Here is a 55,654-nt window from a genome sequence, read left to right as displayed (position 1 = left end):
ATTATCCCAGCCGCCGCAATCTTGCGCCGAAGCTGCGCGCCTTCATCGATCACGTCCGCCTGTCGAGAGAGCGGTAATCTGCCGGAGCGAGCCCCGGCAGACCGTTAGAAAACAGGGCTATTTCCTCTGCGAAACCAGCGAGAAATAGGCGCCCTGCGGATCGACGCAGTTGACGATCCAGCTTCCGCCGGGAACCTCCATCGGGCCGTTGACGACCTTGCCGCCACCGGTGCTGACGCGGGTGATGGCGTCATCGATACCGTCCACATTGAAGTAATAACCCCAGTGACAGACGGGGACCTGCGGCATGCGTTTCATCATGCCGCCGACGGCCTTGCCCCTGTAGGCGAAGATGCGGTACGGGCCCATGTCGCCCATGTCGAAATCATGGTCCTTGGTCCAGCCGAAAACATCGCCGTAAAAGGCCATGGCCTCGTCGACATTATCGGTGAAGAGCTCGTGCCAGCCGACATGGCCCTGCTTTTCCTGCATATCCTCCGGGAAGCCGCCTGTTTCCATCGGCTGCGGCGTCATGATGCAGATCACCGCACCGAAAGGATCGGCGACCACGGCGAAGCGGCCGATTTCGGGAATGTCCTGCGGCGGACGTCTGACCGCGCCGCCCTTTTCAGCGAATTGTTTCGCCGTGGCGTCCACATCGTCGACATCGACATAGGCGGTCCAGTTCGGGGGAATGCCCTGGCCCTTGTGCTCGTCGGTCAGCTCCATGACGCCGCCCATGCCCTTGCCATCGGCCTCCAGCACCAGATAGGGCATTTCCGGCGAGCCGAAATCCTTGGTCTGCCAGCCGACGACATGACCATAAAAGCGGGCTGCCGCTTCCATGTCGGGCGTCATCAACTCGACCCAGATGAATTTTCCATGTGTATCGGACATTGTCGTCTCCTATGGAGGGTTTGGCGGGTGTTTTTCGGCAAGCGCCCGCCGCAGGATGCGGCGGCGCGGGTGGTTTTCGGGTGAAATTTTCGCAGGGCTTCAGGCCTTGCGGCGGAATTCCGATGTCATGAAGGTCTTGAATGTGCCGTCCGGCTGCCTGACGCTGCCGGAAAAGCTGCGGTGATTGTCGTCATGCAGCACCAGCACGTCGTGATAGGTATCGGTGCGGCCGGAACCGTCAAAGGCCGGGCCTTCCGCTTCCAGCGTCAGGGTCTTGCCGTCCTCTTCCAGCCAGCCCTTGTAGACCCAGAGATTGGTCATCATCGACCCTACCCAGGTGCCGACGAAATTGCCCTTGGCCGGGTCGAAGCCGACCGTGATCACGGCCGTCATATCCGTGCCGTCAGGCATCTTGCCGGTGCCGTTGCCGATGATCCACAAGCCACCGACGGAGCGGACGGTCTCGGTGAATTGCTGCGACGGGTCGTCGGCATCGTAGCCCTCATGGCCGGAACTGGAGGTCATGACCCAGTCTCCGACGATCCTCTTGAGGAACTCATGTTCCTTCTGCGGCTTGGCGATTTCCATTTCCATTGTTGTTTCCTCCTCGTCCGTCCGTTTTCAGTGGCAGCAGGCTGCCGCCTTCGGCGCGTCCTCATACTGGTCGTGGCGGCGCACCCAATCCATTACCTCCTCTTCATTACGGCCTTTTGGCACCAGATCGAGCAGCATCAGCGTGCCGAGCGTCTGTTCCGCGCCGCGGGCGTAAGTGGAATAGGTGTGGTAGATCTTGCCGTCATCGCCCCTGGCGAAAACGCTGATGCCGTGCAGGTCCTTCAGGTCGCCATAGGGCGCCATGTCACGGTAATTATAGGTGATTTCGCCTTTGGCCATGTCCTCGTCGCGGAACGAGGCCTGATAATCGTAGTTGAAATCGCTGCTTTCAGCCGAAACCCACGGGAATTTCCAGCCCATGCGGTTCCTGTAGCTTTCGATCTTCTCAAGCGGCGCGCGCGAAACCGCAACGAAACCCGCATCGCCATGCTTGAGGTGGATCAGCGCGCCATCGACATGATCGGCAAAGAATGAGCAACCGACGCAGCCCTCCTCCCAGTCCGGCGCCAGCATGAAGTGATAGACGATGAGCTGGCTGCAGGTACCGAACAGTTCCTTCAGCGATTTGGGGCCGGAAGGGGCATCGAAGATATAATCCTTCGTCACCTCTTCCCAGGGCAGCGCACGCCGGGCCTCGTTCAGCCTGTCGCGGGCGCGGGTCATTTCCTTTTCCTTCACCAGCAGATCGCGGCGAGCCGCAAGCCACTCCTCTTTCGAAACGACGGGATGAGACATGATCTTTCCTCCTTGGATCCGTCTTTCACCACGGCACCGCCCCGCTTTTAGCGGTGGGCACCAGCTATTTCTGTGCTGAAAGTCAATAAACAGTCTGCGGGGGCATCAAGTTCCGCTTGACTAATTAGGTTGATATCAACATATTTATCCCATGTCAAACGCCAGCGTGATTCCTTTTTCGACAACTCTTTTCGTGCGGGACGCGTGTCTGTGCCTGCATGCGCAGCGTGCGGCGCGGGCGCTCGCGCGGTTGTTCGACAATGCGCTGAAACCCGTCGGCATCAACAATGGCCAATTTTCCCTGCTGATGTCGCTCAACCGGCCGGAGCCGCCGCCGATGGGACCGGTCGCCAACCTTCTGGCCATGGACCGCACGACGCTGACGGCGGCGCTGAAGCCGCTGGAGCGACGCGGGCTGGTCAGCATCGAGCAGGACCCGAAGGACAAGCGCGGCAAGCGGCTGCGGCTGACGGCGGACGGCATGGCCCTGCTCGCCGCCGCCTTCCCCATCTGGGAACAGACCCATGCCGAAATTGAAGCCCGCATCGGCAGCGGCGACCCCGACAGGCTGCGCCGCGATCTCATAGACCTTGGCTGACGAGAGTGACGGCATAACGCCGCTGTTGCCAGCAAAACTGTCATCCGGCCGTCGTGCCGGGGAGCGAAACTCAACGGAAACGCAATCAAGGAGGAATGATCATGCGTGCAATCGTTTTTGTAAAAGCCACAAAAAGCAGCGAAGACGGCGTTATGCCCACGACCGAACTGATCGAGGCGATGGGGAAATTCAATGAAGAGCTTGTCAATGCCGGTATCATGCAGTCCGGCGACGGCCTGCACCCCTCCTCCAAAGGCAAGCGGGTGATCTTCGACGGCGACAGCCGCACCGTGGTTGACGGCCCCTTTCCGCAAACCAACGAGCTGGTCGCCGGTTTCTGGATCTGGACCGTGAAGGATATGGACGAGGCCGTGGCCTGGGTGAAACGCTGCCCGAACCCGATGCTGGAGCGCAGCGAAATCGAAATTCGCCCGATGTTCGAAATGGAAGACTTCGGCGACGCCGTAACGCCGGAAATCGCCGCGCATGTGGAAGAACTGCGCGCGCGTGTCGCGAAGCAATAAAGGCCGCTCAGGCGAGCGTCGAATTAAAACGGGAGAGTGCGGGCTTGCCGCATTCTCCCCCACCGCCTGCCGCTGCAAAAGCCGTTGCCTCGAACAACCGCCGCTGTTAATGGTGAAGCGGTTCAACACGTTTCAAGAAAGGAGGCTTCGCATGGATATTTCCTGCTTCTGGCGCAATCGTCAGCTCTGCCACCTTTTTGCCCTGCAGACACGTTTGCAGGGCTGACCGGAACACCACCCCCTCTGGTTTGCCCAAAAGGCCGCGCAGAATGCAGCTTGTCTGCCGTTGCGCATGTTTTCACGACGGATCATCCCGAACCGAAACCGTACTGCCTGTGGCAGACCACGGTTCGTCACGGGTCCGTCTTGCCAGAGACGACTTCATGACCATCATCACGCTTCGAAACCTCGGAATCATTCTGGGCAAGCCGCTTTTTTCCAATCTCAGCCTCACGGTGAATGCGGGAGACCGCATCGGCATCGTCGCCGCCAATGGCTGCGGCAAATCCACCCTGCTCCATTGCCTTTCCGGTGACATGGAGCCCACCAGCGGCGATATCACCCGGCTGCGCGGACTGACGCAGTCCATCGTCCACCAGCATCTGCCCGCCCCGCTGATGGAATGGACGATGCGGGACGCCGTGCTTTCCGCCCTGCCGGCGGATACGATCGACAGCGAGAGCTGGCGCGCCGACATTATCTTCGACGCCATGCTGGTGCCGGAGCCATTCCGCGAGCGCCGCCTGAAAAAATTGAGCGGCGGCTGGCAGAGGCTTGCGATGCTGGCGCGGGCGTGGATCACCGAGCCGGATGTGCTGCTGCTCGACGAGCCGACCAACCATCTCGACCTCGAAAAGATCAATGTGCTGGAAAACTGGCTCGGTGAATTGCCGCGCGATACGGCTGTTATCATCGTCAGCCATGACCGCGCCTTTCTCGATAATGTCACCAGGAGCACGCTGTTCCTGCGGCCGGAAAATTCGGCGCTGTTCCGGTTGCCCTATGGCCACGCACGGGCGGTGCTGGAAGAAGAGGATGCCGCCGATGAGCGGCGTTTCCAGCGCGACATGAAAACCGCCCAGCAATTGCGCCGTCAGGCCGCCAAGCTGAACAATATCGGCATCAATTCCGGCAGCGATCTTCTGACCGTCAAGACCAAGCAATTGCGTGAGCGTGCGGAAAAGATCGAAGAAAAGGCGCGGCCCGCCCATATCGAGCGATCCGCCGGCAAGATCCAGCTCGCCAATCGCGGCACCCATGCCAGGGTTCTGGTCACCCTGGAAGATGCGCCGGTCTCGACGCCGGACGGAACAGTGCTGTTTCGCACCGGCCGGCAATTTGTCCGTCAGGGGGACCGCATCGTCATTCTTGGCCGCAACGGCGTCGGCAAGACACGGCTGATGTCGCTTCTGCAGGCGGCTGTATCAGGTGCAGGCCAGATACAGGAGGGCATCAAGGCCACGCCCTCGCTGGTGGCCGGATATGTCGACCAGTCGCTCGCCGAGATCGATGACGACAGCACGCCCGTTTCACTGCTGTCCCGCCGCTTCGACATTGGCGACCAGCGCATCCATGGTCTGCTCGCGGGCGCCGGGATCGACATGGAAATGCAGAAACGCCGTATCGCCGCCCTTTCCGGCGGGCAGAAGGCCCGGCTTGCCATGCTGGCGCTGCGGCTGGCGGAGCCGAATTTCTACCTGCTGGACGAGCCCACCAACCATCTGGATATTGAGGGGCAGGAAGCGCTGGAGACGGAAATCATCAGCCGCGAAGCCAGCTGCGTGTTCGTCTCGCATGACAGGAGTTTCGTGCGGGCTGTCGGAACCCGCTTCTGGCTGATCGACAAGCGCAGGCTGGTGGAAGTCGACGATCCGGAAGCGTTTTTCGCCTCGGCCTGATGGTTTTGAAAAGCAAACGCCCGTCAGCCCAAAAGGCTGGCGAGGCGTGGATCGCCGGCGAAATCCAAAACCGCAAAACCCGTTCTGCGCATCGGAAATTCGCAGAGCGCCTGCACCCCCGTTTTCGACAGGTGGATACGCCAGCTCATCCGTTCCACCGGTGTCTTCGCGGCAAAAGCCTTCGGCGACAGAACCGCGATGTTGAGGCCGCCGGCGGGGTCGCGTACCGAGCGATAGAGGATAGCCTCGATCTTCGCCAGACGCGCCTGATCGGCCAGCGCCTGGCATGGCTCGTAATTCTGCAGATCGGTCCACAGGCGAGCATCCCGGCTCAGTTCCGGTTTCGTCAGGTTGAGCGCCGCATCGGTGGCGATTCGGGCGGCGAAGGCGGAATAGTCGGCGGGATTGGCGGGCAGCGGCGTGCCCGGCGATTCGGCATAAAACAGCAGCCGGTAAAAGGCCATTTCGGCCAGCGCCGTCTCCACCTTCTGGGCGGCGTAATAGACGCCTTCGGTATAGCCCGCGCGGCGGAAGCGCGAACCATGCGGATAGGCGGCTCCATATCGGAAGGGCGTGGCGAGAAGATAATCGAAACCGGCGCATTCCGGCGGAAACGGCCGCTTGCTCGTCTCCAGAATATCTTCCAGCAGCGATTGCTCCTCCACCGTATCCACCAGTTTCATGGTGGAGACCTGATGCTGCGCTTCCACCAGCCGCCAGTATTTTCCCGATACGGCGCGTTTTTCAGACAGGAGCGCGTCGGGCGTCCAGATAGGAGAGGACATCGATCAATCCGGTAATGGTGGTCAGTTTGTCGGCAGGCACGGCGTTCAGCGCGACATTGTGATTGCGCAGCCAGTTTTTCGCCACGGCCTCATCGCCGCCGGCAATCGCATCCAGCGAGCGGAAAACCCGGATCAGCAGCACCGCAAGCTCGAAGGATTTGGCGCCCGGCTCCAGCAGGAAATCGAGCCGTTTCATGCGCGACACGGTGGGGGCGGAAACGCCGAGAATATCGGCCGTGCGCGCGGCATTAAGGCCCAGCCGCTCGGCCGCGGCGATAACTGCCTTGGTGACGACCCTGCCCTGCGAGGCGGGATCCATGGCGCTCTTGGCGTGAATATTCATGGCGCATATCCTTTCCTTGGAAAGAATATAGCATTTTTCTTTCTGAAAACAAGAAGGCCGGGATGAACCCGGCCTCATTGTTCAGATAGCTTGCTCACGCAAATTGGATTAGGCCACGGAGACCGGCACTTCCGTGGAGGTGCGCATGGCGTGGCTGTACGGGCAGACGATGTGAGCGGCGGCAACCAGCTTTTCGGCGACTTCGCGCTCGACGCCCGGAATATTGGCCTTCAGCGACACTTCGATGCCGAAGCCGCCGCCATCTTCGCGCGGGCCGATGCCGACGGTTGCCGTCACAGTCGTGTCTTCAGGAATCTTTACCTTTTCCTTGCCGGCGACAAATTTCAGCGCGCCCAGGAAGCAGGCGGAATAACCGGCTGCGAAAAGCTGCTCAGGATTGGTGCCACGGGCGCCATCGCCGCCCAGCTCCTTCGGAACGGTCAGCGTCACGTCGAGAACGCCGTCTTCCGACTTGGCGTTGCCGGCGCGGCCACCGGTGGCGGATGCTTTGGTCGTGTAGAGAATGGGCATGACATTTACTCCTTCGGGTTGGTGTTAGGCATCTTATAACGCACAATTAAATTGTGCGCAATATAGTTTTGCACATTGAATGAAATTTTGTTTTTTGCGATAATTTTCACGAAATTTCGCCGCGCATCCATGCGGCAGGAACCGAAAGCGGGGGCTGATTGTTCCCTTCCCGGTTGATTTTGGAGCAGGAAAATGGACGCAGAGGGCGACGAGAAGAAGATGGAAAGCCTGTTGAGGCTGGACCAGCAGATATGTTTTGCCCTTTATGGCGCGGCACACGCCTTCACGCGCGCCTATAAGCCGCTGCTCGACCCGATCGGGCTGACCTATCCGCAATATCTTGTCATGATGGCGCTATGGGAAAAAGAGACATCCACCGTCAAGGCGCTCGGCGAAATGCTGGGCCTCGATTCGGGCACGCTGTCGCCGCTGCTGAAAAGGCTCGAACATGCGGGCCTGATTACCCGCAAGCGCGGCACGGTGGATGAGCGGCAGGTGCTGGTGGCCCTGACGCCGAAGGGCGCAAACCTCAAAAAAGAGGGCGTGAAGATCATGGCTGCGATCGGCAGCGCCACCGGCTGCGGGCTGGAAGAGCTGGTGCAGATTCGTGACCGGGTGAATGCGCTGAAGGACAGTCTCAGCCGGCCCTAACCCTCCGGCAAGTCACAAGGGCTGATAATCTTTCTTCCGTCATGCTCGGGCCTGTCCCGAGCATCTGCAACGTATTGATTTAGTGTGACGTGATTAGATCCTCGGGACGAGCCCGAGGATGACGTCGAGTATGGGGACAGGTTTTCCTTAAATTAAAGGCGGCACAGGGCCGCCTTTTTATGCGAAGGAGGCTCGGCTTACTGCCAGACCACCACACGCGCCTTCTGCGGCACGCGGTCGTAAAGATCGATGACGTCCTGGTTCATCAGGCGCACGCAGCCGGAAGAGACGGCCTTGCCGATGGAGTTCCATTCCGGCGAACCGTGCAGACGGTAGAGCGTGTCCTTGCCGTTCTGGAAGATATAAAGGGCGCGTGCGCCGAGCGGGTTCTTCAGGCCCGGCGGCATGCCGCCGTTCTTGGAGGAATATTTGACCAGTTCCGGCTGGCGAGCGACCATTTCGTCCGGCGGGGTCCATTTCGGCCACTTCTGACGCCACTGGATGACGCCCTCGCCCGACCAGGCGAAACCTTCGCGGCCAATGCCGACGCCGTAACGCATGGCGCTGCCGCCCTGCTCCACGACATAAAGAAAGCGCGAACGCGTATCGACAACCACGGTGCCGGGACGTTCGCCGGTCGGGTCGACAACCCGCTGGCGGTAATAACGGCGGTCGATTTTCTGATAGGGGACGGCGGGAATGACGTAACCGCCATCCTCAACCGAGCCGTACATGACGGCCAGTTCCGCATCGCTGACGCCCGGCGAAAACATCTGCCGGAAATCGCTGCCGATGGCGCTTGCCTGCTGGCGAATGGCTTCCCCCGTGCCCGACGAAGCGCAGCCTGCGAGAAGCGAAGCGGAGGAGATGCCGAGAAGGGAAAGGAAGGTGCGTCTGGAAAGATCTGTGTCGGTGCTTGTCATAAGGCCGGTTTGTCCCACATTTCGAACGGCTATATCGCCGTTGTACGTCATTTGTTCCGTGTCATGCGTATTGCGAAAATAGTTAACCGACCGCTAAAAGCCAGTCACAAGGCGCTGGCGGAATGGGTCCAATATCTCTTTCTTTTAGAACGTGTTCAGATAACCACAATCTGCGCCCCTTGCGGCACACGCTCGTAGAGATCGATCACATCCTGATTGAGCATGCGCACGCAGCCGGAGGACGTCGCCTTGCCGACGGATTGCCAGTCCGGCGTGCCATGCACGCGGTAAAGCGTGTCCTTGCCATCCTTGAAGATATAAAGCGCACGCGCCCCGAGCGGGTTGTTGAGACCGGGCGTCATGCCGCCATTGGCGGCGGAGATGGAGGCGAGTTCCGGCTGACGCTTGACCATTTCATCGGGCGGCGTCCAGCGCGGCCATTTCGCCTTCCACTGGATCTTGCCGCGGCCCGACCAGGCATAACCGTCACGCCCCAGCCCAACGCCGTAACGGATCGCCTTGCCGCCGGACTGCACGAGATAGAGAAAATGCTGTCTGGTATCGACGATAATGGTGCCGGGGGCTTCCGCCGTCTGGTAGCTCACTTCCTGCCTGAGATAACGCGGATCGATGCGGCCATAGGGAATGGCCGGCAGCGAGCGGTCCTCATCGCGGATCGGGCCATACATGACCCGGTGCAGCGGATTGGAGACAGGCAGGCCATAGGCCATCGCCTGGCCCTGCGGCTGCTGCGCGTTAGAACCCTGCACCTGCGGGGCTTGCAGCCCCTGCCCGCGCACCGGCGGACCGTATTCCTGATGGAAGCGGGTTCTGAACAAATCCGGCGGGCGCGTTGAAAGCTGGCCCGGCTGCGGCGGCAGTTCCGGCTGGCGATTGGAACTGACGGAGTTGAAATTGAATACCGGCGCCGTTTCCCTGACGAAAACATCCGGGTCCATCCGGGTCGTATCCGTCACGAAAAGGCAGCCGCTCATGAGAGGCAGCAGGGCAAGCCCCGCCAGAGAGGCCGCCCGGCGACCGTTTTTCAAAAGGAGTGCTATCATCTGAACCGCTTCATGGAATCCAATCTGCCGGCATGATGAACCGTGCGGCTGGCGCGAAGCTGGCGTCGGTTTTTCAAAAAAAATCGAAAAACCGCATTTTTGCTCTTGAAGCTCTAGTTGCTAGAGGTGCCAGATTGGCTGTCGACTGGAATTCAGGAGCGGAAACCATGAATATTTCGACAGGCATAAACATCAAGGGCAAAGACGACGAGCAACTGACCTTCTCCGTTGGCGGCATGGATTGCGGCAGCTGCGCGGCGAAAATCGAAACCGCGCTTTCCCGCCTGCCGGGCGTTGCCGACGTCAAGGTTTCCGTTGCGCGCGAAAGGCTGAACCTTTCGCTGGCCGAAAGCAAAACCTCGGTGGAAAAAATCGAAGACACGCTGCGCAAGCTCGGATTCAAACCGGCCCTGCTGCCGCAGGAAAAGACCGCGCGAGAAAAAGCCGCAGATCACAATCACGATCATGACCACGGATCATGCGGCGGCCATCACCACGACCACGATCATTCAGATCATGACCATTCGGGGCATGACCATTCCGCGCACGATCACGCGTCCTGCGGCGGGCATGATCATGACCACTCCAAGCATGACCATTCTGGTCACGATCATTCCAGCCACGACCACGCAAAACATTCACATAGTTCCGCACCCGTGGTTGCAGCCCAGAGCGCGGAAGTGGGACATGCCCATGGTGCGGATGAAAAAGGCGCTTGGTGGCGCACCGCAAAGGCGCGCAACACCTTCACCGGCACCGTTCTGGTCGCCATCGCCTATGCGGCGGAACTGAGCTTCCCGGCATGGGGCGGTTACGCCTTCATCATCGCCACGCTGGTCACGCTCTTCCCCATCGCGAAGAACGCCTTCAACGCCGCCCGTTTCGGCGCGATCTTCACCATCGAAATGCTGATGACGATTGCCGCCATCGGCGCGATCATCATCGGCGAGGCGGAAGAGGCGGCCATCGTCGTGTTGCTCTTCTCCGTCGGCGAATTGCTGGAAGGCTTCGCGGCTGCCCGCGCCCGCTCGGGCATCAAGGCGCTCGGTTCGCTGCTGCCGAAAACGGCTCTGGTGGAGGAAAACGGCGCGCTGCGGCAGGTCGCGGCCGATCAGGTGCGCATCGGCCAGGTGGTCGTGGCGCGTCCCGGCGACCGCATCGCCGCCGATGGCGTTGTCATGGAAGGCCAGTCCAGCGTCGACGAATCGCCGATGACCGGCGAGAGCATTCCCGTCGCCAAGGAAAAGGGCGCACGCGTCTTTGCCGGCTCGATCAACCATGACGGCTCGCTGCGCATCCGCGTCGACCGCGCGCCGGAAGACAACACCATTGCCCGCATCATCACGCTTGTCGAGGAAGCGCAGGATGCGCGTGCCCCGACCGAGCGCTTCATCCAGAGCTTCTCGCGTTATTACATGCCGCTGATCGTGGCGATCTCGGTGCTGACCATCATCGTGCCGCCGCTTGTCGGCCTCGGCGACTGGGATACCTGGATTTATCGCGGTCTCGCTTTGCTGCTGATCGGTTGCCCCTGCGCGCTGGTCATCTCGGTTCCAGCGGCCATCGCCTCCAGCCTTTCGGCCGCGGCACGCCACGGCATGCTGGTGAAGGGCGGCGCGGTCATCGAAATGCTGGCGCGCACCGAAACCGTCGCCTTCGACAAGACCGGCACGCTAACGCTCGGCGAACCTGTCGTGACAGACGTGGTGGCGCTGAACGGCAACGAGGCCGAGCTGATTGCGCAAGCCGCAACCATCGAGCACGAATCGAGCCATCCGCTCGCCCGCGCCATCGTCAATCATGCCGAAAAGCTGGGCGTGAAGCCCCTGCCCGGCTCCAACATCAAGGCGATTTCCGGTCGCGGCATGCAGGGAAATGTCGGCGGGAAAGACCTCTTCATCGGCGCACCGCGCTTTGCAACGGAAGTCGGCACCCTCTCGAAGGAACTGGCCGATCGCATTTCCGCAATGGAAAGCGAAGGCAAGACGGTGGCTGTCGTGATAGTCGGCGGGGCGGCAAGCGGCCTCTTCGCCATGCGCGATGAGCCGCGCAAGGATGCGGCCGAAGGCGTGAAAGCGCTGAAGGAAATGGGCATTTCCTCGCTGATGCTGTCGGGCGACAATGCCCGCACGGCGCGCGCCATTGGCAACAAGCTGGGCCTTGAGGCGCGCGGTGAACTGCTGCCGCAGAACAAGGTCGAAGAAATCCGCAAGCTTGCCGAAAAGAAGACCGTGGTGATGGTGGGTGACGGCATCAACGATGCGCCGGCCCTTGCGGCGGCCAGCGTCGGCGTCGCCATCGGTTCCGGAACAGACGTGGCGATGGAAGCGGCGGATGCGGCGCTGATGCGCAACAATGTCGGCGACGCCGCCCGCCTGATCGGCCTGTCGCGCGCCACTATGCTGAATATCCGCCAGAACGTGACCATCGCGCTCGGCCTGAAGGCGGTCTTCCTTGTCACCACCGTCACCGGCGTTTCTGGCCTGTGGCTCGCCGTTTTCGCCGATACCGGCGCGACGGTTCTGGTGACCGCCAACGCCATGCGGCTGCTCGGCTATTTCAACCGCAACAAGGGCTGACATTCCATTTGCGTGAAAGACGGCCGGGTCTCGTCAATCGAGGCCCGGCCGTCTCATTTACGGCATATTGACAAACTAATTGCGTCCAATAAATACCGCGTACCGCCGTTTCCACGCGCGTGACAATCGATTCCACGCGCAGGAGCGCTGAACTTGGCAAAGCATGGCTATAACCGCATCGCGTACCGCGCGATCAAGATCGGTGGGAACATCGCCAAGGTCATCTTTTCCATCGATTTGTTCATCCGGCCCGGCAGAAGAAAAACGCTTCCGCAGTATCAGCCTGCCAGACGCAGCCCGAAATTGGAAAAGGCCATTCCCCGCATCATCTGGCAGACGAATTACTCCAACCGGGTAACGACGCCGATCTATGCGAATTTCCTGTTCAACCGTTGGCTGACGCCGGAATTCGAATATCGCTACCATGATGACGAAGCGTGCCAGGCCTATATCGACCGGCATTTTCCCGGACGTTACGCCGACGCCTTCCGTCGCCTGCAGGTGGGCGCTGCCAAGGCGGATTTCTGGCGTATTCTGGTGCTGCTGCAGGAAGGCGGCATCTATCTCGATATCGATTCCAATTTTGCGGCCCGCCCCGAGGATGTGATCGGCCCGCAGGAAGAGGCCGTTTTCATCGCCATGAAAAGCGGCGAGATCACGAATTACTTCATGGCCTCCAGGCCCGGCCACCCGGCGCTCAGGCTGATGGCCGACCGTATTTCCCAGAATATCGAAGACGGAACGCTCGCCAGTGTCTACGACATGACCGGCCCGACGGTGGTGCATGCCGTCGTCAAGGAACTGGGGCTTCCGGTCCGCAATTACCGCGAAATGTGCACCCAGGGGCAGTTCACCAACAAGCGCGCCCAATATGCCGACAAAAAAGACGGCGCATGGTGGGCGGAGCAGGCCAAGACGTCCATCGTCAAGAACTAGGGCATCTCCGGCAAACGTGCGAAGCGGTTTGGCCGGACGTGCTCCTGGACCTCACGCATCCCTAAAACAGCGGCACAGTTCGCATTTCAGACGAAGGCGTTGAAAAGGCGGATGCTCTCCTCCACCGCATGCGGCACCACGCCAATATGGGTGCCGGGCAACAGCTTCTTGTCGACCTTGAAGCCGGATGTCAGGGCGCGATCCACGAAAAGCTGGTGATCGGCATCGAAAGGCCGTTCCTCCGTGCCGCGCAGAAGCAGTGCCGGACATTTGAGGCTGGGTCCGAAGCAGACGGAGGAGCGCATGATGAATTCGCGCTCGTCGGTCTCGTCGAAGCAGATCTCGTCGCTATAGCGGTTGAAATAACGCCAGGAATTGACGCCGGCGGAGATGGGTGCCGCGGCGCGGAACCTGCGGCTCATGGCGGCCAGAAGCGTCAGCGTGCCGCCGTTGGAATGGCCGGCGATGAAGAAGCGGTTTCTGTCGATGCCGGGAAGGTTTTCCAGATAGGTGGCCGCCGCCAGCGCATCCGCCGTTTCGTCGTAGAAACCGGAATAATTGCCGCTCTGGCCGTTTTCACCACGGAACGACGGCAGAAGCACGACATAGCCCGCTTCCCAATAGGGCTTCATCAGCGCCCAATGGCCGTCTCCGGTGGCGTTGCCGCCATGAAGAAAAAGTACGGCGGGCTTCAGCGTTTTTGACGGCTGGTAATGGGAGAGCCAGGCGACAAGTTCGATGGACCCATCCGGCCCGCCGGGATAGGTGACACGTTCCGCCCCGGGCGGCGTGCCGAGCGCCGAGGATTTTTCCGGTGCAGCCATTTTTCGCAAGAGATGGGTGTGGAACCGTTTGCGCGCCTCCGCATAATCCTGCCGTTCCAGCGGCAACACTTCGGGCGCGGCAATGCCCGCTTTCGCACGGAGCGGCAAAAATGCAGCCGCTGACAGCCCCATGGCGCCGGCCAGAAGGCTTCGCCGCGTCAAGCTCGGCAAGATGGTGCCGCTCTCTTCCTGTCCGAAGGCTGAGGAAAGAAAGCGTTTGTCTGCCATATGGTCACCTGAAGGGATGGTTGTAACAGCAGTTCAACACTGCGGCGGGAGGCTGTCCAATCACGGATTCGCGAATGACAACAATATATTCGCAGCCATCATGGCAATTTCTGGACAGTGTCTTTCCCGTTCCCGCGCCTGTCACGGAGGATAAGGGGCGGCCAGGGCACCCTACACCTCTACAGCATCGATCATCGCCACCAGCGTCGAAAGCCTGTCCGCCTCCGCCGGCAGCTTGTCGGCACGCAGCCGCGCAATGCGCGGGAAGCGCATGGCGACGCCGGATTTGTGGCGGGTGGAACGGTTGATGCCCTCGAAGGCCACCTCCAGCACGAAGCCGAAATCCGGCGTGGCGCGCACCGCCCGTACTGGGCCGAAACGCTCGACCGTGTTGTCGCGCACGAACTTGTCCAGCACCTCCAGCTCCGCATCGGTGAAGCCGAAATAGGCCTTTCCGACAGGCACCAGCTGTTCGCCATCCTCGCCTTCCGCCCAGACGCCGAAGGTGAAATCGGAATAATAGCTAGAGCGCTTGCCGTGGCCGCGCTGCGCATACATCATCACGGCGTCGATATTATAGGGATCGCGTTTCCACTTGAACCATGGGCCCTTGGCGCGGCCGGCCTGATAGGCGCTGTCGCGACGCTTGATCATCACGCCCTCGATCACCGGATCGGGCGGGGCGGCGCGCAGCGTGTCGAGTTCCTGCCAGCTGGAAAAGCCGATCAGCGGCGAGAGGTCGAAACGATCATGCGGCGCGTGCTCGATAATATCCGACAGGCGGCCGCGACGCTCCAGATAAGTCTGCGCGCGAATATCGCTCTCGCCCTCGAACAGCAAGTCATAGGCGCGGATGAAGGCTGGATAATCATCCAGCATCTTCGCTGTGACCGACTTGCGGTTCAGCCGCTGCTGCAGGTCGGAAAAGGTGCGGGTGAGATTGTTGGAGCGCGCTGTGCCGCCGATCAGCAACTCGCCATCCATCACGCCTTCGAAATCTATCGCCTCCAGAACATCGGGAAAGGCGCCGGAAATATCGTCGCCGGAGCGGGAGTAGAGTTTTCGCGTGGCGCCTGCGCGGGACAATTGCACGCGAATGCCGTCCCATTTCCATTCGGCGGCGTAGTCGGCCGGGTCCAATGCATCGAGGTCGCCATCCGCCACCGGCGTTGCCAGCATCACCGAGTGGAAGATGGCGGGCGTCGCCAGCACCGGCCGCTCCGCCCTGCCCTCAAGCCAGGCGAAAAGCGGCGTATAGGGCGGCGTCAGCCCGTGCCAGAGGGTCTCGATTTCGGTGATGTCTTTCCCGGCAAAATCCGCCAGCGCCTGCCGTGCCAGCCGCGCCGAAACGCCGATGCGCAGGCTGCCGGTGGCGAGTTTGAGGAAAGCGAAACGCGAGGATGTATCGAGCCGGTCGAGCAGATCGCGCACCGCGCTGCGCACCTCCGTGCGGCCGAGCGAATTCATCAGGGTGACGACGTCGCCGAGGCGCGGGTCCTGCGCCTCGGAATCATCCGCTCCGCCGATATTGCCCCAGACCAGCGATATGGTCTCGGCAAGATCGCCGACATAATCATAGGAATAGCGAAAGAGCACCTCGTCCATCCGCTCCAGCACCAGCTCGCGCAGCAGGGCGGGTTTGACGCTTTTGAGGTCCAGCGTGCCGGCAATCGCCGCAAGCCCGTAACCCCGGTCGGGATCGGGCGTATCGCGGAAATAATCGGTCAGCAGCTTCAGCTTGCCGTTGCGCGAGGGGGTGAGAACGAGGCGGTCGAGCAGCGTGGCGAAGGCTTTCATTTCAATCCCCCTCATCCTCGTAACCGACAAGATGCAGCGGCTTGGCGGCAATGCCCTGCAACTCGCACCAGCGCACCAACGCCTCCTCACGGCCATGGGTGACCCAGACGGCCTGCGGGGAAATTTCCCTGATCGTCTCCAGAAGTTCCGGCCAGTCGCAATGGTCGGAGATCACCAGCGGCAGTTCCACACCGCCCTGTTTGGCGCGTTGCCGCACCATCATCCAGCCGGAGGCGAAAGCGATGAGCGGTTCGTTGAAGCGCCGCGCCCAACGTTCCTGAAAAGCCGATGGCGGACCGACGACAATCGCGCCCTTGAAGGCGGAAGGATCGCTTTTTTCGAGCGTTGCGGGGCGCAGATCGCCGAGATCGATGCCCTGCGAGACGTAATAATCGCAAAGCCGCGCCAGCGCGCCGTGAATATAGATGGGATCGGAATAACCGTTGTCCCGCAAAAGCCGGATGACGCGCTGTGCCTTGCCGAGCGAATAGGCCCCGACAAGATGGGTTCGTTCGGGAAACTGTTTTATGGAGGTGAGCAGCTTGCCGATTTCCACGCGCGGCAGCGGATGGTGAAACACCGGCAGGCCGAAGGTGGCCTCGGTGATGAAGACATCACAGGGAACGGTCTCGAAGGGCGCGCAGGTGGGGTCGACGCCGCGCTTGTAATCGCCGGATGCGACGATGCGCAGGCCGTTCATTTCCACCGAGATTTGCGCCGAACCCAGCACATGGCCGGCGGGATGGAAACCGGCGGTGACGCCGTTCACCTCCACCGTCTCGCCGAATGCCACCGCCTGCTCGCTGCCGCAGAAATCCTCACCATAACGGATACGCATGATATCCAGCGTCTGGCGCGTGGCCAGCACCGCGCCATGGCCGGCGCGGGCGTGATCGGAATGGCCATGGGTGATGAGCGCCCGCGCCACCGGGCGCACGGGATCGATATAAAAATCGCCCGCCGGGCAATAAAGGCCCTTGGGCGTGGAATTCAGGAGCTGTTCCGGCTTCATATTCATTGAGATAGGGCCGCCCGCGCGAATGTAAAGTGCTGCGAGCATAACGCGGAACGGGCGTTAAATTTCCAGTGTCGGTGTTTTTGTTTTACGGGACCCATGGTGGTGAGACGCATTGCACGGCCCCTCCTTTCCCTCATTCCTGTGCTCGTCACAGGAATCCAGCCAACGCGCGTCCGCGCGGTGGGAAGAGTCTTTTCAGCCCAAGGACTTGGGCTGGCTGGATCCCTGTGACAAGCACAGGGATGGGGGTATGGTGAGCAACGTGAACAAGGTGCGTCAATCCCATCGCACCGTCTTAGGTGACAGCTCTTACTCCCCCGCCCATTCGGCCGGCTTCGCCTGCACTGCCGCCGGCAACCGCACCGGTTTCAGCATCAGCGCCGCCGCAAGGCCGATGGCGGCGGTTGCGGCCGCAACGAAGAAGAGCGGCGTAAACGCATCCGAATAGAGCGAGGCGACGGCGGCCTGCGAGGCGGCGGGGAGTTCGGAGAGCATTTTCGGCGTCAGTTCTTCGATCTTGCCGACGCCGGGAATATCCACCGCCACGCCCTTGAGGCTCGACGATACGATGGCGCCATAGACCGAAATGGCAATGGCAGCGCCACCCATGCGGGTCAGCGTCACCGCGCCGCTCGCCGCACCGATATCCGCCTTGGGTGCCGAATTCTGCACGCCGATGATCGGCGCCTGCTGACCGAGTCCGACGGCAAAGCCTTGTGCCAACATAAGGACCGCAATCACCCAAAGCGGCGTTCCGGCATGCATCTGCGTGAACAGCAGCATGGCGACGAGGTTGATGGAGAGACCCGCCACCGAGAAGGGCTTGTAGACGCCGGTGATCGAAATCAGCCGTCCCGCCGAAAGCGAGCCCATGACGATGCCGCCGGTGACGGCGATGAAGAACAGGCCGGCATGGGAGGGCGAAAGCCCGGTCGTGGTCTGCAGGAACAGGGCATAATAATTGACCATGCCGATACCGATGCCGCCGCTGGTCAGCGACACGATCATCAACAGCGGAAAGGTGCTGTCCTTGAAGAGACGCAGCGGCACGACGGGTTCCGGTGCGCGGCGTTCCACCTGCACCCACAGGAAAGCGGCGATGACGGCGAAAGCGATGATGCCGAGGCTGGGGCCTGCGATCAGCGAGCCGAACAATTCGCTGCTGTCAGCCCAGAAGACCACGCTGGCAATGGTGGCCGCCAAGAGGACCGCACCGAGATAATCGATCTTCGGCTGGCGAGCCGGGCGGCGATAGGGCAGCATCAACGCCAGCCCTGCAATGACGATAATGCCGAGCGGCAGGTTGATGAGGAAGATCGACCGCCAGCCGAACAGGTCGCTCATCGTGCCGCCGAGGATCGGGCCGACGCTGCCTGACGCCATGATGGTGAGGCTGGAGTAGCTCTGGTAGCGGGCGCGTTCGCGCGGTTCGAACAGATCCGCATTGACGGAGAAGATCGACACCATGATGCCGCCGCCGCCAAGGCCCTGCAGAACGCGGGCGGCAATCAGCGAATCCATCGACCATGCCAGCCCGCAGGCGAGCGAACCGAGCGTGAAGATGACGACCGCCGCGATCATCACATATTTGCGGCCGAACAGATCGCCGAGCTTGCCATAAACGGGCATGACCGCGCTGGTGGCCAGAAGATAGGCCGAGCCGATCCAGCCGAAACGCTCCAGCGCGCCGAACTCGCCGACGATGGTGGGCAGTGCTGTCGATACGATCTGGTTATCGAGGGTCGCCATGAACATGGCCAGCATCAGGAACAGAAAGACGATGAGCCTGCGCCGATGATCCGACACAAGCGGCGCCACGGGGGCGGTGGACATATCCATGAAAAATCTCGTTGGCTTCCGGCGGTTTTGCTGCGACAATTTGTGTGCTATCAGCATATATATGTCAATGGCAAGTTTTTGACATCTGTGCTATTGCCGCTAAATGTGATCGGAAAACAGCATCGAAAGGGACGATGAAGCGTGGCGACTGAGGAAAACTGGAACGAGGATCTGCCCGAGGACATCAAGCGGATCGGCAATACGATGACGCGCATGCGCATCATGATCGGCCGCCGCATCATCGGCCGCATGGCGCTTGCCAAGCTCGCTCCGGGTCTCGAACTTTCCCATATCGACGTTCTCGATATTCTGCGCCGCGCGGAAGGCGATGTTACCGTGGGTGCGATTGCCGAGGGCATGCGCATCGACCCTTCCCGCGGTAGCCGGGTGGTGGCGGACATGGTCGGGCGCGGCCTGCTGAAACGCGGCGTTTCCCAGGAGGACGGCCGCCGCAGCATTGTCGAGATCACACCGCTCGGCACGAGTCTTTTGCAGGAAATGCGCCGGACCAAGATGAGCGTCATCGAGGACGTGATGGATGGATGGCCGGCGGAGGATGTGGAGACATTCGCCCGCCTGTTCGAACGTTTCATCGACCGTTTCGAATATCGCCTGTCGCCGGATACGGACTTCTTCACGGATCAGAAAAAATCATCGCTGCCCCGGCGATCTGCAACTTCACTTTAAAACGACGAAACCGTAACGTGCCGCGCATCGAACTGGTCAAGGGGTAATTTCGATGTTGACGATCTACGGTGTCTACCGTTCCCGTGCCACGCGCACGCTGTGGCTTGCAGGTGAACTGGGCATAGAATTCAAGCATGTGCCCGTGATACAGGCCCGCCGCCTTGCCGACCCGCTGGCTGCGGATGCGCCGCTCAACACGCTGTCTCCCGCCTTTCTCGCCGTCAACCCGATGGGCACCATTCCCTGCATTGAGGATGACGGCATGGTGCTTTACGAATCCATGGCCATCAATCTTTATCTCGCCCGCAAATATGGCGGACCGCTCGCCCCCATCGACCTGAAGGAAGATGCGGCGATGCTGCAATGGTCCTTCTTTGCCGCCACTGAAGTCGAAACCAATTCGCTGAAGATTTCCTCCGCCATCGCCGAAGGCCTTTCGGAAAGCGATAGCGGCAAGGCCGTGATCGATGTCGCCGCCCGGCTGCTGAAGCGCCCCTTCCGGGTGCTGGAGCAGCATCTTTCCAGCCACGACTATCTGGTGGGCGACCGTTTCACCGTCGCCGATCTCAACGCGGCGGAAATCGTTCGTTACGCGCAGGGCCACAAGCCGCTGTTCGACGCCCATCCGGCGCTGAAAGCCTGGCTGGATCGCTGCCAGGCCCGCACGGCGTTCAAGACGATGTGGGATACGCGTGCGGCCGAGGCGGCCTGAGCGGTTAAGCTCCTTACCCCTCCGTCATGCCGGACCTGATCCGGCATGACGGAAATACTGAGCCTCTCAGCCCCTCTCTCCCGCCAGCGCCCGCTGCACCGCCGGGCGGTCGTTCATGCGGCGGAAGTGGTCGTGCACTTTCGGGAAGCGGGCAATATCCACCCCATCGCTTTCCAGCCAGCCGGACATGACGAAAAGATAGGGATCGGCAACGGAATAGGCGGTGCCAAGAACCCATGGGCCGTGCAGCATGCCGTGCTCGATCAGTTCGAAGCACTCGCCCATGGTCTGCGGCACCTTGGCTTTCATATCGGCCAGCGAACTATTCTCATTCGCCCAGCGGCTGCCGCGCCGGCCATGCGCGTGGGCGACATGCACGGTGGAGGAAATGAAGGCGTTGAAGGACTGCATCAGCGCGAATTCGAAGGGATCGTCGAGCGGTGCGAGCTTCTTTTCCGGCGCCATCTGGGCGATGAAGGCGAGGATGGCGGGCGTCTCCGTCAGCACGCCGCTTGCCGTGGCCAGCGCCGGCACGCGACCCTTGGGATTAATCTTTAAAAATGCCTCGGAGCGTTGCTCGCCCTCCGCGAAATTGACGCGATGGGCCTTGTAAGGCAGGCCGGATTCCTCAAGCACGATATGGCTGGCGCGGGAGCAGGAACCGGGGGAAAAGAACAGTGTGAACATGGATATGCGACCTCCAAAGCAATGAAGCGCCCGTTTTTTCCTCATGCGAACGCCGCCCCTCGGCGGCCATGGGATGGCCGTCACACGCAGGGCAGGTCATCATCGTGCCCGCAACCGGCCGCGTCAAAGGTTATTTAAAGCCCGACAACTCTGACATCGCCGACATGGATGCCGTTCCAGTTGCGCATCTGCCGGTTCGCCATGCCGCTCAAAGCCTGCTGCTCGGCGCTGCCTTCATCGAAATAGCGGGCCAGCAGTGCCGAAACCATGGCTTCCGCCGCACGCGTCGTGCCGTCTTCGCATTTAACCGCCATGGCAATGCCCTTTTCCGGCAGGGCGGCGACAAAAACGCCCTCCGCGCCGGTCTTTGCGAAGATTTTTCCCGGCGCGATCTGCATCAGTTTCGTGCAGGCGCGGCCGGTGCCCGCCACGTAAAAGGGCTCCGCCATGCAGGCCTCGATGAGACGGCGCGAGGCTTTCGCACGGCCCGCTTCCAGCCCCCTGCCCGTCGCCATTTTCGCGAAACCATGCGCCAGCCCTTTGAGCGGAACGGCATAGGTGGGGATGGAGCAGCCATCCACGCCGCAATTGTCCTGGCCGAGTGTCGCACCCGTCAGGCTTGCCATCGTGGCGCGGATTTCCCGCTGCAGCGGGTGATCGTAACCGACATAGCCCTTAGGGTCAGTGCCGGTGTGGCAGCAGGCGCAGATGAAGCCCGAATGTTTGCCGGAACAATTATTGTGAAGCGCCGTCGGCTTTTCCAGCGTGCGGGCCTGATGGATGATGGTTTTCTGGTCGGAAGACCAGTGCGCGCCGCATTCCAGCGTATCGGCATCCCTGCCGGCTTTTGCCAGCATCGAAGCGGCGAGCTCCACATGCGCGTCCTCGCCGGAATGGGAGGAACAGGCAAGCGCCAGTTCGCGGTTGCCGAAGCCGTAGGCATCCGCAGCACCGCTTTCCACCAGCGGCAGCGCCTGCATGGCCTTGCAGGCGGAACGCGGGAAGATGCCGCGCTCGATATCTCCAGCCGAAAACAGCACGCCGCCATCGCCATCCACCACCACGGCAAGGCCCTGATGGCGGCTTTCCACGAAGTTGCCGCGGGTGACTTCGACGGTAACGGAATTGTTCATTTTCGCAGCCTCAAAAAATTCTGATTTCATGTGGTTGATACCGCAATTGATTTTTCGATGCACGGGGCTGTTCGTGAAATTTGCAAAACGTCTGCTGCTGGCGATTGCCGTTATCTATCTGCTTCCCGCGCTGGCATCGGCCGGGCTGTGGGCCATGAAGGACCATCCGCGCGGCTGGAACGCCGCAAGATGGTCGTCCTCCGGCATGCTGCCGGCAGCGTCCAGCAACGGCGAGGCCGCCGTTTACGTCTTTTCCGCCATGACAGGCGGTTTCAAGGGCTCCGTCGCCAGTCACGCCTGGGTCGTGCTGAAAAAGCCCGGCGCTGCGAGCTATGACCGTTACGACAAGGTGGGCTGGGGCACGCCGATCCGCCACAATGGTTATGCGGCGGATGCCTACTGGTATTCCAACATGCCGCGCCAGGTGGTGGCCATTCATGGCGCGGAGGCGGAAAAGCTGATTCCGAAGATCGAAAAGGCGATTGCCGATTACCCCTATGGCCGGCCGGGCGGCTATCGCATTTATCCCGGCCCAAACTCCAACACCTTCGTTGCCCATGTGCTGCGCAGCGTGCCGGAACTCGGCGTCGTGCTGCCGCCGGATGCCGTCGGTCGCGATTATCTGCCGGACGGCGCGTTTTATCACATCGCCGATGACTGGAAGGATGCAAGCGTTTCGCTCGGCGGCCTGTTCGGCATTTCGGCGGGTGCGCGCAGTGGTTTCGAGATCAATTTTCTCGGTCTTGTCGCCGGCATCGATTTCAGCCGGCCGGGCGTGAAGATACCGGGGCTCGGTTATTTCGGCGTGGCGGGCATCCGGGCATAAACGGTTAGGTTTCGCTGGCCTGAGCGGCGCGCCGGGCGCGGATGCTCTGGGCGATGAAGACCCGCGACAGGCCATGATAAAGCGGCTCGCGGGAGAAAAGCCGCGACGTCAGATATCCGAGCATCGATGCGGCCATGATGGGCATGACGCCTTCATGATTGCCGGTCATTTCAAGGATGATGACAAAGGCCGTCATCGGCGCCTGCACCACGCCCGCAAAATAACCCGCCATGCCGACGATGGCGCCAAGGCCGATGCTGGTGCCGAGCAGGGTGGCCATGGTGCTGCCGAAGCCCGCGCCTACCGACAAAGACGGTGCGAAGATGCCGCCCGGAATGCCCGACATCATGGCAAGAAAAGTCGCTGCCAGTTTTTCGATGAAGAAGAATGCCGGCGCAGCTTCGCCCTCGATTGCCGCGCGCGCCTGTTCGTAACCGGTTCCGAAGGTCGCGCCGCCCGTTGCGATGCCGAGGACGGCGGAAGCAAGGCCGCAGGCGGCGGCGACCGCCAGCATCCGCTTCAGCGGCATGGCCTGCGCAAAGCGCCGGATGCGGGCGGAAAGACGCAAGGCGCCTGCGCTGAACAGCGCGCCGCACGCGCCGCCGCCAATGCCGCAGACCAGAACCAGCAGCCAGTCCATGGCCGTTTTCGCCATCACCGAACTGGTGCCGAAATAGGTATAGCTGCCGACCAGCGCCAGCGAAGCGAGGCCCGACAGGATGACGGCGGTGAGGACGAGGCCATTGGCGCGGGATTCATAGGTCTTGCTCATTTCCTCGATGGCGAAGACGATGCCGGCGAGCGGCGTGTTGAAGGCCGCCGCGATGCCCGCCGCCGAGCCAGCGAGAATGAGGCCCTTCGCCTGCGCCATGCCGCCCCAGCGGGCGGCCTGCAGCATGATCGAGGCGCCAACCTGAACGGTTGGGCCCTCACGGCCGATGGAGGCACCGGAGAGCAGGCCGACGACGGTCAACACCACCTTGCCGAAAGCGAGTTTCAGCGACAGAAGCCGCGAACGGTCCGCATCTTCCCGCAGGTGCCGCGCAGCGATGGCCTGCGGAATGCCGCTGCCGCCGGCATTGGGAAAAACCGTGATCGCGAGCCAGGCGCAGAGCGTGAAGCCGAGCGGCGTGATGATGAGCGGCAGCAGAAACGCCCATTCGCCCGATGAGGTCGCCGCAAAGAAAAGATGCTGGGCTCGATCCGCCGCCCACGCAAACCCGACGCTGATAAGGCCGACCGCAATCGCGCCAATCCAGAAAACCGCCCTCGGCCTCCACACCCGCCACGAACCCCACACGACACGGGAACGGCGGAGCATCTTCAGCTTTTTGTAGTCGACGGGCATGGCGGTCCAGATCGGTAATTTTGATGGTCGTCATCAGGCGGGAAGCCCGTTTATCCGCCTCTCGGGCGGGGATTGCAAGGTTTTGCATTTGACAGGTTGCCCCTATCGGCGCATTCTACGCATCGCAATTGCAACGCATGGAGACGCAATATGAAAACGGCGACATTGCCTTCGCTGCGGGTAACGGCGGATTTTCGCGAGGCTGCCGAAAGCGTGCTGAAGGACGGCGAGACGCTCTCTTCCTTCGTTGAAGAGTCCGTGCGCAGGCAGGTGCAAATCCGTAAATCGCAGGCGGAGTTCATTGCGCGCGGGCTGGCCTCGCTCGAAGAATCCAAACGGACGGGGATTTTTTATTCGGCCGAAGAGGTGCATGCGGAATTGCGGGCGATGCTCGCCGCCAAGAAAGCTGAGCGTGGCGAGTGACCTTCAATCTCCGGTACACGATTGCAGCCCGAGCGGACATAACCCGGCTATATGATTTTTTACTGGAAAAGGATTTTTTGACGGCGGAAAAAGCCGTGGACCGCATCATTTCGACGATTGAGGGACTGAGCGAGTTTCCTTTCGCAACGCGCAAGACGCCTGGGGACAACGCACTCTTACGAGAACTGATCGTTCCGTTCGGATCTTCCGGTTACATCGTCCTCATTCAAATCGAAGATGCGGAAACCGTGTCCATCCTCGCGATCCGCCACCAGCGCGAGGACGATTACCATTGATCCTCACCGGTCGCTGACGGCCGCGCGCGGGTTTACCCAAGGTTCCTGATTGGAACGCGGCAGCGGCGTTTTTCCGAGAATGTGGTCCGCCGCTTTTTCGCCGGTCATGATCGACGGGCCGTTGAGGTTGCCATAGGTCACATGCGGGAAGATCGAGCTGTCAGCCACCCGCAAGCCTTCCACGCCGATGACCCGGCATTCGGGATCGACGACGGCCATCGGGTCGTCCCTGTCGCCCATGCGGCAGGTGCCGCAGGGGTGATAGGCGCTTTCCAGATGCTCCCGCAAAAAGGTATCGATCTCCTCATCCGTCTCCACGTTTTCGCCGGGCTGGATTTCCGGCCCGCGAAAATCGTCAAAGGCTTTCTGGCTGAAGATGTCGCGCGTCAGGCGCACGCAATGGCGAAACTTCTCCCAGTCTTCCGGGTGGCTCATATAGTTGAAGCGGATGACCGGGTCGTCATGCGGATCTGCGGAACGCAATGTAACATTGCCACGCGATTTCGACAGGTTGTAACCCACATGCACCTGAAAACCATGGCTTTTCGCCGCCGCCTTGCCGTCATAGGAAATGGCGACCGGCAGGAAATGATACTGGATGTCAGGCTGCTTCAGACCGGCTGCTGAGCGCAGGAAAGCACAGGCCTCGAACTGGTTGGAAGCGCCAAGCCCGCCTTTCGACAGCAGCCATTGCGCACCCGCCACGCCCTGCCAGAACCATGGCAGCCAGGAATAAAGCGAGACCGGCTTGGTGGAGACCTGCTGAAAATAAAACTCCATATGGTCCTGAAGATTTGCGCCCACGCCCGGACGATCCGCCTTCACCTCGATGCCCATGTCTTTCAGGTGCGCGGCGGGGCCAATGCCTGAAAGCATCAGCAGTTTCGGCGAATTGAAGGAGGAGGCCGAGACGATGACCTCGCGATTGGCCGTGATGGTTTCCACCACGCCCTTGCGCTCGATCTCGATGCCAACCGCGCGGCCGTTCTCGATGACGACCTTGCGGGCGAAGCCGTTGACCAGCGTGACATTGCCGCGCTTCAGCGCCGGTTTCAGATAGGCATTGGCGGCGGACCAGCGGCGGCCATTGTGGATGGTCTGCTCCATCAGGCCGAAACCCTCCTGCTTGAAGCCGTTATAGTCGTCGGTCAGTTCGAAACCGGCCTGTGCGCCGGCCTGAATGAAGGCGTGGAACAGCGGATTGTTGACCGGGCCGCGCTGCACATGCAGCGGCCCATCCGTGCCGCGCCAGCCTTCCTCGCCGCCATGGCTGTGTTCCATGCGCTTGAAGTAAGGCAGCACATCTGCATAGGCCCAGCCATGCGCGCCAAGCTCTTCCCACCGGTTGAAATCCTCGGCATGGCCGCGCACGTAAACGAGGCCGTTGATGGAGGACGAACCGCCGATGACTTTTCCGCGCGGGGCCGTAATCCTGCGGTTGTCGAGGTTCGGCTCGGGCTCGGAGAGATAGCCCCAATTATAGCGCTTCATGCTCATCGGCCATGCGAGTGCGGCCGGCATCTGGATGAAGGGGCCGAAATCCGACCCACCGGCCTCGATGACAATCACCGAATAGCGGCCGTCTTCCGACAGGCGATAGGCGATGGCGGAGCCTGCGGAACCCGAACCGACGATGATGTAATCTGCTTGCATGATTTGCTCCACTTGGGGCTTTGGTTCCGATGAATGTATTGGGGTGGGGCATACCCCCCTCTGCCCTGCCGGGCATCTCCCCCACAAGGAGGGAGATCGGCAAGACGATGGGACATCCCTTCAGTTGCGACCTCGAAGTAGGGCGCGACGTGGCCGCAGGTCGATCTCCCCCCTTGTGGGGGAGATGTCCGGCAGGACAGAGGGGGGTGAACCCCACCCACTGAACCTCAATAAGGCGCGTCCACCTTCCCAGTGCTCACATAAACCGTCTTCAACTCGCTATAATGCTCCAGCGCGGCCGCCGAATTCTCGCGGCCGAAGCCAGATTGCTTGGAGCCGCCGAAGGGGATTTCGACCGGGCAGAGATTATAGGTATTGATCCACAACGTACCCGCCTCCAGCTGGTCGACCACGCGATGGGCGCGGGCGAGATCGGCGGTGAAGACGCCGCCGGCGAGGCCGAATTCGGTGGCGTTGGCGCGGGTAAGAACCTCGTCTTCATCGTCGAAATCCAGCACGCACATGACGGGCCCGAAGATTTCCTCACGGGCGATGGTCATGTCGTCGGTCACATCGGCGAAGACGGTCGGCTGCACATAAGCGCCCTCGCCCGAAACATTGTTGGGAATGCCGCCGCCGGTGATGAGCGTCGCGCCTTCCGCCCTGCCCTTTTCGATATAGGAAAGGACCTTCTCCTGCTGGGCCTTGGAGACCAGCGGGCCGAGATGGGTGGCGTAGTCGAGCGGATCGCCGAGGATCATCGCCTCCGTGCGGCGCTTCAGATTGTCGAGGAAACGCTCCTTCGCCTTTTTCTGCACGAAAACGCGCGTGCCGTTGGAGCAGACCTGGCCGGAGGAATAGAAATTGCCGAGCATGGCCCCGCCGACAGCGCTTTCGATATCGGCATCGTCGAAGACGATCAGCGGCGACTTGCCGCCAAGTTCCATCGTCACATGCTTCAGATGCCCGGCAGCGGCAGCGGCCACCTTGCGGCCGGTCGGGACTGAGCCGGTAAGCGAGACCTTGGCCACATCGGGGTGATTGACCAGCAGCGGCCCGGTATCGCGATCACCCTGAATGACGTTGAACAAGCCTTTGGGCAGGCCGGCTTCGATGAGGATTTCGGCGATCTTCAAGGCGCCGAGCGGGGTGTTTTCCGAGGGCTTGAAGACCATGGCGTTACCGGCGACCAGCGCAGGCGCGGCCTTCCAGCAGGCAATCTGCTGCGGATAGTTCCACGCGCCGATGCCGACGCAAACGCCGAGCGGCACGCGCTTGGTATAGGCGAAATCGCCGCCGAGGGGGATGTAATCGCCGTTCAGCGCGGAAGGGGCGATGCCGCCGAAAAACTCGAAAGCATCCGCGCCGGAGGTCGGATCGGCGACGATGGTTTCCTGAATGGGCTTGCCGGTATCCAGTGTCTCCAGCGTGGACAACGCATCGTTGCGCTCCCGCATGATATCGGCGGCGCGTTTGAGGATGCGGCCGCGCGCCATGGGGCTCATCGCCGCCCATTCCTTCTGCGCGCGTTTGGCCGAGGCGATGGCGCGCTCGACGATGGCAGGTGTTGCCGCGTACAGCCTTGCGATCACCTCCCCGGTGGCCGGGAAGACGCTCTCGAACGGCGTGCCGGTATTGTCCTCGACATACGCCCCGTCGATGAAATGCGAGGCTTTCGGCTGCGCCTTGAGCGGCGTGGCGATGGTCATGTCGAAGTCTCCTTAAAGAACGCGGATGGACGGCTTTTGGCGCTGCCCATCGGGAAATGATTTGAGCTGCATGTCGAAATAGTCCTCGACAAGCGCCGGCGCGGAGGCGAGGCCAAGCGGGGCGGAACGCAGGCTGTGACGAATATAAAGCCCGTCGATCAGGGCCGCCGCCCCTTCCGCGATGCGCGCGGCATCATCGGGCGGGCAAAGCCGGTTGAGGCTGGCCATGAGATTGGAGCGCAGGCGGCGGGAATAAACAACCAGCAGCCGCCGGGTTTCTTCCGAGCGCTGCGCCTCGACATAAAAGGCAAGCCATGCCGCCACCGTTTCGGGCGTGAACTGGTCGCTCTGGAAGGAGACATGCACGATGGCGCTCAGCCTTTCGCGCGGGCCGGAAGCGCGGGTCAAAGCCGCCACCGCATCACGCCTGAGATCGCGCAGCAGGCTGCGAATGGTTTCCAGCAGAAGCTGCTGCTTGCTGCCGAAATAATGATGCGCGAGCGCAGCCGACACGCCCGCTTCCCGGGCGATATCCGACATCGTCACATTCAGCGAACCATGGTGGCCTATGGTGCGAAGCGCCGCATCCACCAGCGCCTTGCGGCGCAGAGGCTCCATTCCGATCTTGGGCATAAGCGTCTCCTTGATGGCGGCAAAATATTCTTGATTGATCGATCAATCAATAAAAAAAGCGTCATTTTATGTCGCTGATTTGCGATGGATCATATTTTCCGCCGCCGGACAGTGATAGTTTCGCAGGCATCGGCCAGCGCGGCGAGCCCCATGCTGCCGCCCGGTTCACGGGGGAAAAACTAAACCGTGATATACTGCGAATTGGGAATGGAATGCGTTTCGTGCTAATATCGCTGATGATACAAATTTCGCTGGAAGCGGCGCCAGACGAAAGACGATAAAAACGCCCGCCATAGACCACGACGGCATCCGATCCGCGAACCGGACATCGAAGGACCGCTCGCAGCGTTTAAAGAAGGGAGTGATATCATGCCAATGGTGACAGTATCGATTTCCCCGGAACAGGCAGCAAGAATGCGCGAGGCCGTGAATTGCGGCGCTTACGCATCCGGCAGCGAGGTCGTCAGGGCAGCGCTGAGACTATGGGCGGCCTCCGCCGGACCTGGCGTGGGCGCAAAGTCCACGGAGCCTGTCGAAGCGGACCGGGAACGCATGAACGTTGCGGAACTTTATGCCGCGCACACCGGGCATGTCCGCCGGGCATAAGGCCCGGCGTAACAACCCTCCATATTGAAAGGGTTGTAACAAAACGTTCATCAAAGCTTCACAGTCGTGAAAGCTTTTGTTGACCTGTAATCTGCGATTGTTCGCCGCAAAAGAGACGGGTTCCCGATGGCGCATTCCACACGGCGCGCCACCAAAGGGACCGGCAATAGCGGAGAATAGAAATGCAGGCCGTCACGCTGGAGAACGATGTCATAAGGCGTTTTGCCTCCGGGCACATGTTTCCCATGGCGAAACTGGTGCTAGAAACGGCATTTCAGCCGATTGTCGAGGCAACGACAGGCACGATTTTCGGTTATGAATCGCTGATGCGCGGCCATGACCGGCTCGGTTTTTCCAATCCGCTGGCGCTTCTCGATCAGGCTGCCGCGGATGGCGAGCTGAAGGCCTTCGAGCAGATGCTGGCGAGCCGGGCGCTGGCGAAATTTTCCACCCTGCCCGATTTTTCCTCCGCCACCCTGTTCCTCAATCTCGATGTCCGGCTGATCCCGCATGGCGACGCCATTCTCGACAAGCTCGTCGGCCATCTGGCACGGGCGGGCATTCCGGCCTCCTCCATCTGTTTCGAGCTTTCCGAACGTTTCGACAATACCAGCGTGCCGGAATTCACGGCGCTGATTGCCCGCATGCGCAAGGAAGGCTTCAAGCTGGCGATAGACGATTTCGGCGCCGGTCACGGCGAGATGAAGCTGCTCTGCGACTTCCCGCTGGATTACCTGAAGATCGACCGGCATTTCATCACCGGCGTCGACCAATTGCCGCGCAAGCAGCACCTTGTGCGCAACATCGTCAACATCGCCCATGTTCTTGGCGTCAGGGTCATTGCGGAAGGCATCGAAACCGAAGCGGAATTTCTGACCTGCCGCGAATTCGGCGTCGATCTGGTGCAGGGCTGGCTGATCGCGAGGCCCACGGTCTTCACCAGCGAGCTGCCGGAGAGCTTTCCCCACATCAACCGCATCGGCGTGGCGCGGCGCAGCAGCCAGACGCTGGATGAGATTCTCATCCGCCGCGAAATCGAGCGTCTTCCGACCGTCTTCGAGCATGACAGCGTCGACAGCGTCTTCGAACTGTTCCGCAGAAATCCGCAGCAGGCGTTTTTCCCGGTTCTCAACGCCAATGGCGAACCGCGCGGCGTCATCAACGAATATCACCTCAAGGAATATATCTACCGGCCCTTCGGCCGCGACCTGCTCAAGAACAAGATTTACGAGCGCACCATTTCCCATTTCGTCGATCCCGCGCCGATTGTCGGCCTCGATGCCGATGCCGACCAATTGATGAACATGTTCGCCAGCATGGGCGGCAGCGCCTGCATCATCCTCACCGAAAACATGCGTTACGCCGGCATCGTTTCCGCCGCTTCGCTCATCAAGGTCATCAACGAAAAACAGCTGAAGATGGCGCAGGACCAAAACCCGTTGACGGCGCTGCCCGGCAACCGCGCGATTGGCGGCTTCATTGCCGACCGTTGCAGCGACGGCGACGAGGCGCGCTTCTTCTGCTATTGCGACTTCGATAATTTCAAACCCTTCAACGACAAATACGGCTTCAACGCCGGCGACCACGCCATCACCCTGTTTTCGGCCCTGATGCGCCGTTACTTTTTTGCCGGCGATTGTTTCCTCGGCCATATTGGCGGCGACGACTTCTTCATCGGCGTGCGCGACTGGACGGTGGGAGAACTGACGGAAATCCTTGAGCGGCTGCTCAGCGATTTTCACGACGACGTCGCCGAACTCTATTCGGACGAGGACCGCGCCGCCGGCTGCATGAAAGGCCAGGACCGCCACGGCAATGAGCGGGACTTCGCGCTGCTGCGTTGCTCCATTGGCGTTCTGACTTTGCCGAAAGGGCTTATCATCGCCAATCCCGAGCGGATCGGCAGCGAGATCGCGGGTGTGAAGGCGGCTGCGAAGGAAAACGAAGGCGGTCTCGTCGTCCGGGTCTTCGGCGAGACAAATTGACACTCGTGACAAACGGCCTCCTTCCCTAAGCGGTGCATCTGACCTACATCTTCAGGCGACGCCGACACGTGAGGAGTTGCCCCTGGCCATGCCCGACACCAAGACCCTGCCCGAAACAATGCGCTTCATCGACCTCCCTTCCCATGGCGGCCCGGAGGTGATGCGGCTTTCGCAAACGCCTTTGCCGAAGCCCGCAAAAGGCGAGGTTCTGGTGAAGGTCGAGGCGGCGGGCGTCAACCGGCCGGATGTGGCGCAGCGGCAGGGCATCTATCCACCGCCGAAGGATGCAAGCCCGATCCTCGGCCTTGAAATCGCCGGCGAGGTGGTTGCGCTGGGTGAAGGCGTTACCGAATTCAAGTTGGGCGACAAGGTCTGCGCGCTCGCCAATGGCGGCGGTTATGCGCAATATTGCACCGTGCCGGCCGGGCAGGCCCTGCCCTTCCCCAAGGGTTACGACGCCGTCAAAGCGGCGGCTTTGCCGGAAACCTTCTTCACCGTCTGGGCCAACCTCTTCCAGATGGCGGGCCTCACCGAAGGGGAAAGCGTCCTCATCCATGGCGGCACCAGCGGCATCGGCACGACGGCGATCCAGCTTGCCAAAGCCTTTGGCGCGGAGGTCTATGCCACGGCGGGCTCAGCGGAAAAATGCGAAGCCTGCGTGAAGCTCGGCGCCAGACGGGCGATCAACTACCGCGAAGAGGATTTCGCCGCCGTCATCAAGGCTGAAACCGACGGCAAGGGCGTCGATGTCATTCTCGACATGATCGGAGCGGCCTATTTCGAAAAGAACCTTTCGGCACTCGCAAAGGACGGCTGCCTGTCCATCATCGCCTTTCTGGGCGGCGCCGTGGCCGAAAAGGTCAACCTCACCCCCATAATGGTCAAACGCCTCACCGTCACCGGCTCCACCATGCGCCCCCGCACGGCCGACGAAAAACGCGCCGTCCGCGACGACCTCGTCGCAGAGGTCTGGCCACTCATCGAAAGCGGTCAGCTGGCACCTGTCATCAACCGGGTCTTCACGCTGGATGAGGTCGTGGAAGCGCACCGGCTGATGGAAAGCAGCAATCATATCGGCAAGATCGTGATGCGGGTGTCGTGACGCTTTGAGCTGGATCGTTGTTTTCATTGACAACACACTAAAGTGTTGTCAAAAATAACAACATGAAGGCCATTCTGCTCGAGAAGACGCGCAAAGTGATCGACGAGACGGCCTTCTTCGAGGTTGTCCTGTGGCATCTGCCTGAGCCTGTTCCCGGAAGTCTCCACCCGTTCAAATATCGGCTGGCGCTGGTGATCAAAGGGGAATGTGTTCTGCGTTATGACAATGAACGCGGCAAAGGCGATCATCGTCATATGGACGGGCGTGAAGACACCATCGCCTTCACCACGCTCGAAGCCCTGTTCGATGCTTTTCAGGCGGATATGGAAAGGATTTTGTCATGACCGCACTCACCGTCCGTCTCAGCACGATCAAGGATATCAAGAGCCGCTTTGTTGCCGCCGGTAATCTGGCCTTGTCCGGAAAGCAGGTGGAGGCGAAATCATCCGTCGAATTTTCAAGCTATGAGGACCTGCACCGCATTCTCGCGCCGCTTCGCCTTGCCATCGTCAAGGCTCTGGCCGGACAGGGACCGCTTTCTATCCGGGAGGTTGCCCGTCGGGTCGGACGGGACGTACAGGCCGTTCATCGCGATGTGACGTCGCTCCTCCATGCGGGCGTTATCGACCGGAACGAGGCTGGCATCGAGTTTCCCTATGACAGCATCCACTTCGAATTCGACGTGAAGGCCGCGGATGCGGCATAGGAGCCGGGCGTCCCCTGGAAGTAATCCCTCTTGCATTACTGACGAATCGTACTACCTTCTAGTTATGTTCAACGTATCGGAAGGAGGTGATCCAATGTCTAGTGAGATTTCGGTCTCTGGTGCAGGCAATGGAAAGGGTGTGTTTTCGACGGGGCAGCCCTCGTTGTAAAACCTCTAGCCTTCGGAACGTTGAGAAACAGTCCCGGGTCTGTAAACAGGACCAAACTCATGGAAGGGTCGCCTTGGCGGCCCTTTTCCGTTTTTGCGTATTGCTTTGACGATTGGGGAAATCTGTGTCTCGAGTGCCGGCGCGGCAAGCTCGATGCTCGAGGCTACTCGTGACACGCCTCTTCCGTCATGCCGGGCTTGACCCGGCATCCAGCCGGCGCGCGTCTGCGCGACGAGAGGACTCCTTTCAGCCCAAGGACTTGGGCTGGCTGGATACCGGCTCAAGCCCGGTATGACGGAGAACTGGGGAGCGCGCGCCGGATCAGCGACCGTCAATTGCGGTCACTTCTCCCTTATTTCTTCCCGAACACCTTCCACCGCGTCGGGCGGAAGCGCAGTTCCGCGCCCACGGCCACGGCGGCGTTGAGCGGCACTTCGATTTCGAGGTGATAGGGTTCATGGCCGTTATTGGCGATGTCGATTTCGGCGATGCGGGTGCCGGCAAGGCGGCGACAGGTGGTGACCTTGCCGTAAAGCGCGTCCTTCTCTTGCGTCAGCACCACATCTTCCGGGCGGAAGAAAAGCTCGCCCTCGCCAGAACCGTTCTCGTCGATGCCGATGCTTTCGCCCTGGAACAGCACGTGGCCGTCGCGGATCGTCACCGGCAGGCTGGAGGATTCACCGATGAAGGAGAAGACGAAGGGGGAGTTGGGCGTGTCGTAGACATCGTCCGCCGTGCCGACCTGTTCGATCTTGCCCTGACTCATGACGACGACGCGGTCGGCCAGTTCCAGCGCCTCTTCCTGATCGTGGGTGACGAAGACGGTGGTATGGCCGGTGCGGTCGTGGAACTCGCGCAGCCAGCGGCGCAGCTCCTTGCGCACCTTGGCGTCGAGCGCGCCGAAGGGTTCATCGAGGAGCAACACCTTCGGCTCGATGGCGACAGCGCGGGCAAGCGCCACGCGCTGGCGCTGGCCGCCGGAAAGCTGCGAGGGATAACGCTTCTCAAGGCCGGAGAGATGCACCATGTCGAGAAGTTCGGAGACCCGCCTGCGGATTTCGGCTTTGGGCGGACGCTTGGCGGAGGGACGCACCTTGAGGCCGAAAGCGATATTGTCGGCCACCGTCATGTGGCGGAACAGGGCGTAATGCTGGAACACAAAACCGACATTGCGCTCCTGCACCGTGCGGTGCGAGGCATCTTCGTTGCCGAAGAAAATCTGGCCGGTCGTCGGCTGCTCGAGACCGGCGATGAGACGCAGCAGCGTCGTCTTGCCGGAACCGGAAGGACCGAGCAGCGCGATCAGCTCGCCGGAACGAATGTCGAGCGACACGTCGTTCAGCGCCGGAAAGCGGTCGAACTGCTTGGTGATGCCGGAAACTTTCACTTCCATGAAGATGCCTTTCAATGCTTGCCGGCTGCGTTGCCCGCGCCAAAGCGTATTTCGAGAATGGTTTTGAGAATGAGCGTGACGAGCGCGAGACCGGCGAGCAGCGTCGCCACGGCAAAGGCCGCGCCCATATTGTACTCATTATAGAGTATCTCGACATGCAGCGGCATGGTGTTGGTCTCACCGCGAATATGGCCCGATACCACCGAGACGGCGCCGAATTCACCCATGGCGCGGGCGTTGCAGAGCAGCACGCCGTAAAGCAGGCCCCATTTGATGTTGGGCAGCGTGACGTACCAGAAGGTCTGCCAGCCGGAAGCGCCAAGCGAAATCGCCGCCTCCTCGTCGCCATTGCCCTGATCCTGCATCAGCGGGATCAGTTCGCGCGCGACGAAAGGAAAGGTAACGAAGATGGTGGCGAGCACGATGCCCGGCACGGCGAAGAGGATTTCGATGCCGTAGCTCTTCAGCCATGGCCCGAGCACGCTGTGGGATGAGAACAGGATGACATAGACGAGGCCCGATATGACCGGCGAGATCGAGAACGGCAGGTCGATGAGCGTGATCAGGAAGGCCTTGCCCTTGAACTCGAATTTCGCAATCGCCCAAGCGGCCATCACCCCGAAGACCAGGTTGAGCGGCACCGAAATGGCGGCGACGAGCAGCGTCAGGCGAATGGCGGAGAGTGCGTCGGGTTCGACAATCGCCTCCCAGAAGCTTTCCGTGCCCTTGCGGAAGGCTTCGAAGAACACCGAGACCAGCGGCAGAACCAGAAAAGCGGCGAGGAACACGAAGGCTATCGCGATCAACGCCAGCCGGGCGGGAAAGCTCTCGCTGGCGGGGTCGCGGAACGGCCGGGGGGACGTGCGGGAAGCGGTCTCAGACATAACCGTACCTCTTGCGGCTCCAGGCCTGAATAAGATTGATGAGGAACAGCATGGCAAACGAGATGATCAGCATGATGGTGGCGATGCCGGTCGCGGCCGCATAATTGAACTCCTCCAGCCGGATGACGATGAGGAGCGGCGCGATTTCCGAGACGTAGGGAATATTGCCGGCGATGAAGATGACCGAACCATATTCCCCCACACCGCGTGCGAAAGCGAGCGCAAAACCCGTGAGGATCGCGGGTGTCAGGCTCGGCAGCAGAACGCGGGTGATGGTCTGGAAACGGTTGGCGCCAAGCGTGGCGGCCACCTCCTCCACCTGCCGGTCGATTTCTTCCATGACCGGCTGCACGGTGCGCACCACGAACGGCAGGCCGATGAAGATCAGCGCGATGACGATGCCGGTCGGCGTAAAGGCGATCTTGATGCCGAAGGGTTCGAACAGCGAACCGACCCAGCCGCGATTGGCGTAAAGCGTGGTCAGCGCGATACCGGCGACCGCCGTCGGCAGGGCGAAAGGCAGATCGACGATGGCATCGACGAAGCGGCGACCGGGAAAACGGTAACGCGTCAGCACCCAGGCGACGATGACGCCGAAGACCGCGTTGACCAGCGCGGCAAGAAATGCCGTTCCGAAACTGACACGCAGCGCATTCAGCGTGCGGCTATCCGTGGCAATCGCAATGAAATCTGAAAAACCCAGTTTCGCCGTGGACCAGACAAGGCCGCCAAGCGGAATAAGAATGATGAGAAACAGATAGGTCACTGTGTAACCAAGCGTCAGGCCGAAGCCCGGTATGACGCTCGACTGCCGCCATTTCCACCTGTTTCCGGAAGTATTGTTGCTCATCAAGGCTCCGGATAATCTTTAGTTTGGCGCATTTCCGGACAGAAAACCGGGGTCCACTTTTCCTGGAAATGCTCTCTGGGAGCCGGTGTTCCCCGGCGTTTATTATAAAGTATCGACCGGCACGGTGTCCGGTCGATCAGGTTTTGTTTTCTGTTGTCCGTGCGGACGCGGGCGATCTCTTTTCAGCCCATCATCCGCTTACTTTGCGGGCTTGTAAATCTGGTCGAAGATGCCGCCGTCACCAAAATGTTCAGGCTGCGCCTTTGCCCAACCGCCAAACTGCGGGTCGTCGATGGTGACGAGCTTGATGTCGGGCAGCTGCTTGAGCAGATCCTTGGAGACCACGGCGGGGTTGGACGGGCGGTAGAAGTGCTTTGCCGCAATATTCTGGCCCTCGTCGGAATAGAGATATTGCAGATAGGCTTCCGCCGCCTTGCGGGTGCCCTTGGCGTCGACATTGGCGTCAACCACGGCGACCGGCGGTTCGGCAAGGATCGAGATCGGCGGCACGACGATATCGAAGGCGTCAGCGCCGAATTCCTGGCCGGCGAGATAGGCCTCGTTTTCCCAGGCCAGCAGCACGTCGCCGATCTGGCGCTGTGCGAAGGTGACCGTGGAGCCGCGGGCGCCGGTATCGAGAACCGGGGCGCGCTTGTAAAGCTCGCCGACATAGGCCTTGATCTTGTCCTTGTCGCCCTTGAATTCTTCATTCGCCCAGGCCCAGGCCGCGAGATAGTTCCAGCGCGCGCCGCCAGACGTCTTGGGGTTCGGCGTCACGATCTGCACGTCACCCTTCACCAGATCACCCCAATTGTGGATGCCCTTGGGGTTACCCTTGCGGACCAGGAAAACGATTGTCGAGGTGTAGGGCGAAGAATTATGCGGCAGGCGGGTGCGCCAGTCCTTGTTGATCTTGCCGGAATTCTGGACGATGGCGTCGATATCGCTCTGCAGCGCCAGCGTCACGACGTCCGCTTCCAGACCGTCGATGACCGAACGCGCCTGCTTGCCGGAGCCGCCATGCGACTGCTGGATCGTGACGCCCTCGCCGGTATCGGCCTTCCACTTCTTGGCGAAGGCTTCGTTGAAGTCCTTGTAGAGTTCACGGGTCGGATCGTAGGACACGTTGAGCAGCTTGGTCTGCGCGGCGGCCGAGCCAGCGCCGCCAAGTGCCAGTGAGAGGCTAAGCGCAACAACGCTCAAACCGGACAGAAGCTTGGACATCGGTATTCCCTCCTGATTGCGATGGCTTAACTCTACCGGTTGAGTAGAGTTGGTCAATGAGGCCGAATACGATCGAAAAAGTGTTTCCCGAGAGCGTTTTCCCGGGCAACAAATACAGCGCAGCATAAGCGAAAGGCGCAACAAGCGTCGTGTAAAACTTTGCTGAATGCAAAACCGTTTCACATTTTTGACGATTTTTTGCGCTGGCGGCGAAAAATATTATGGGGTTTTAGACGATTTTTTCGTCAGGCCGTCAAAAGCTCGGGCACTTCGACACCGGCCACGGCATCGGCGATGGTGGTGTTGAAAAGGATGTTGCGGGTGGCATCGGCCACGCGGGCAAACACGTGGCGGATCTCGCACTGCTTCTCGCCGTCGCAATCCTCGCAGCGGCGATAGGCCGTCTGCGATAGGCAGGGCAAGGGGGCAAGCGGCCCGTCGATGAGGCGCAGCACCTCGCCGAAGGTGATATCCGCAGCCGGGCGCGCCAAGAGATAACCGCCCTGCTTGCCGCGCCGGCTTTCGACAAGGCGTTCCTTCTTCATTTCGAGAAGGATCTGCTCCAGAAACTTTTTCGGAATGGCCTGTTCGCGGGCGATGTCGGAAATCTGCACAGGACAGGCCCCGTCGGCCTTGGCCAGCGAAAGGAGCGCCCTCAGCGCATATTTTGCCTTCTGCGAAATCATCGTAAAACCAGTAGACCACAAGCCCGGAAACCCGGCAATTCCGGCTTAGCGCAGAAGTTGTCACAATTCAAATCCAAGCTGCGAAGAAGGTGAACGGGCATCTTTTGCTCATACCAAGCGCGCGTGAGGCATTTTTGCTCTCAAGTGCAGCGCACAAAGACTGTCATTTCTGTTCGCGGATAAGGATTTCAACAATAATCGGCCATGGAAATCCCGGACGTGACAATGACGATCAATTCAGCAAATGCCTCTGCCGATGCCGCTTCCCTCGACGCCACGCTTGCCGGGCTCGATCTGGCGGGTCGGCTTTCGTTTATCGCCGGCCTCGGCGGGCGGGCGGTCTTCACCACCAGCCTCGGTATCGAGGATCAGGTCATTACGGCCGCCATCGGCACGCATCGCCTGCCGATCGACGTCGTGACGCTCGAAACCGGCCGGCTGTTCAAGGAAACCGTCGATCTCATCGATGAAACCGAAGAGCGTTTCGGTATCGAAATCCGCCGCTTCCGCCCGGAGCAGGACGATATCGACGCCTATGCCGAAAAATACGGTCTCAATGGCTTTTACGAGAGTGTCGAAGCCCGTCACGCCTGCTGTCATGTCAGAAAGCTGATCCCGCTGGGCAAGGCGCTGGAAGGCGCTGCCTTCTGGATCACCGGGCTTCGTCGCGGCCAGTCGGGCAATCGCGCCACGACGCCTTTCGCCGAATTCGACGCCGAGCGGAATCTCATCAAGATCAATCCCCTGGCTGACTGGGATATCGACCTCATCCGGGCGCATGTCGCCCAGGAGAACATTCCCGTCAATCCGTTGCATCAGCGCGGTTACCCCTCCATCGGCTGCGAGCCGTGTACGCGCGCCATCAAGCCCGGCGAGCCTGAGCGCGCCGGACGATGGTGGTGGGAGAACGACGAGAAGCGCGAATGCGGTCTTCACGTCGCCGGTGCGGAGCAGACATCCGCCGTTTCCGCCATCCCGCAACGATAATCATTCAGTACATTCCCGGAGTTCACAATGTCCAACGCAGTCCACGAGACGGACAGCAAGAATACTGTCGTATCCAAGCCGCCGCTCGATCCCCATCTGAAGGCGCTTGAAAACGAAGCCATTCACATCTTCCGCGAAGTCGCCGCCGAATTCGACAAGCCCGTGATGCTCTATTCCATCGGCAAGGATTCGTCCGTGCTGCTGCATCTCGCGCGCAAGGCGTTTTTCCCCGGCCGCATTCCCTTCCCGCTGCTGCACGTCAATACCGGCTGGAAGTTCAAGGAAATGATCGAATTCCGCGACAATATCGTCAAGGAATACGATCTCGACCTGATTTCCTACACCAACCCGCGCGGTGCGAGCGAAAACGTAACGCCCTTCACCCACGGTTCGGCGCTTTACACCGACATCATGAAGACCGAAGCGCTGCGCCAGGCGCTCGATGCCGGCCAGTTCGATGCGGCCTTCGGCGGCGCGCGCCGTGACGAGGAGGCAAGCCGCGCCAAGGAACGCATCTATTCCTTCCGCACGCCCGACCATAAATGGGACCCGCGCAACCAGCGCCCGGAACTGTGGAACATCTATAACGGCATGGTCCGCAAGGGCGAAAGCGTGCGCGCCTTCCCGCTCTCCAACTGGACCGAAGTGGATATCTGGCGTTACATCGAGGCGGAAAACATTCCGCTGGTGCCGCTCTATTACGCCGCCGAGCGCCCCTATGTCGAACGCGACGGCATGATGATCCTTGCCGAAGACGAGCGGCTGGAACTGCTGCCCGGCGAAGAGATCAAGCACGGCTCGATCCGCTTCCGCACGCTCGGCTGCTTCCCGCTGACCGGCGCGATCCGTTCCGAGGCGGCGACGCTTCAGGAAGTCATCGCGGAACTCGAAATCGCCACCGTTTCCGAACGGCAGGGCCGCGCGATTGACCGCGACCAGTCCGGCTCGATGGAGAAGAAGAAGCGCGAGGGGTATTTCTGATGAGCGCTGCCGCCGCCAACACCCCCTCTTCCGCAACCATTCTGCCCTTTGCCGAGCATTCGAAGGCAGCGCGCGACACGCGCCCGCTTCGTCTCATCACCTGCGGCAGCGTCGATGACGGCAAGTCGACCCTGATCGGCCGTCTTCTCTGGGACACCAAGGCCGTCAAGGAAGACCAGGCCGCCACGCTGCACCGCGACAGCGGCAAGCAGAACGATCTCGGCCTGCCCGATTTCGCGTTGCTGCTCGACGGTCTTCAGGCGGAGCGCGAACAGGGCATCACCATCGATGTCGCCTATCGTTATTTCGCCACCGACCGGCGCGCCTTCATCGTGGCCGACACGCCCGGCCATGAGCAATATACGCGCAACATGGCGACAGGCGCTTCCACCGCCGATCTCGCCGTGCTGCTCGTCGATGCGCGCACCGGCATTCTGGAACAGACACGCCGCCACGCCACCATTGCGGCGCTGATGGGCATCCGGCAATTCGTGCTGGCCGTCAACAAGATCGACCTGACGCATTACGACAAGGCCGGTTTCGAGCTGATCGCCCACGAGTTCCGCGATTTCGCGTCCAATCTCGGCATCAAGCAGATCACCGCCATTCCGATGTCGGCGCTGAAGGGTGAAAACGTCGTCCTCTCCGGCAAGTCCTCCATGCCCTGGTATGAAGGCCCGACGCTGGTGGAAACGCTGGAGCTTGCCACGGTGCGCTCCGCGCAATCCGGCGGCTTCCGCCTGCCGGTGCAGCGCGTCTCGCGCCCCGGTGAAAGCTTCCGTGGTTATCAGGGCACGGTTGCCGGCGGTTCGGTAAAGCCGGGCGACAGCGTTGTTGTCCTGCCCTCCGGCATGGTCGCGAATGTCAAGCAGATCGTCACCTTCGATCTGGTGCGTAATGCCGCCGTCGCGGGCGATGCGGTCACGCTCGTCCTCGACCGTCAGGTGGATGTGTCGCGCGGCGACATGATCGTCTCCATCGAGGCGCAGCCGCAGACCGGCCTTGCCTTCGACGCCCAGATCGTGGCGTTGCAGCCGGGCGGCATCGAGGCAGGCAAGCGCTACTGGCTGAAAAGCGGCAGCCGTCGCCAGCGCGTCAGCGTGCAGCCCGTCAGCCAGCTGAACCTGAAGGAAGGCGAATGGCAGGCGCATGAAACCTCGCTGCCGATGAACGCCATCGGCAAGGTGCGGCTTTCCTTCGACGAGACGGCGATCTTCGATCCCTATGAACAGAACCGCTCGACCGGTTCCTTCATCCTGATCGATCCCGACACCAACAATACGGTTGCAGGCGGCATGATCGCCGGCAAGCGCAGCGTCGGTGCGACGGAAGAAAAGGGCGACCGGGTCATTCTCTCGCTGCCCGCCGATCTTGCGGAAAAGCTGCTGGCCAGCGAGCTCCTCGCCAAACACCGCGACGAGATCGACATCCGCCGCACGGACGGCGCAACGGCCGCGCGGCTGATCGGCGATCTGGGCTGACACGCCCCCTCAAACAAACAAAAGGCGACCGTCAAAGCGGTCGCCTTTTTCGTTTCAGAGCCTCTTCCGTGCCGGAGACTGCGGATGGCTTAAAACACGAACATATAAAGCAGAATGATCACGAAGATCGGAACGCCCATAGCCCACAATGCGATACCCTTCAGCATGCTATCCTCCATTGTTGTATGGTTGAATAACGGCTGAGGCGGCTTTCCGATCCATGCCGCTCTCCTGATTTTTACGGGTTGTTTCTCGGCAGCATAAAAAGCTGTTTGTTCATTCGACGTTCATGCACGAAAGGCGAATTTGCATGCGGTCGCTCCGCCAAGCGGCCCAACAGAGGCTCGTTGTTTGAAAAAGCAGCGGGCCTCTTTTTTGATCGCGATAAGTTGATCGTGGCGATGCCCCTGAAATTCAGGGCCCATGACGGTGATGGATAACTTCTTGGATTGTGAAGAAGAATTGAGGCTTTTAAGACGATTCCTGTCGCGCGTCCCCTGAAACAGGCCGCGACATTGAGGCCTGGCGCTTGGCGGAGCGACGGGCCTCTTTTGCTGGGACGCCGGATGGCGACAACAAAAGCCCGCCGAAGCGCTCCATCCCCTGTTTGACGGCGACGATTCGCATCCGTGCGCGGATGTGGAAAGAAACACTCCCTCCCAAAACGCATACCGGTTGAAGAACGGCAATTTGAACGCAGTTATTCGCATCTGCGCCGTGATTTCAGACGCGATCGGCGAATGCAGTCCAGCCGGAACAGGTTTTCACAGGTCCGGTTTCGGTGCGAGATTTCGATATTGGAATTTTCGGGATGAGTCGCAAGCCGCTGTAACTATTGGGCTTCAAGCTGGTCGGAGTGAGAGGATTCGAACCTCCGACCCCCACGTCCCGAACGTGGTGCGCTACCAGACTGCGCTACACTCCGTGACCAGCGGCGCTTCTATAGACCAGCCTCCGGCATTCGACAAGCGGCTTATTGCATTTTTTGTGACAAGTTTTTCCCATCTGTTGAAACAACCCTGCCAGGAGCCTGTGGCACCGACTGGAAGGCCTCAAAACGTTACAAAAAAGCAATTGTGGCAGGAAATTTTCATCGAGCCGCACACCTCCCCTGCCCGTCGTCTCCAAATCTGCTAGGGGAACGGAATGACCGGCGGGAAGCCGGACACGGCACAAAGGACATTTCACCATGCTATCTCGCAGCGTAACGCTTGCAGCGTTTGCCATTGCGCTCTCGGCCTGCACCACTTCCACGGGCGGCTCCACTCCCTCTTTCACTCAGAAGAGCCCCGTTGAGACCCGCTGGGTCGGCCAGTCCGCAGGTATTTTCTTCGCAAAATTCGGCCCGCCGCTGAGCGATACCGAAACCGGCAGCTCCACCGTCTATAACTGGCGCGGCGGCTACAGGAAGGCCACCATTCCGGCCAGGTTCGAAGAAGGCAAGGATGGCAAGAAGGGTCGCCAGATCTCGCCCGCCCGCACCGCCTCGCTCTCCTGCACGGTGCAGCTCGTCGTTTCCAGCGACTACAAGATTACCGCCGTTCGTACGGTTTCCGACCGCCCCGGCGTCAACGGCCCGAGCTATTGCGCGGAATTCCTCGCCGCAGACTGATCTTCGGCCACAGGCCAGATGCAGCAAGGCCCGCCCGAACTGGCGGGCCTTTTCACTTTTTCGGGATTATTGTCATTTTTCTGAAAAAAATTTTGCCTATAGCCGCACCCTGCGACCCGTGACGCGCCGGAAACAGCGTCATATGAGCCTTTCCGCGATATCCCCCTCACAGAACCCTTTCAACCGTTTGAAAGCGTCGGCTAATCTTCGCCATCATGAAACTGACGATCGGCAAAACCGCAAAATTGGCCGTTGCGACCATATGTCCCTGCAAAATCCCTGCAAAACTGCTTGAACTGGAGTGAAAGAGTCCGGGTTGTGCCGGTTTGCGCTTTGCTGTAACGGGGCGAACGGGAGGAATGTTTTTAACACAAAACAAGAATCAGGTATGGCCGTGACTCCCATCGATCAAGACAAATCCCAGCTCACTGATCTCTCCCAGGAAACCACCCTTTCCAACGCATTTCCCATGAACCGCCGACAGGTTCTGGGCGGCGCGCTTGCCGGCATTGCCGCAGCGGCACTGCCCTCTTCCCCGCTTCTCGCCAATACGGCCGCCAAGACGGTCGACGTGCTTTTGATCGGCGGCGGCATCATGAGCGCGACGCTCGGCGTGTGGCTGCGCGAACTGGAGCCCACCTGGTCGATGCAGATGCTGGAGCGGCTGAATGGCGTGGCGCTTGAAAGCTCGAACGGCTGGAACAATGCCGGCACCGGCCACTCAGCGCTTGCCGAACTCAACTACACGCCTGAAGATGACAACGGCAACATCAAGATCACCCAAGCCGTCAACATCAATGAATCCTTCCAGATTTCCCGGCAGTTCTGGGCATGGCAGGTGCGCAACGGCGTTTTGAAGAACCCGCGTTCCTTCATCAACCACACGCCGCATATGAGCTTCGTCTGGGGTGACGAAAACGTCGCCTATCTGGAAAAGCGCTATCAGGCGCTCAAAGCCAGCCCGCTTTTCGCCGGCATGGAATATTCCACCGATCCCGAGCAGATCAAGAAGTGGGTGCCGCTGATGATGGAAGGCCGCGATCCTTCCCAGAAGATCGGCGCGACCTGGTCGCCGCTCGGCACCGACATGGAATTCGGCGAAATCACCCGGCAATTCGTATCGCATCTGCAGGGCGACCAGAATTTCGACCTGCAGGTCAATAGCGAGGTTTCCGACATCCAGCGCAATGCCGATGGCAGCTGGCGCGTGACCTATACCAACACCAAGACCGATGCCGAACAGGTGGTGGATGCGAAATTCGTGTTCATCGGCGCCGGCGGCGGCGCGCTGCACCTGTTGCAGATGTCCGGCATTCCGGAAGCGGACGATTATGCCGGCTTCCCGGTGGGCGGCTCGTTCCTCATCAACGAGAACCCTGACGTAACGATGCAGCATCTGGCGAAAGCCTATGGCAAGGCCTCGGTCGGCTCGCCGCCCATGTCGGTTCCGCATCTCGATACCCGCGTGCTGGGCGGCAAGCGTGTCATCCTCTTCGGACCTTTCGCCACCTTCTCCACCAAGTTCCTGAAGGAAGGCTCTTATTTCGATCTCGTCTCCTCCGTCACCACCAGCAATGCCTGGCCGATGGTGCGGGTGGGCATCGATGAATATCCGCTGGTGGAATATCTCGCCGGCCAGCTGATGATGTCGGATGATGACCGCTTTGCCGCGCTGAAGGAATATTTCCCGAATGCCAAGCAAGGCGAATGGCGTCTGTGGCAGGCTGGCCAGCGCGTGCAGATCATCAAGCGCGACGAAGAAAAGGGCGGCGTGCTGCGGCTCGGCACGGAAGTCGTCGCCGCCAGGGACGGCAGCATCGCCGGCCTGCTCGGCGCTTCGCCGGGCGCTTCCACGGCCGCGCCGATCATGCTCAGCGTTCTGGAAAAGGTGTTCAAGGACAAGGTCGCGACGCCGGAATGGCAGGCCAAGATCCGCCAGATCGTGCCGAGCTATGGTACGAAGCTCAATGACGACCCGGAAAAGGTGCAGCAGGAATGGGCCTATACGGCCGAACACCTGCAACTGCCCACCCCGCCGCAGATCGACCTTGAGGCGCTGAAGGGCGCCGGTGCGGCGCCTGCGGGCGCGCCGGTGAAGAAGGTGCCGGATATCGCGCTTTAAGACATCGTCTCGAGATTTAGGATTGGACGCCGCGTGTCTCTGGATGCGCGGCGTTTTTATGAAATCTATACGCAAAACTCGGTGCTTAGATCACCTAACTTCTTATAAGGCTATTTCCGCTTAATAAACTTGAAATAGACAAAGAGCATCGCAGCAATTCCCCCTCCGATGATAAACGCCCATTTCAACTCACCGAGATATGCAATTACAGCAAACACGACGATGGGAAGCACCCAGAAAATCCATTCGAAATCGGGCTTCTTTGGAAGTTCGTTGGGGGATGGGCTGGGTTCTAACGTCTGGGTCACTGCTATACACTCCTAATGTCTGAATTCAGACAATCATAAAAGTGTTGCGGAATTTACAAAGCACAATCTAAAATTGTTACTATTTACATATTCTCGTAAAAAGCGTGAAAACTATATGCGATAAAATAGAATGAGAATGGCTGGGGCGCCAGGATTCGAACCTGGGAATGCCGGTACCAAAAACCGGTGCCTTACCGCTTGGCGACGCCCCAACAGGGCAGCGAAGGCGAAACGCCGCTGCCTGAACCGCGCCTGATTAGCAAAGCCTGCCCGGCCCGGCAATGACCCGGCGACTTATTTTTTCACAAAATTCAAGCTTTTTGGGTGCCGTGGCGAAGTTCGCATGTTAGGGCTTGGCGATGGCGCGGTTGAGGCTGCGGCTCAAGCTGGCATGGCATTTTTCAGGAGGTCTCGATGGCGGACCCGGCATTCGATCTCGATTTTCAGCCGGCCTATGGCGAGGCGGTTCCCGTCGCCCCGCTGATCCAGCGCATCACCGTCAACAATCCTTCCGCCTTCACCTTCCATGGCACCAACTCCTATATTGTCGGAGACCGTTCCGTCGCCGTCATCGATCCCGGCCCGGAGGATGAGGCGCATTTTCAGGCGCTGATGGCGGCGCTGACGGGCCGCGAGGTCACCCATATATTCGTCAGCCATACCCATCGCGATCACTCGCCGCTTGCCCGCCGGCTGAAGGAGGCGACCGGGGCGATAACGGTGGCCGAAGGTCCACACCGTGCCGCGCGCCCGCTGCACGTGGGCGAGACAAACCCCTTTGCCGAAAGTTCCGACACGGGTTTTGCACCCGATATCGCGCTTGGCGACGGCCAAAGCCTTTCCGGCGACGGGTGGCGGCTTACCGCGCTGCATACGCCGGGACACACGGCCAACCACGCCGCCTTCGCGCTCGATGGCAGCGGCATCGTCTTTTCCGCCGATCACGTCATGGCCTGGGCCACTACCATTGTCGCGCCGCCGGATGGGGCGATGAGCGACTACATGGCCTCGCTGGAACGGCTGCTCACCCGCGACGACCGGCTGTTCCTGCCCGGCCATGGCGGCCCGGTCACCGACCCCGCCGCCTTCATGCGGGGCTTGCGCGCCCACCGCCGCATGCGGGAAAAGGCGGTTCTGAAGCGTATCCGCGAAGGCGACCGGCTGATCGCCGATATGGTGAAGGTAATCTATGCCAGCACCGACAAGCGCCTGCATGGCGCCGCCGCACTTTCCGTGCTGGCGCATATAGAAGACCTGATCGAAAAGGGCGAGGTGCAGACAGATGGTGCGCCTTCGCTGCTGGGTGAGTATTTTCCGGCATAGCGGATATTTTGGGCACGCGAGATTTCAGGGCGCGTTGCGACCTCACCTCTCACTCCAAGCCTCGATTGGATCGAGTGGATGCCGCCTGTTTCTTCTCCCCGCCGGGGAGAAGGTCGCGGCAGCGGGATGAGGGGGCAAGGCTAGAGATATTCGGAGAGGGTGCCCCCTCATCCGACCCTTCGGGCCACCTTCTCCCCCTCGGGGAGAAGAAACAGGCGGCACGCGCTCGTCCCCATCAAGACAACACGTAGCGTCAGCGACACATCAATTGTCGTTCAACCCCTGCATCTCCGCATCCAGCGCATCGAGATAGGCTTCCGCAATCGCAGCACCCATGCCGAGATCGTGCGGGCCGTAGCGGGAGGCGACGCGGACATCGACGATGGTGGTTTCGGCCTCTTCCTTGAGGCGGATGAGGATATCGAAACGCAGGCCCCAGATGCGCGTGCGGGTTTCGCCCTGCATCAGCACCACGCCGCTACCGTTAAAGAAGGTGGGCAAAGGCGCGTCCGTCGGGCGGGCCATGGGCACCGGCACGATGGAGGGCAGATCCTCGACCGGCCCTTCTTCCGCAGGCTGCGTCCTGTCCTGCTCCGGAACGCCGACGGAGGGCGCATCTTCCGCCCCGATCACGCCCTTCGTGTGGGCGATGTGGATATTCTGGGCGGCGGCCATTTTTTTGGCGGCGGCATAGATGCGGTCGATTGCGCCTTCATAACGGCGGCCGGCGAGGCTGGCATAGGCTTCGGCCTGCGCGTCGCGGTCGGCCTTGGTGACAGTCGCGGGCCGCACCAGCCATTGCTGGTTGGCGGCGGGCGTCACCAGCCATTCCGGCACGTCGGTCAGATCGGTCGAGATGTCGTAAATCTTCGGCTGCTGCCAATAAAGAAAAGCGCCGTAACCGACCACGCCGAGCGGCAGGGCCGAGAGAAGCAGCGCCGCCAGCGCCGAAAGGCCGCCGCGTGCGCCCTTTGTCCACAGCCGCTCAAGCCCGATCAACGCCAGAAGCACAGCCGCAAGAGCGATGCCAGCGGCGATGATGAGGAGACCGACAAGATCGGGCGTCGTCAGCGGCCCGAAACGATGAATGCCGGCGGCGATGAGAAACAGCACAAGCGCCGCAAGACCCAGATAGCGGGAAAGATAGGCTGCAACCGAAAAAGGCCGGACGAAACGCACAGTCATGAAAGCGGATATCCGTTAGATCGCATTGGCTAAAAAGCGTTGCACCCGAATTCTAGCAGGGAATCACCTGCATATGATATCATAGACCGGATTTGCGGTGAGGAAAACCAAAGGAGGAGACGATCTGCGGGTAAAGCGTGCTCACCACCTCCGAAGGCCTCCCTTCCGTCACGCCAGACATGATCCACTGCTGTCCGGGTTAAATTTTCGGACAGGGCGCAGTCTCCTTGAAGTCGGTGATGAGGGTGAACATTCACTCAACATCATCCTCGGCCTTGTCCCGAGGACCTAACCACCTCGAATAAAAATCAATACGTTGGCAGATCCTCGGGACAAGCCCGAGGATGACGTCGGCGCAATTGGTATGACTTTCCTTCCTGACTGAGAGGCCACGGCAACAAGAAGCGGGAGTATTTTTCCGCATTGTCGCTACTTAAGAGAATTATTCCCCGACAACGCAACAAATACGCACGTTCATCCCTTAATTGCTGAGGAAATCGGCGTATTCTCGGCGACCTCCCTCGAGAATGCGTGTAAAAAGTGCAACATTCTCGTTTTCTTGCACGATAAAGAGACATGTCATGTCACAGGCAACGACGTCCGCCGGCCCCTCCGGGCCTAAACCCTTTTATCGCAATTTCGGCTTTCAGGTTCTGATCGCCATGGTCATCGGCCTGCTGCTCGGCCTCGTTGCGCGCAACATCGGTCCCGATGCCGCCGGCAGCCCCAACTGGCTTTCGGTGACACTGCAAACCATCGGCAGCATTTTCGTGCAGCTTTTGCGCGCGCTGGTTCCGCCGCTGATCTTCACGGCCATCGTCGCCTCCATCGCCAATCTCAAGAACCTCTCCAATGCGGCGAAGCTTGTGTGGCAGACACTCCTCTGGTTCGCCATCACGGCACTGATCGCCGTCGTCATCGGCATCGTGCTCGGCCTTGTCATTCAGCCCGGCGTCAACACGGCGATAGCCAATACGGCGGCGGCCGCCCCCTCCTCCACCGGTTCGTGGCTGGACTTCCTCAAGGGCCTGGTTCCCGCCAACGTCTTCGGCCTCGAAGCGTCTACCAAAATCAACAACGGCTCCGGCAGCACCTCGCTGAATTTCAACGTGCTGCAACTGCTCGTCGTCTCGATTGCCTTTGGTGTCGCGGCGCTGAAAGCTGGCAAGGCGGCGGAACCGTTCCTCGCCTTCAACCAGTCGCTGCTCGCCATCGTGCGGAAAATCCTGTGGTGGGTCATTCGCCTCACCCCCATCGGCACCATCGGCCTGCTTGGCCGCGCGGTCGATCAATATGGCTGGACGACGCTGTCGCAGCTCGGCTGGTACGCGGCGGCCGTTTATATCGGTCTCGCACTGGTGCTCTTCGTGGTCTATCCGGCGCTGTTGATCACCCATGGCCTGAAGCCGTCGCGCTTCTTTGCGGGCGCATGGCCGGCCATCCAGCTCGCCTTCGTGTCGCGTTCCTCCATCGGCACGCTTCCCGTCACCGAAACCGTGACGGAAAAGAGCCTCGGCGTGCCGCGCGAATATGCCGCCTTCTCCGTGCCGCTCGGCGCCACCACCAAGATGGACGGCTGCGCTGCGATCTATCCGGCGATTTCGGCAATCTTCATCGCGCAGTTCTTCCAGGTGCCGCTCGGCATTCAGGAATATGTGCTGATCGTCTTCGTCTCCGTGCTCGGTTCCGCCGCAACGGCAGGCCTCACGGGCGCGGTGGTAATGCTGACGCTGACGCTTTCGACGCTCGGCCTGCCGCTCGAAGGTGTGGGCCTGCTGCTCGCCATCGACCCGATCCTCGACATGGGCCGCACGGCGGTGAACGTCGCCGGCCAGGCGCTGGTGCCCACCATCGTCGCGAAGCGCGAAGGCATTCTCGATGAGGCCGTCTATAACAACGCCAAGGATATCGACGCGCTCGACGACCGGGAAGCAGCGCCGACCTGACAGCGGCAATCATGGGGCGTTTCCGGTGAAAAGGGAGACGCCCCATGCGGACCACTCCCGTTGTTCCCTGATAGTTTGGGGTTGACGGCGATAATTTCATCGATAGCGATAGCGGCACGGGCAACAGCGCAATTTAGAGCGGAAACTGTGCATGGCGAAACGTAACTGGATCTATGTCGGCCTGCTCGCTTTCATCTCCCTCGGGCTTCTGATCGATGCGGCCGTCTGGCCTGCCGGGCCTCCAGCATCCTTTACCGCAAACGATCTGGTGCAGATGATCGGCATCATCACGCTATTTGCCTGGTGGCAGATAGAGGATGCCGAAAAGCGGGACCTCCGGCGCAGCTCCGCCGCCAAAATCACCACCGTTCTGCTCGCACCCATCGGGCTTGCGATTTATCTCTATCAAACCCGCCGGTGGACCCGCGCCACGCTCGGCCTCCTCGCATTTATCGGCGGCATCGTCCTCATCGCCATCCTCACGGTTCTGCTCGGCGACTGGCTCATTCAACAGGGTTTGTTCCCGCCGTCTTTCCTGCGTGATTCCTGAGCAACGGGAGTATGTCGGATTTTACGACGCCACGCCGCCTGACACCGCTATCGCCGCCGCCTGCCAAGCCATTCTCCATGATGGATTGATGCAACTTTCCGCTCCAACGCGGCTTTTCCCCACATGAAAACAGGCGTATCAATCGCCGCAATAAAAGTGCCGTACGGCTGTCATGTTAAGGGAGAAACAAAATGCGCGTTTCCATCGTCTTCGGTGCGCTTGCCACCATGCTGGCGCTCACCGCCTGCCAGACGTTGACGCCGGAAGAGCGTCGGGCGCGAGATGAGGCGACTTGCCGGGGTTACGGTTTCCGCCCTGGCACGGACCCGATGGCCGGTTGCCTTCTCGATCTGGAAATGGACCGCCGCGCCGACAACCGCGCCTGGCAGGCGCAGATGAACCGCGACATGTTCTACCGCCCCGTGGTGGTGGAGCGGCGCATCATCGTCCAACAGAACCCCTGACGGGAATGAAGGCGACATTGCTCGCCACCCTGCCCTCATCCCTCTTTGCCGCGAGCGTTGCCTGCGCCGCGGCCAGGCGGGCGATAGGCACGCGGAAGGGCGAGCAGGAAACGTAGTCGAGATCGGCGTCCTCGCAGAAATGGATCGAGGCCGGGTCGCCGCCATGTTCGCCGCAGATGCCAAGCTTCAGTTCCGGCCGCGTCTGGCGGCCGCGTTCTGCGGCGATGCGGATCAACTCGCCCACACCGTCGAAATCGAGCGAGATGAACGGGTCGCGCTCGATGATGCCCTTGCGCTGATAGGTATTGATGAAACGCGCCGCATCGTCACGGGAAATACCGAAGGTGGTCTGCGTCAGGTCGTTGGTGCCGAAGGAGAAAAATTCCGCCGCTTCCGCAATCACATGGGCGCGCAGGGCCGCGCGCGGCAATTCGATCATGGTGCCGGTCAGATATTCGATCTCCATGCCCGTTTCCTGCGCCACCGCTGCGGCGACGCCGTCGATGACCTCGGTAACGTAATCCAGTTCCGCGCGCAGACCGACAAGCGGCACCATGATCTCGGGCACGACCGGCGCGCCGGTGATGCGTGCTGCGGCAACCGCCGCTTCGAAAATGGCGCGGGCCTGCATTTCGGCTATTTCCGGATAGGAAATGGCGAGACGGCAGCCGCGATGGCCGAGCATGGGGTTGAATTCGTGCAGGGCATCCAGCCGCTGGCGGAACACCGTCTGCGGCATGCCCATGGCGGCCGCCACCTCGACGATTTCGCCATCGGTCTTCGGCAGGAATTCATGCAGCGGCGGGTCGAGCAGGCGGATCGTCACCGGCAGGCCGTGCATGATCTGGAAAAGCTCGGTGAAATCCGAGCGCTGCATCGGCAGAAGCTCATCGAGCGCCGCCCGCCTGCCCTTTTCGCTTTCGGCGAGGATCATCTCACGCATCACATGGATGCGGTCGCCCTCGAAGAACATATGTTCGGTACGGCAGAGGCCGATGCCTTCCGCGCCGAAGGCACGGGCGGCGCGGGCGTCGGCCGGGGTATCGGCATTGGTGCGCACCGTCATGCGGCGCAGCCCGTCGGCCCACTCCATCAGCTTGCCGAAATCGCCCGAGAGTTCCGGCTGCGTCATGGGTACCTCGCCCTTCAGGACGCGGCCGGAAGAACCGTCGATGGTGATGACATCGCCGCGCTTCAGCATACATCCGACGCCGATCAGCACCTTGTTGCGCATGTCGACGCGCATGGAGCCGGCGCCGGTGACGCAGGGAATGCCCATGCCGCGCGCCACCACGGCGGCGTGGCTGGTCATGCCGCCGCGCGTGGTCAGAATGCCTTCGGCGGCGTGCATGCCATGAATATCTTCCGGGCTGGTTTCGATGCGCACCAGAATGACACGGCGGCCTTCGGCTTCCGCCGCAACCGCCTCTTCCGCAGTGAAGACGATCTCACCCGTCGCCGCCCCCGGAGACGCGGGCAGGCCTGAGCCGATGATGGGACGCGATGTGCCGGGATCGATGGTCGGGTGAAGCAGCTGGTCGAGCGATGACGGCTCGATACGGCAGACGGCCTCCTCCTGCGAGATCAGCCCTTCTTCCACCATATCGACGGCGATCTTCATGGCCGCGCGGGTGGTGCGCTTGCCGGAGCGGGTCTGCAGCATCCAAAGCTTGCCGCGCTCGATGGTGAATTCCAGATCCTGCATGTCGCGATAGTGATTTTCCAGCCGCTTGCAGATGGCCAGAAATTCGCTGAACGCCTCCGGCATCAGCTTTTCCATCGAGGGCTTGTCGGAGCCGGAGGCCAGACGCGCCGCCTCGGTGATGGATTGCGGCGTGCGGATGCCCGCCACCACATCTTCCCCTTGAGCGTTGACGAGGAATTCGCCGTAAAGCTCCGCCTCTCCCGTCGAAGGATTGCGGGTAAAGGCGACGCCGGTTGCCGACGACGAGCCGAGATTGCCGAAAACCATGGCCTGCACGTTGACGGCCGTGCCCCAGTCCCCCGGAATATTGTGCAAATGGCGGTAGGTCACGGCGCGGTGGTTGGTCCAGCTGGCGAAGACGGCGCCGATTGCGCCCCAGAGCTGGACATGACAGTCCTGCGGAAAAGCTTCGTCCAGCTCATCCTCGATCAGCTTTTTATAAAGCGAAACGACATGCTGCCATTCGACCGCCGACATGTCGGTATCGTATTCGTGGCCGAGGCGGCCTTTCTCGTCCTCGAGAATTTCCTCGAACAGCTCATGATCGAGGCCCATGACGACATCGGCATACATCTGGATGAAGCGGCGGTAGCTGTCCCAGGCAAAACGCGCGTCGCCCGCATCGTGGCCCAGCGCCTCGACGGTGCGGTCGTTGAGACCCAAATTCAGCACGGTATCCATCATGCCGGGCATGGAGGCGCGCGCGCCGGAGCGGACGGAGATGAGCAGCGGCGAGTGGCTGCCGCCGAAGGTCTTGCCGGTCACGGTTTCCATTCCGTGCAGGCCGGCCATGACCTGCAGCTTCAGGTCCTCGGGAAGATCGCGGCCATTCTTGTGATAAAGCGCGCAGGCATCGGTTATGATGGTGAGGCCGGGGGGAACGGGAAGGCCGAGACTTGCCATTTCGGCAAGGTTCGCGCCCTTGCCGCCCAATATCGCAACGTCACCTGCCCTGCCTTCGGCAGCACCGTTGCCGAAGGTATAAACCCACTTTTTCATTCCACGCTCTCCACCCAGAAGCGTTGTCATTTTTCTATCATTTACAGCATTGGCGGCACGTTGGAAACGCCGCAACGTGCAGTTTACATCGCAGTGCAGCATAATTGCGGCAAATTGCGCGCAAGAATTGCCGCAAAGGCCGAATAACGGCATGATTGACGCATTCGTGTAATGCGCTGAACTGGAGTGTTGCCTAAGCCATTCAAATCGCCGACAAAGAGATTATTCATGCAATTTACCCGCCGCCATACGCTTAAATTTGCCGGAATTTCCTGTGCCGCCAGTGCGCTTGCCGGGGCGCTCAGAGCCGAAGGCGCAGTGCCCGTCGCAGGCGCCGCCTCCGCCCTTCCCTTCGCGCTGACGACGCCGATGCATATCGGTCAGGCCGCGCTGCGCGTGCGCGATCTCGACCAGATGATCGAGTATTACCGTTCAGTGCTGGGCATGAACGAGGTGGAGCGCACGGCGAGAGGCGTGACGCTCGGCGTCGGCACCGTGCCGCTGCTCGATCTCGTGCACAAGCCGGCGGCGGATTTCGAAAGCCCCACCTCCGCCGGCCTGTTCCACATCGCCTATCTGATGCCCTCGCGCAAGAATCTGGCGCGCTGGCTGGTACATGCGGCGCTGAAGCAGGTGCCGCTTACCGGTTTTGCCGACCACAATGTCAGCGAGGCGATCTATCTCAACGATCCCGAAGGCAACGGCATCGAGGTTTACAGCGACCGGCCGAAGGATACATGGGTGTGGAGCGGCCGCGTGGTGAAAATGGGCACCGAACCGCTCGATGTCGACGATCTGGTGAAGCTGACCGATACCAAAAGAAGCGACTACGAAGCTGCCCCGCCGGGAATGCGCATCGGGCATGTACACCTGCGGGTCGGCGAAATCGCCGCCGCCAGCGCCTTTTACGAAACGGCCGTCGGCCTGCAACCGACGCAGGACGCGCGCTCCGATGCCTCGTTTCTTTCTTCCGGCGGATATCATCATCATCTGGCGGTGAATACATGGAACAGCCGTGGCGCGAAGGAACGCAACGCCATGGAAACCGGCCTCGACTGGTTTTCTCTCACCGTTCGCAATCTCGCCGATCTCGAGGCGCAGAAAACGCGGCTGCGGGCCGCCGGTTATGTGCTGGTGGAGATGGAAAATAACGTCGTGGAAGCGATAGACCCCTGGGGCACGCGGCTGCGGCTGGTGCCGGGGTGAGTGGTCCATACGCTCGATACGAAGCGGGTGCCGCAAAAAATGCTCACACAAATTCGTCCGAACACTACAGAGCCTCACCGCCCCCCTTCCTCATTCCTGTGCTTGTCACAGGAATCCAGTCGACGCGCGTCTGCGCGGCAGGAGACTCTTTTCAGCCCAAGGACTTGGGCTGGCTGGATTCCTGTGACAAGCACAGGAATTGTCTGTCGGAATTATGCTTTATTGTTCGGGACGTTGGATGACCTCCGAGGCGGCCACCCCGGAGGTCATGCGATTGTACGCCCGAAC

General features: G+C 60.7%; 54 protein-coding genes and 2 tRNA genes (1 of these 56 cut by a window edge). 28 read left to right on the top strand and 28 right to left on the bottom strand.

Annotation, left to right across the window (positions count from 1 at the left end; translation table 11 throughout):
- Positions 1–77, top strand: partial view of a LysR family transcriptional regulator gene (locus ACQZ5K_RS20970; protein ID WP_448741299.1) — the final stretch only. Its footprint begins 820 nt before the window's first position; 77 of the gene's 897 nt are visible here — the last part of the coding sequence; its start codon lies off the left edge, out of view; its stop codon occupies positions 75–77.
- A gap of 40 nt (positions 78–117) precedes the next feature.
- Here ACQZ5K_RS20970 and ACQZ5K_RS20965 read toward each other — a convergent pair whose 3' ends face one another.
- From ACQZ5K_RS20965 to ACQZ5K_RS20955, 3 genes are all read right to left on the bottom strand, one after another.
- Positions 118–897 carry a VOC family protein gene (locus tag ACQZ5K_RS20965; protein ID WP_448741298.1) on the bottom strand — a complete coding sequence of 260 codons (780 nt, stop codon included), beginning with the start codon at positions 895–897 and terminating at the stop codon, positions 118–120.
- 99 nt (positions 898–996) lie between these two features.
- Positions 997–1,491, bottom strand: coding sequence for a DUF1579 domain-containing protein (locus ACQZ5K_RS20960; RefSeq protein WP_020813114.1), 495 nt, complete (start codon positions 1,489–1,491; stop codon positions 997–999).
- A gap of 27 nt (positions 1,492–1,518) precedes the next feature.
- Positions 1,519–2,247 (bottom strand): DUF899 domain-containing protein, encoded by a 729-nt coding sequence (locus tag ACQZ5K_RS20955; protein WP_059753997.1) that lies wholly within the window; start codon positions 2,245–2,247, stop codon positions 1,519–1,521.
- Positions 2,248–2,398: 151 nt separating this feature from the next.
- On the opposite strand from ACQZ5K_RS20955, the gene ACQZ5K_RS20950 reads away from it, so the two are divergent.
- From ACQZ5K_RS20950 to ACQZ5K_RS20935, 4 genes are all read left to right on the top strand, one after another.
- Positions 2,399–2,845: a MarR family winged helix-turn-helix transcriptional regulator gene (locus ACQZ5K_RS20950; RefSeq protein WP_448741297.1), complete on the top strand. Its 447-nt coding sequence runs from the start codon at positions 2,399–2,401 to the stop codon at positions 2,843–2,845.
- 101 nt (positions 2,846–2,946) lie between these two features.
- Positions 2,947–3,369 carry a YciI family protein gene (locus ACQZ5K_RS20945; protein WP_448741296.1) on the top strand — a complete coding sequence of 141 codons (423 nt, stop codon included), beginning with the start codon at positions 2,947–2,949 and terminating at the stop codon, positions 3,367–3,369.
- A complete protein-coding gene (locus ACQZ5K_RS20940; protein WP_448741341.1) occupies positions 3,332–3,595 on the top strand; it encodes a hypothetical protein in 264 nt (87 codons plus the stop codon). The genes ACQZ5K_RS20945 and ACQZ5K_RS20940 overlap by 38 nt, the downstream gene beginning before the upstream one ends.
- Before the next feature lie 157 nt (positions 3,596–3,752).
- Positions 3,753–5,267: an ABC-F family ATP-binding cassette domain-containing protein gene (locus ACQZ5K_RS20935; protein WP_448741295.1), complete on the top strand. Its 1,515-nt coding sequence runs from the start codon at positions 3,753–3,755 to the stop codon at positions 5,265–5,267.
- Between the two features lie 23 nt (positions 5,268–5,290).
- On the opposite strand, the gene ACQZ5K_RS20930 is transcribed toward ACQZ5K_RS20935, so the two are convergent.
- From ACQZ5K_RS20930 to ACQZ5K_RS20920, 3 genes are all read right to left on the bottom strand, one after another.
- Complete coding sequence (locus tag ACQZ5K_RS20930; protein ID WP_059754004.1) at positions 5,291–6,052, bottom strand: RES family NAD+ phosphorylase; 762 nt, start codon at positions 6,050–6,052, stop codon at positions 5,291–5,293.
- Entirely contained in the window at positions 6,012–6,395 is a 384-nt protein-coding gene (locus ACQZ5K_RS20925; RefSeq protein WP_020813119.1) for an MbcA/ParS/Xre antitoxin family protein, read from the bottom strand. The genes ACQZ5K_RS20930 and ACQZ5K_RS20925 overlap by 41 nt, the downstream gene beginning before the upstream one ends.
- A gap of 108 nt (positions 6,396–6,503) precedes the next feature.
- Positions 6,504–6,926: an organic hydroperoxide resistance protein gene (locus tag ACQZ5K_RS20920; RefSeq protein WP_003509379.1), complete on the bottom strand. Its 423-nt coding sequence runs from the start codon at positions 6,924–6,926 to the stop codon at positions 6,504–6,506.
- 192 nt (positions 6,927–7,118) lie between these two features.
- Here ACQZ5K_RS20920 and ACQZ5K_RS20915 point away from each other — a divergent pair, with 192 nt between their 5' ends.
- Positions 7,119–7,577, top strand: coding sequence for a MarR family winged helix-turn-helix transcriptional regulator (locus tag ACQZ5K_RS20915; protein WP_020009598.1), 459 nt, complete (start codon positions 7,119–7,121; stop codon positions 7,575–7,577).
- Positions 7,578–7,774: 197 nt separating this feature from the next.
- On the opposite strand, the gene ACQZ5K_RS20910 is transcribed toward ACQZ5K_RS20915, so the two are convergent.
- Together ACQZ5K_RS20910 and ACQZ5K_RS20905 are read right to left on the bottom strand one after the other, a co-directional pair.
- Complete coding sequence (locus ACQZ5K_RS20910) at positions 7,775–8,500, bottom strand: L,D-transpeptidase (RefSeq protein ID WP_020812491.1); 726 nt, start codon at positions 8,498–8,500, stop codon at positions 7,775–7,777.
- A 155-nt stretch (positions 8,501–8,655) separates the two neighbouring features.
- Entirely contained in the window at positions 8,656–9,564 is a 909-nt protein-coding gene (locus tag ACQZ5K_RS20905; RefSeq protein WP_269830300.1) for a L,D-transpeptidase, read from the bottom strand.
- Between the two features lie 167 nt (positions 9,565–9,731).
- Here ACQZ5K_RS20905 and ACQZ5K_RS20900 point away from each other — a divergent pair, with 167 nt between their 5' ends.
- On the top strand, positions 9,732–12,143 hold the full coding sequence (locus tag ACQZ5K_RS20900; RefSeq protein WP_448741294.1) for a heavy metal translocating P-type ATPase: 2,412 nt from the start codon (positions 9,732–9,734) through the stop codon (positions 12,141–12,143).
- Between the two features lie 153 nt (positions 12,144–12,296).
- Positions 12,297–13,079, top strand: coding sequence for a glycosyltransferase family 32 protein (locus ACQZ5K_RS20895; RefSeq protein WP_448741293.1), 783 nt, complete (start codon positions 12,297–12,299; stop codon positions 13,077–13,079).
- Positions 13,080–13,165: 86 nt separating this feature from the next.
- Here the strand turns inward: ACQZ5K_RS20895 and ACQZ5K_RS20890 are convergent, their stop codons facing one another.
- From ACQZ5K_RS20890 to ACQZ5K_RS20875, 4 genes are all read right to left on the bottom strand, one after another.
- Entirely contained in the window at positions 13,166–14,131 is a 966-nt protein-coding gene (locus ACQZ5K_RS20890; RefSeq protein ID WP_448741292.1) for an alpha/beta hydrolase family protein, read from the bottom strand.
- Between the two features lie 171 nt (positions 14,132–14,302).
- Entirely contained in the window at positions 14,303–15,928 is a 1,626-nt protein-coding gene (locus tag ACQZ5K_RS20885; protein WP_448741291.1) for a cisplatin damage response ATP-dependent DNA ligase, read from the bottom strand.
- 1 nt (position 15,929) lies between these two features.
- Positions 15,930–16,946 carry a ligase-associated DNA damage response exonuclease gene (locus ACQZ5K_RS20880; protein ID WP_448741290.1) on the bottom strand — a complete coding sequence of 339 codons (1,017 nt, stop codon included), beginning with the start codon at positions 16,944–16,946 and terminating at the stop codon, positions 15,930–15,932.
- 309 nt (positions 16,947–17,255) lie between these two features.
- Positions 17,256–18,785 (bottom strand): MDR family MFS transporter, encoded by a 1,530-nt coding sequence (locus tag ACQZ5K_RS20875; RefSeq protein WP_448741289.1) that lies wholly within the window; start codon positions 18,783–18,785, stop codon positions 17,256–17,258.
- 141 nt (positions 18,786–18,926) lie between these two features.
- On the opposite strand from ACQZ5K_RS20875, the gene ACQZ5K_RS20870 reads away from it, so the two are divergent.
- Both ACQZ5K_RS20870 and ACQZ5K_RS20865 read left to right on the top strand, forming a co-directional pair.
- Positions 18,927–19,472, top strand: a complete 546-nt coding sequence (locus ACQZ5K_RS20870) for a MarR family winged helix-turn-helix transcriptional regulator (RefSeq protein ID WP_448741288.1) — start codon at positions 18,927–18,929, stop codon at positions 19,470–19,472.
- A gap of 52 nt (positions 19,473–19,524) precedes the next feature.
- Complete coding sequence (locus ACQZ5K_RS20865; protein ID WP_020812500.1) at positions 19,525–20,184, top strand: glutathione S-transferase family protein; 660 nt, start codon at positions 19,525–19,527, stop codon at positions 20,182–20,184.
- A gap of 66 nt (positions 20,185–20,250) precedes the next feature.
- Here the strand turns inward: ACQZ5K_RS20865 and ACQZ5K_RS20860 are convergent, their stop codons facing one another.
- Positions 20,251–20,871 carry a glutathione S-transferase family protein gene (locus ACQZ5K_RS20860; protein WP_137452245.1) on the bottom strand — a complete coding sequence of 207 codons (621 nt, stop codon included), beginning with the start codon at positions 20,869–20,871 and terminating at the stop codon, positions 20,251–20,253.
- A gap of 134 nt (positions 20,872–21,005) precedes the next feature.
- Entirely contained in the window at positions 21,006–22,004 is a 999-nt protein-coding gene (locus tag ACQZ5K_RS20855; protein WP_448741287.1) for an asparaginase, read from the bottom strand.
- A 73-nt stretch (positions 22,005–22,077) separates the two neighbouring features.
- Here ACQZ5K_RS20855 and ACQZ5K_RS20850 point away from each other — a divergent pair, with 73 nt between their 5' ends.
- Positions 22,078–22,830, top strand: coding sequence for a DUF3750 domain-containing protein (locus ACQZ5K_RS20850; protein WP_448741286.1), 753 nt, complete (start codon positions 22,078–22,080; stop codon positions 22,828–22,830).
- A gap of 4 nt (positions 22,831–22,834) precedes the next feature.
- Here the strand turns inward: ACQZ5K_RS20850 and ACQZ5K_RS20845 are convergent, their stop codons facing one another.
- The gene (locus tag ACQZ5K_RS20845) at positions 22,835–24,178 is read right to left on the bottom strand and encodes a chloride channel protein (protein ID WP_448741285.1); all 1,344 of its coding nucleotides are present in this window, start codon (positions 24,176–24,178) and stop codon (positions 22,835–22,837) included.
- 150 nt (positions 24,179–24,328) lie between these two features.
- On the opposite strand from ACQZ5K_RS20845, the gene ACQZ5K_RS20840 reads away from it, so the two are divergent.
- Positions 24,329–24,601 (top strand): YlcI/YnfO family protein, encoded by a 273-nt coding sequence (locus tag ACQZ5K_RS20840; RefSeq protein WP_448741284.1) that lies wholly within the window; start codon positions 24,329–24,331, stop codon positions 24,599–24,601.
- Positions 24,598–24,897 (top strand): type II toxin-antitoxin system RelE/ParE family toxin, encoded by a 300-nt coding sequence (locus ACQZ5K_RS20835; protein ID WP_448741283.1) that lies wholly within the window; start codon positions 24,598–24,600, stop codon positions 24,895–24,897. The genes ACQZ5K_RS20840 and ACQZ5K_RS20835 overlap by 4 nt, the downstream gene beginning before the upstream one ends.
- Before the next feature lie 3 nt (positions 24,898–24,900).
- On the opposite strand, the gene betA is transcribed toward ACQZ5K_RS20835, so the two are convergent.
- From betA to betI, 3 genes are all read right to left on the bottom strand, one after another.
- Positions 24,901–26,550 (bottom strand): choline dehydrogenase, encoded by a 1,650-nt coding sequence (gene betA / locus ACQZ5K_RS20830; protein WP_448741282.1) that lies wholly within the window; start codon positions 26,548–26,550, stop codon positions 24,901–24,903.
- Positions 26,551–26,777: 227 nt separating this feature from the next.
- A complete protein-coding gene (gene betB / locus ACQZ5K_RS20825; RefSeq protein ID WP_448741281.1) occupies positions 26,778–28,259 on the bottom strand; it encodes a betaine-aldehyde dehydrogenase in 1,482 nt (493 codons plus the stop codon).
- Positions 28,260–28,271: 12 nt separating this feature from the next.
- Entirely contained in the window at positions 28,272–28,892 is a 621-nt protein-coding gene (gene betI / locus ACQZ5K_RS20820) for a transcriptional regulator BetI (protein WP_448741280.1), read from the bottom strand.
- 369 nt (positions 28,893–29,261) lie between these two features.
- Here betI and ACQZ5K_RS20815 point away from each other — a divergent pair, with 369 nt between their 5' ends.
- The 5 genes from ACQZ5K_RS20815 (at position 29,262) to ACQZ5K_RS20795 (ending at position 33,291) form a co-directional block, all read left to right on the top strand.
- Positions 29,262–29,498, top strand: coding sequence for a ribbon-helix-helix domain-containing protein (locus ACQZ5K_RS20815; protein ID WP_448737430.1), 237 nt, complete (start codon positions 29,262–29,264; stop codon positions 29,496–29,498).
- A gap of 182 nt (positions 29,499–29,680) precedes the next feature.
- A complete protein-coding gene (locus ACQZ5K_RS20810) occupies positions 29,681–31,483 on the top strand; it encodes a GGDEF domain-containing protein (RefSeq protein WP_269830310.1) in 1,803 nt (600 codons plus the stop codon).
- Positions 31,484–31,571: 88 nt separating this feature from the next.
- Positions 31,572–32,585: an NAD(P)H-quinone oxidoreductase gene (locus ACQZ5K_RS20805; RefSeq protein WP_448741279.1), complete on the top strand. Its 1,014-nt coding sequence runs from the start codon at positions 31,572–31,574 to the stop codon at positions 32,583–32,585.
- A gap of 62 nt (positions 32,586–32,647) precedes the next feature.
- The gene (locus ACQZ5K_RS20800; RefSeq protein ID WP_003520460.1) at positions 32,648–32,929 is read left to right on the top strand and encodes a toxin-antitoxin system TumE family protein; all 282 of its coding nucleotides are present in this window, start codon (positions 32,648–32,650) and stop codon (positions 32,927–32,929) included.
- Complete coding sequence (locus ACQZ5K_RS20795; RefSeq protein WP_003520461.1) at positions 32,926–33,291, top strand: HVO_A0114 family putative DNA-binding protein; 366 nt, start codon at positions 32,926–32,928, stop codon at positions 33,289–33,291. The genes ACQZ5K_RS20800 and ACQZ5K_RS20795 overlap by 4 nt, the downstream gene beginning before the upstream one ends.
- Before the next feature lie 521 nt (positions 33,292–33,812).
- On the opposite strand, the gene ACQZ5K_RS20790 is transcribed toward ACQZ5K_RS20795, so the two are convergent.
- The 5 genes from ACQZ5K_RS20790 to ACQZ5K_RS20770 form a co-directional block, all read right to left on the bottom strand.
- Positions 33,813–34,853, bottom strand: a complete 1,041-nt coding sequence (locus tag ACQZ5K_RS20790) for a sulfate/molybdate ABC transporter ATP-binding protein (RefSeq protein WP_448741278.1) — start codon at positions 34,851–34,853, stop codon at positions 33,813–33,815.
- Positions 34,854–34,864: 11 nt separating this feature from the next.
- The gene (cysW, locus tag ACQZ5K_RS20785; RefSeq protein WP_003520464.1) at positions 34,865–35,737 is read right to left on the bottom strand and encodes a sulfate ABC transporter permease subunit CysW; all 873 of its coding nucleotides are present in this window, start codon (positions 35,735–35,737) and stop codon (positions 34,865–34,867) included.
- Positions 35,730–36,587 carry a sulfate ABC transporter permease subunit CysT gene (gene cysT / locus ACQZ5K_RS20780; RefSeq protein WP_003494311.1) on the bottom strand — a complete coding sequence of 286 codons (858 nt, stop codon included), beginning with the start codon at positions 36,585–36,587 and terminating at the stop codon, positions 35,730–35,732. Before cysT ends, cysW begins: the two co-directional genes overlap by 8 nt.
- 198 nt (positions 36,588–36,785) lie before the next feature.
- Positions 36,786–37,811 (bottom strand): sulfate ABC transporter substrate-binding protein, encoded by a 1,026-nt coding sequence (locus ACQZ5K_RS20775; protein ID WP_448741277.1) that lies wholly within the window; start codon positions 37,809–37,811, stop codon positions 36,786–36,788.
- A 245-nt stretch (positions 37,812–38,056) separates the two neighbouring features.
- A complete protein-coding gene (locus ACQZ5K_RS20770; protein WP_003520468.1) occupies positions 38,057–38,497 on the bottom strand; it encodes an RrF2 family transcriptional regulator in 441 nt (146 codons plus the stop codon).
- 204 nt (positions 38,498–38,701) lie between these two features.
- Between ACQZ5K_RS20770 and ACQZ5K_RS20765 the strand changes: the two genes are divergently transcribed.
- The 3 genes from ACQZ5K_RS20765 to cysN are packed head-to-tail and all read left to right on the top strand — an operon-like array spanning position 38,702 to position 41,946.
- Entirely contained in the window at positions 38,702–39,484 is a 783-nt protein-coding gene (locus ACQZ5K_RS20765) for a phosphoadenylyl-sulfate reductase (protein WP_161987652.1), read from the top strand.
- Positions 39,485–39,511: 27 nt separating this feature from the next.
- On the top strand, positions 39,512–40,465 hold the full coding sequence (gene cysD, locus ACQZ5K_RS20760) for a sulfate adenylyltransferase subunit CysD (protein ID WP_448741276.1): 954 nt from the start codon (positions 39,512–39,514) through the stop codon (positions 40,463–40,465).
- Complete coding sequence (cysN, locus tag ACQZ5K_RS20755; RefSeq protein WP_003520471.1) at positions 40,465–41,946, top strand: sulfate adenylyltransferase subunit CysN; 1,482 nt, start codon at positions 40,465–40,467, stop codon at positions 41,944–41,946. The genes cysD and cysN overlap by 1 nt, the downstream gene beginning before the upstream one ends.
- An 848-nt stretch (positions 41,947–42,794) precedes the next feature.
- On the opposite strand, the gene ACQZ5K_RS20750 is transcribed toward cysN, so the two are convergent.
- Positions 42,795–42,871: transfer RNA gene (locus tag ACQZ5K_RS20750), tRNA-Pro, on the bottom strand.
- 264 nt (positions 42,872–43,135) lie between these two features.
- Here ACQZ5K_RS20750 and ACQZ5K_RS20745 point away from each other — a divergent pair.
- Together ACQZ5K_RS20745 and mqo are read left to right on the top strand one after the other, a co-directional pair.
- On the top strand, positions 43,136–43,558 hold the full coding sequence (locus ACQZ5K_RS20745) for a hypothetical protein (protein ID WP_080856053.1): 423 nt from the start codon (positions 43,136–43,138) through the stop codon (positions 43,556–43,558).
- Positions 43,559–43,946: 388 nt separating this feature from the next.
- Positions 43,947–45,680, top strand: coding sequence for a malate dehydrogenase (quinone) (gene mqo / locus ACQZ5K_RS20740; protein WP_448741275.1), 1,734 nt, complete (start codon positions 43,947–43,949; stop codon positions 45,678–45,680).
- 110 nt (positions 45,681–45,790) lie between these two features.
- On the opposite strand, the gene ACQZ5K_RS20735 is transcribed toward mqo, so the two are convergent.
- Positions 45,791–45,988: a hypothetical protein gene (locus ACQZ5K_RS20735; protein WP_174035721.1), complete on the bottom strand. Its 198-nt coding sequence runs from the start codon at positions 45,986–45,988 to the stop codon at positions 45,791–45,793.
- 137 nt (positions 45,989–46,125) lie between these two features.
- A tRNA-Gln gene (locus tag ACQZ5K_RS20730) sits at positions 46,126–46,200 on the bottom strand.
- Positions 46,201–46,402: 202 nt separating this feature from the next.
- Here ACQZ5K_RS20730 and ACQZ5K_RS20725 point away from each other — a divergent pair.
- Entirely contained in the window at positions 46,403–47,311 is a 909-nt protein-coding gene (locus ACQZ5K_RS20725) for an MBL fold metallo-hydrolase (RefSeq protein WP_448741274.1), read from the top strand.
- Between the two features lie 264 nt (positions 47,312–47,575).
- Here ACQZ5K_RS20725 and ACQZ5K_RS20720 read toward each other — a convergent pair whose 3' ends face one another.
- Entirely contained in the window at positions 47,576–48,496 is a 921-nt protein-coding gene (locus ACQZ5K_RS20720; RefSeq protein ID WP_448741273.1) for a DUF1499 domain-containing protein, read from the bottom strand.
- Between the two features lie 581 nt (positions 48,497–49,077).
- On the opposite strand from ACQZ5K_RS20720, the gene ACQZ5K_RS20715 reads away from it, so the two are divergent.
- From ACQZ5K_RS20715 to ACQZ5K_RS20705, 3 genes are all read left to right on the top strand, one after another.
- Positions 49,078–50,442, top strand: a complete 1,365-nt coding sequence (locus ACQZ5K_RS20715) for a dicarboxylate/amino acid:cation symporter (protein WP_448741272.1) — start codon at positions 49,078–49,080, stop codon at positions 50,440–50,442.
- Between the two features lie 151 nt (positions 50,443–50,593).
- Positions 50,594–50,992, top strand: coding sequence for a hypothetical protein (locus ACQZ5K_RS20710; protein WP_196379545.1), 399 nt, complete (start codon positions 50,594–50,596; stop codon positions 50,990–50,992).
- A gap of 191 nt (positions 50,993–51,183) precedes the next feature.
- Complete coding sequence (locus ACQZ5K_RS20705; protein WP_020812862.1) at positions 51,184–51,456, top strand: hypothetical protein; 273 nt, start codon at positions 51,184–51,186, stop codon at positions 51,454–51,456.
- Here the strand turns inward: ACQZ5K_RS20705 and ppdK are convergent.
- Positions 51,434–54,160, bottom strand: coding sequence for a pyruvate, phosphate dikinase (gene ppdK / locus ACQZ5K_RS20700; RefSeq protein WP_448741271.1), 2,727 nt, complete (start codon positions 54,158–54,160; stop codon positions 51,434–51,436). The two genes, ACQZ5K_RS20705 and ppdK, sit on opposite strands and share 23 nt — an antisense overlap.
- A gap of 228 nt (positions 54,161–54,388) precedes the next feature.
- Here ppdK and ACQZ5K_RS20695 point away from each other — a divergent pair, with 228 nt between their 5' ends.
- The gene (locus ACQZ5K_RS20695; protein ID WP_448741270.1) at positions 54,389–55,366 is read left to right on the top strand and encodes a VOC family protein; all 978 of its coding nucleotides are present in this window, start codon (positions 54,389–54,391) and stop codon (positions 55,364–55,366) included.
- Positions 55,367–55,654: the final 288 nt, after the last annotated feature.

It is taken from the genome of Agrobacterium sp. 22-226-1, from assembly GCF_053522345.1.
Note: the sequence above shows the minus strand (reverse complement) of the source record. Positions and strands in the feature narration are given on the sequence as shown.

Coding starts and splice junctions, on each gene's coding strand:
- cysW (WP_003520464.1), bottom strand. CDS start 35,737: ATGTCTGAGACCGCTTCCCGCACGTCCCCCCGGCCGTTCCGCGACCCC.
- ACQZ5K_RS20725 (WP_448741274.1), top strand. CDS start 46,403: ATGGCGGACCCGGCATTCGATCTCGATTTTCAGCCGGCCTATGGCGAG.
- ACQZ5K_RS20940 (WP_448741341.1), top strand. CDS start 3,332: ATGTGGAAGAACTGCGCGCGCGTGTCGCGAAGCAATAAAGGCCGCTCA.
- cysT (WP_003494311.1), bottom strand. CDS start 36,587: ATGAGCAACAATACTTCCGGAAACAGGTGGAAATGGCGGCAGTCGAGC.
- ACQZ5K_RS20805 (WP_448741279.1), top strand. CDS start 31,572: ATGCCCGACACCAAGACCCTGCCCGAAACAATGCGCTTCATCGACCTC.
- cysN (WP_003520471.1), top strand. CDS start 40,465: ATGAGCGCTGCCGCCGCCAACACCCCCTCTTCCGCAACCATTCTGCCC.
- ACQZ5K_RS20815 (WP_448737430.1), top strand. CDS start 29,262: ATGCCAATGGTGACAGTATCGATTTCCCCGGAACAGGCAGCAAGAATG.
- ACQZ5K_RS20955 (WP_059753997.1), bottom strand. CDS start 2,247: ATGTCTCATCCCGTCGTTTCGAAAGAGGAGTGGCTTGCGGCTCGCCGC.
- ACQZ5K_RS20945 (WP_448741296.1), top strand. CDS start 2,947: ATGCGTGCAATCGTTTTTGTAAAAGCCACAAAAAGCAGCGAAGACGGC.
- ACQZ5K_RS20795 (WP_003520461.1), top strand. CDS start 32,926: ATGACCGCACTCACCGTCCGTCTCAGCACGATCAAGGATATCAAGAGC.
- ACQZ5K_RS20840 (WP_448741284.1), top strand. CDS start 24,329: ATGAAAACGGCGACATTGCCTTCGCTGCGGGTAACGGCGGATTTTCGC.
- ppdK (WP_448741271.1), bottom strand. CDS start 54,160: ATGAAAAAGTGGGTTTATACCTTCGGCAACGGTGCTGCCGAAGGCAGG.
- ACQZ5K_RS20775 (WP_448741277.1), bottom strand. CDS start 37,811: ATGTCCAAGCTTCTGTCCGGTTTGAGCGTTGTTGCGCTTAGCCTCTCA.
- ACQZ5K_RS20905 (WP_269830300.1), bottom strand. CDS start 9,564: ATGATAGCACTCCTTTTGAAAAACGGTCGCCGGGCGGCCTCTCTGGCG.
- ACQZ5K_RS20715 (WP_448741272.1), top strand. CDS start 49,078: ATGTCACAGGCAACGACGTCCGCCGGCCCCTCCGGGCCTAAACCCTTT.
- ACQZ5K_RS20810 (WP_269830310.1), top strand. CDS start 29,681: ATGCAGGCCGTCACGCTGGAGAACGATGTCATAAGGCGTTTTGCCTCC.
- betB (WP_448741281.1), bottom strand. CDS start 28,259: ATGACCATCGCCACGCCGCTCAAGGCGCAGCCGAAAGCCTCGCATTTC.
- ACQZ5K_RS20765 (WP_161987652.1), top strand. CDS start 38,702: ATGGAAATCCCGGACGTGACAATGACGATCAATTCAGCAAATGCCTCT.
- ACQZ5K_RS20790 (WP_448741278.1), bottom strand. CDS start 34,853: ATGGAAGTGAAAGTTTCCGGCATCACCAAGCAGTTCGACCGCTTTCCG.
- betA (WP_448741282.1), bottom strand. CDS start 26,550: ATGCAAGCAGATTACATCATCGTCGGTTCGGGTTCCGCAGGCTCCGCC.
- ACQZ5K_RS20710 (WP_196379545.1), top strand. CDS start 50,594: ATGGCGAAACGTAACTGGATCTATGTCGGCCTGCTCGCTTTCATCTCC.
- ACQZ5K_RS20745 (WP_080856053.1), top strand. CDS start 43,136: ATGCTATCTCGCAGCGTAACGCTTGCAGCGTTTGCCATTGCGCTCTCG.
- ACQZ5K_RS20960 (WP_020813114.1), bottom strand. CDS start 1,491: ATGGAAATGGAAATCGCCAAGCCGCAGAAGGAACATGAGTTCCTCAAG.
- ACQZ5K_RS20860 (WP_137452245.1), bottom strand. CDS start 20,871: ATGTTCACACTGTTCTTTTCCCCCGGTTCCTGCTCCCGCGCCAGCCAT.
- ACQZ5K_RS20720 (WP_448741273.1), bottom strand. CDS start 48,496: ATGACTGTGCGTTTCGTCCGGCCTTTTTCGGTTGCAGCCTATCTTTCC.
- ACQZ5K_RS20695 (WP_448741270.1), top strand. CDS start 54,389: ATGCAATTTACCCGCCGCCATACGCTTAAATTTGCCGGAATTTCCTGT.
- ACQZ5K_RS20875 (WP_448741289.1), bottom strand. CDS start 18,785: ATGGATATGTCCACCGCCCCCGTGGCGCCGCTTGTGTCGGATCATCGG.
- ACQZ5K_RS20965 (WP_448741298.1), bottom strand. CDS start 897: ATGTCCGATACACATGGAAAATTCATCTGGGTCGAGTTGATGACGCCC.
- ACQZ5K_RS20890 (WP_448741292.1), bottom strand. CDS start 14,131: ATGGCAGACAAACGCTTTCTTTCCTCAGCCTTCGGACAGGAAGAGAGC.
- ACQZ5K_RS20950 (WP_448741297.1), top strand. CDS start 2,399: ATGTCAAACGCCAGCGTGATTCCTTTTTCGACAACTCTTTTCGTGCGG.
- ACQZ5K_RS20845 (WP_448741285.1), bottom strand. CDS start 24,178: ATGCCCGTCGACTACAAAAAGCTGAAGATGCTCCGCCGTTCCCGTGTC.
- ACQZ5K_RS20800 (WP_003520460.1), top strand. CDS start 32,648: ATGAAGGCCATTCTGCTCGAGAAGACGCGCAAAGTGATCGACGAGACG.
- ACQZ5K_RS20880 (WP_448741290.1), bottom strand. CDS start 16,946: ATGAATATGAAGCCGGAACAGCTCCTGAATTCCACGCCCAAGGGCCTT.
- betI (WP_448741280.1), bottom strand. CDS start 28,892: ATGCCCAAGATCGGAATGGAGCCTCTGCGCCGCAAGGCGCTGGTGGAT.
- ACQZ5K_RS20885 (WP_448741291.1), bottom strand. CDS start 15,928: ATGAAAGCCTTCGCCACGCTGCTCGACCGCCTCGTTCTCACCCCCTCG.
- ACQZ5K_RS20915 (WP_020009598.1), top strand. CDS start 7,119: ATGGACGCAGAGGGCGACGAGAAGAAGATGGAAAGCCTGTTGAGGCTG.
- ACQZ5K_RS20910 (WP_020812491.1), bottom strand. CDS start 8,500: ATGACAAGCACCGACACAGATCTTTCCAGACGCACCTTCCTTTCCCTT.
- ACQZ5K_RS20920 (WP_003509379.1), bottom strand. CDS start 6,926: ATGCCCATTCTCTACACGACCAAAGCATCCGCCACCGGTGGCCGCGCC.
- ACQZ5K_RS20705 (WP_020812862.1), top strand. CDS start 51,184: ATGCGCGTTTCCATCGTCTTCGGTGCGCTTGCCACCATGCTGGCGCTC.
- ACQZ5K_RS20770 (WP_003520468.1), bottom strand. CDS start 38,497: ATGATTTCGCAGAAGGCAAAATATGCGCTGAGGGCGCTCCTTTCGCTG.
- ACQZ5K_RS20855 (WP_448741287.1), bottom strand. CDS start 22,004: ATGAACAATTCCGTTACCGTCGAAGTCACCCGCGGCAACTTCGTGGAA.
- ACQZ5K_RS20935 (WP_448741295.1), top strand. CDS start 3,753: ATGACCATCATCACGCTTCGAAACCTCGGAATCATTCTGGGCAAGCCG.
- ACQZ5K_RS20900 (WP_448741294.1), top strand. CDS start 9,732: ATGAATATTTCGACAGGCATAAACATCAAGGGCAAAGACGACGAGCAA.
- ACQZ5K_RS20865 (WP_020812500.1), top strand. CDS start 19,525: ATGTTGACGATCTACGGTGTCTACCGTTCCCGTGCCACGCGCACGCTG.
- mqo (WP_448741275.1), top strand. CDS start 43,947: ATGGCCGTGACTCCCATCGATCAAGACAAATCCCAGCTCACTGATCTC.
- ACQZ5K_RS20930 (WP_059754004.1), bottom strand. CDS start 6,052: ATGTCCTCTCCTATCTGGACGCCCGACGCGCTCCTGTCTGAAAAACGC.
- ACQZ5K_RS20925 (WP_020813119.1), bottom strand. CDS start 6,395: ATGAATATTCACGCCAAGAGCGCCATGGATCCCGCCTCGCAGGGCAGG.
- cysD (WP_448741276.1), top strand. CDS start 39,512: ATGTCCAACGCAGTCCACGAGACGGACAGCAAGAATACTGTCGTATCC.